45 protein-coding genes and 3 pseudogenes (1 of these 48 running past the window's edge) are annotated in these 57,671 nt (G+C 64.7%); 25 read left to right on the top strand and 23 right to left on the bottom strand.

Going from position 1 to position 57,671, the window contains the following annotated elements; all coding sequences use genetic code 11:
• The 6 genes and pseudogenes from AB0L58_RS37725 to AB0L58_RS37750 all read left to right on the top strand — a co-directional run.
• Window positions 1-222 (top strand): annotated as a pseudogene (locus AB0L58_RS37725) (ABC transporter ATP-binding protein); the annotation flags it as partial.
• A gap of 67 nt (window positions 223-289) precedes the next feature.
• Window positions 290-1,291, top strand: a complete 1,002-nt coding sequence (locus AB0L58_RS37730) for a lytic murein transglycosylase (RefSeq protein ID WP_364395068.1) — start codon at window positions 290-292, stop codon at window positions 1,289-1,291.
• Between the two features lie 92 nt (window positions 1,292-1,383).
• The gene (locus AB0L58_RS37735) at window positions 1,384-2,619 is read left to right on the top strand and encodes an enoyl-CoA hydratase-related protein (RefSeq protein ID WP_364395070.1); all 1,236 of its coding nucleotides are present in this window, start codon (window positions 1,384-1,386) and stop codon (window positions 2,617-2,619) included.
• A 5-nt stretch (window positions 2,620-2,624) separates the two neighbouring features.
• Window positions 2,625-3,671: a phosphotransferase family protein gene (locus tag AB0L58_RS37740; RefSeq protein WP_364395072.1), complete on the top strand. Its 1,047-nt coding sequence runs from the start codon at window positions 2,625-2,627 to the stop codon at window positions 3,669-3,671.
• Window positions 3,668-4,639 (top strand): hypothetical protein, encoded by a 972-nt coding sequence (locus AB0L58_RS37745; protein WP_364395074.1) that lies wholly within the window; start codon window positions 3,668-3,670, stop codon window positions 4,637-4,639. The genes AB0L58_RS37740 and AB0L58_RS37745 overlap by 4 nt, the downstream gene beginning before the upstream one ends.
• A gap of 153 nt (window positions 4,640-4,792) precedes the next feature.
• Window positions 4,793-4,936: a zinc-binding dehydrogenase gene (locus AB0L58_RS37750; protein ID WP_364395076.1), complete on the top strand. Its 144-nt coding sequence runs from the start codon at window positions 4,793-4,795 to the stop codon at window positions 4,934-4,936.
• 131 nt (window positions 4,937-5,067) lie between these two features.
• Here the strand turns inward: AB0L58_RS37750 and AB0L58_RS37755 are convergent, their stop codons facing one another.
• The 6 genes from AB0L58_RS37755 to AB0L58_RS37780 form a co-directional block, all read right to left on the bottom strand.
• Complete coding sequence (locus AB0L58_RS37755; protein ID WP_364395078.1) at window positions 5,068-5,343, bottom strand: cytochrome C oxidase subunit IV family protein; 276 nt, start codon at window positions 5,341-5,343, stop codon at window positions 5,068-5,070.
• Window positions 5,340-5,996 (bottom strand): cytochrome c oxidase subunit 3, encoded by a 657-nt coding sequence (locus AB0L58_RS37760; RefSeq protein WP_364395080.1) that lies wholly within the window; start codon window positions 5,994-5,996, stop codon window positions 5,340-5,342. The genes AB0L58_RS37755 and AB0L58_RS37760 overlap by 4 nt, the downstream gene beginning before the upstream one ends.
• On the bottom strand, window positions 5,993-6,703 hold the full coding sequence (locus AB0L58_RS37765; protein WP_364395082.1) for a hypothetical protein: 711 nt from the start codon (window positions 6,701-6,703) through the stop codon (window positions 5,993-5,995). The genes AB0L58_RS37760 and AB0L58_RS37765 overlap by 4 nt, the downstream gene beginning before the upstream one ends.
• A 583-nt stretch (window positions 6,704-7,286) precedes the next feature.
• Entirely contained in the window at window positions 7,287-7,592 is a 306-nt protein-coding gene (locus AB0L58_RS37770; RefSeq protein WP_364395084.1) for a DUF2892 domain-containing protein, read from the bottom strand.
• Window positions 7,593-7,628: 36 nt separating this feature from the next.
• Window positions 7,629-7,889, bottom strand: coding sequence for a metal-sensitive transcriptional regulator (locus AB0L58_RS37775; RefSeq protein WP_364395086.1), 261 nt, complete (start codon window positions 7,887-7,889; stop codon window positions 7,629-7,631).
• An 88-nt stretch (window positions 7,890-7,977) separates the two neighbouring features.
• The gene (locus tag AB0L58_RS37780; protein WP_364395088.1) at window positions 7,978-10,137 is read right to left on the bottom strand and encodes an MMPL family transporter; all 2,160 of its coding nucleotides are present in this window, start codon (window positions 10,135-10,137) and stop codon (window positions 7,978-7,980) included.
• Between the two features lie 125 nt (window positions 10,138-10,262).
• On the opposite strand from AB0L58_RS37780, the gene AB0L58_RS37785 reads away from it, so the two are divergent.
• Complete coding sequence (locus AB0L58_RS37785; protein ID WP_364395090.1) at window positions 10,263-10,523, top strand: FAD-dependent oxidoreductase; 261 nt, start codon at window positions 10,263-10,265, stop codon at window positions 10,521-10,523.
• Between the two features lie 126 nt (window positions 10,524-10,649).
• Here AB0L58_RS37785 and AB0L58_RS37790 read toward each other — a convergent pair whose 3' ends face one another.
• Window positions 10,650-12,020, bottom strand: a complete 1,371-nt coding sequence (locus AB0L58_RS37790; protein ID WP_364395092.1) for an SDR family NAD(P)-dependent oxidoreductase — start codon at window positions 12,018-12,020, stop codon at window positions 10,650-10,652.
• A 9-nt stretch (window positions 12,021-12,029) separates the two neighbouring features.
• On the bottom strand, window positions 12,030-12,377 hold the full coding sequence (locus AB0L58_RS37795) for a hypothetical protein (RefSeq protein WP_364395094.1): 348 nt from the start codon (window positions 12,375-12,377) through the stop codon (window positions 12,030-12,032).
• A gap of 232 nt (window positions 12,378-12,609) precedes the next feature.
• Here AB0L58_RS37795 and AB0L58_RS37800 point away from each other — a divergent pair, with 232 nt between their 5' ends.
• Window positions 12,610-13,455 (top strand): helix-turn-helix domain-containing protein, encoded by an 846-nt coding sequence (locus AB0L58_RS37800; protein ID WP_364395096.1) that lies wholly within the window; start codon window positions 12,610-12,612, stop codon window positions 13,453-13,455.
• Here AB0L58_RS37800 and AB0L58_RS37805 read toward each other — a convergent pair.
• Window positions 13,448-13,735 (bottom strand): hypothetical protein, encoded by a 288-nt coding sequence (locus AB0L58_RS37805; RefSeq protein ID WP_364395098.1) that lies wholly within the window; start codon window positions 13,733-13,735, stop codon window positions 13,448-13,450. The genes AB0L58_RS37800 and AB0L58_RS37805 overlap by 8 nt on opposite strands.
• A gap of 385 nt (window positions 13,736-14,120) precedes the next feature.
• On the opposite strand from AB0L58_RS37805, the gene AB0L58_RS37810 reads away from it, so the two are divergent.
• A complete protein-coding gene (locus AB0L58_RS37810) occupies window positions 14,121-14,990 on the top strand; it encodes a GntR family transcriptional regulator (RefSeq protein WP_364395100.1) in 870 nt (289 codons plus the stop codon).
• Between the two features lie 17 nt (window positions 14,991-15,007).
• On the opposite strand, the gene AB0L58_RS37815 is transcribed toward AB0L58_RS37810, so the two are convergent.
• Window positions 15,008-16,201: a lactonase family protein gene (locus tag AB0L58_RS37815; protein WP_364395102.1), complete on the bottom strand. Its 1,194-nt coding sequence runs from the start codon at window positions 16,199-16,201 to the stop codon at window positions 15,008-15,010.
• Window positions 16,202-16,211: 10 nt separating this feature from the next.
• Window positions 16,212-17,543, bottom strand: a complete 1,332-nt coding sequence (locus tag AB0L58_RS37820) for an MFS transporter (protein WP_364395104.1) — start codon at window positions 17,541-17,543, stop codon at window positions 16,212-16,214.
• 143 nt (window positions 17,544-17,686) lie between these two features.
• On the opposite strand from AB0L58_RS37820, the gene acnA reads away from it, so the two are divergent.
• From acnA to AB0L58_RS37855, 7 genes and pseudogenes are all read left to right on the top strand, one after another.
• Complete coding sequence (acnA, locus tag AB0L58_RS37825; protein WP_364395106.1) at window positions 17,687-20,338, top strand: aconitate hydratase AcnA; 2,652 nt, start codon at window positions 17,687-17,689, stop codon at window positions 20,336-20,338.
• 358 nt (window positions 20,339-20,696) lie between these two features.
• Window positions 20,697-21,116 (top strand): annotated as a pseudogene (locus AB0L58_RS37830) (N-acetyltransferase family protein); the annotation flags it as partial.
• Between the two features lie 271 nt (window positions 21,117-21,387).
• Window positions 21,388-22,482, top strand: a complete 1,095-nt coding sequence (locus AB0L58_RS37835) for a hypothetical protein (protein ID WP_364395108.1) — start codon at window positions 21,388-21,390, stop codon at window positions 22,480-22,482.
• A gap of 207 nt (window positions 22,483-22,689) precedes the next feature.
• On the top strand, window positions 22,690-23,502 hold the full coding sequence (locus AB0L58_RS37840; protein ID WP_364395110.1) for an SAM-dependent methyltransferase: 813 nt from the start codon (window positions 22,690-22,692) through the stop codon (window positions 23,500-23,502).
• Between the two features lie 107 nt (window positions 23,503-23,609).
• Window positions 23,610-24,092 (top strand): hypothetical protein, encoded by a 483-nt coding sequence (locus tag AB0L58_RS37845; RefSeq protein ID WP_364395112.1) that lies wholly within the window; start codon window positions 23,610-23,612, stop codon window positions 24,090-24,092.
• Between the two features lie 15 nt (window positions 24,093-24,107).
• Window positions 24,108-24,845, top strand: coding sequence for an ATP-binding cassette domain-containing protein (locus AB0L58_RS37850; RefSeq protein WP_364395114.1), 738 nt, complete (start codon window positions 24,108-24,110; stop codon window positions 24,843-24,845).
• Window positions 24,842-25,681 (top strand): ABC transporter permease, encoded by an 840-nt coding sequence (locus AB0L58_RS37855; protein ID WP_364395116.1) that lies wholly within the window; start codon window positions 24,842-24,844, stop codon window positions 25,679-25,681. The genes AB0L58_RS37850 and AB0L58_RS37855 overlap by 4 nt, the downstream gene beginning before the upstream one ends.
• Before the next feature lie 133 nt (window positions 25,682-25,814).
• Here AB0L58_RS37855 and AB0L58_RS37860 read toward each other — a convergent pair whose 3' ends face one another.
• Entirely contained in the window at window positions 25,815-27,128 is a 1,314-nt protein-coding gene (locus tag AB0L58_RS37860) for a cytochrome P450 (RefSeq protein WP_364395119.1), read from the bottom strand.
• A gap of 775 nt (window positions 27,129-27,903) precedes the next feature.
• Window positions 27,904-28,767, bottom strand: a complete 864-nt coding sequence (locus tag AB0L58_RS37865) for a LysR substrate-binding domain-containing protein (protein ID WP_364395121.1) — start codon at window positions 28,765-28,767, stop codon at window positions 27,904-27,906.
• A gap of 79 nt (window positions 28,768-28,846) precedes the next feature.
• Between AB0L58_RS37865 and AB0L58_RS37870 the strand changes: the two genes are divergently transcribed.
• A complete protein-coding gene (locus AB0L58_RS37870; protein WP_364395123.1) occupies window positions 28,847-29,146 on the top strand; it encodes a hypothetical protein in 300 nt (99 codons plus the stop codon).
• Window positions 29,147-29,207: 61 nt separating this feature from the next.
• Entirely contained in the window at window positions 29,208-29,570 is a 363-nt protein-coding gene (locus AB0L58_RS37875) for a DoxX family protein (RefSeq protein ID WP_364395125.1), read from the top strand.
• Window positions 29,571-29,662: 92 nt separating this feature from the next.
• Here AB0L58_RS37875 and AB0L58_RS37880 read toward each other — a convergent pair whose 3' ends face one another.
• From AB0L58_RS37880 to AB0L58_RS37890, 3 genes are read right to left on the bottom strand one after another with little or no spacing between them, the layout of a single operon-like run.
• A complete protein-coding gene (locus AB0L58_RS37880) occupies window positions 29,663-34,897 on the bottom strand; it encodes a hypothetical protein (RefSeq protein ID WP_364395127.1) in 5,235 nt (1,744 codons plus the stop codon).
• A gap of 16 nt (window positions 34,898-34,913) precedes the next feature.
• Window positions 34,914-37,787: a hypothetical protein gene (locus tag AB0L58_RS37885; RefSeq protein WP_364395129.1), complete on the bottom strand. Its 2,874-nt coding sequence runs from the start codon at window positions 37,785-37,787 to the stop codon at window positions 34,914-34,916.
• 28 nt (window positions 37,788-37,815) lie between these two features.
• Window positions 37,816-38,637: a hypothetical protein gene (locus AB0L58_RS37890; protein WP_364395131.1), complete on the bottom strand. Its 822-nt coding sequence runs from the start codon at window positions 38,635-38,637 to the stop codon at window positions 37,816-37,818.
• Window positions 38,638-39,033: 396 nt separating this feature from the next.
• Between AB0L58_RS37890 and AB0L58_RS37895 the strand changes: the two genes are divergently transcribed.
• Together AB0L58_RS37895 and AB0L58_RS37900 are read left to right on the top strand one after the other, a co-directional pair.
• Window positions 39,034-39,681, top strand: a complete 648-nt coding sequence (locus AB0L58_RS37895; RefSeq protein WP_364395133.1) for a helix-turn-helix domain-containing protein — start codon at window positions 39,034-39,036, stop codon at window positions 39,679-39,681.
• 73 nt (window positions 39,682-39,754) lie between these two features.
• Window positions 39,755-39,967: a hypothetical protein gene (locus tag AB0L58_RS37900; protein WP_364395161.1), complete on the top strand. Its 213-nt coding sequence runs from the start codon at window positions 39,755-39,757 to the stop codon at window positions 39,965-39,967.
• A gap of 187 nt (window positions 39,968-40,154) precedes the next feature.
• Here the strand turns inward: AB0L58_RS37900 and AB0L58_RS37905 are convergent, their stop codons facing one another.
• From AB0L58_RS37905 to AB0L58_RS37915, 3 genes are all read right to left on the bottom strand, one after another.
• Window positions 40,155-41,051, bottom strand: a complete 897-nt coding sequence (locus tag AB0L58_RS37905) for a phytanoyl-CoA dioxygenase family protein (RefSeq protein WP_364395135.1) — start codon at window positions 41,049-41,051, stop codon at window positions 40,155-40,157.
• Between the two features lie 29 nt (window positions 41,052-41,080).
• Window positions 41,081-41,971 carry a class I SAM-dependent methyltransferase gene (locus AB0L58_RS37910; RefSeq protein WP_364395137.1) on the bottom strand — a complete coding sequence of 297 codons (891 nt, stop codon included), beginning with the start codon at window positions 41,969-41,971 and terminating at the stop codon, window positions 41,081-41,083.
• A gap of 718 nt (window positions 41,972-42,689) precedes the next feature.
• Entirely contained in the window at window positions 42,690-44,213 is a 1,524-nt protein-coding gene (locus tag AB0L58_RS37915; protein WP_364395139.1) for an FAD-binding protein, read from the bottom strand.
• A 245-nt stretch (window positions 44,214-44,458) separates the two neighbouring features.
• Here AB0L58_RS37915 and AB0L58_RS37920 point away from each other — a divergent pair, with 245 nt between their 5' ends.
• A complete protein-coding gene (locus tag AB0L58_RS37920) occupies window positions 44,459-46,273 on the top strand; it encodes an ATP-binding cassette domain-containing protein (protein ID WP_364395141.1) in 1,815 nt (604 codons plus the stop codon).
• 227 nt (window positions 46,274-46,500) lie between these two features.
• Here AB0L58_RS37920 and AB0L58_RS37925 read toward each other — a convergent pair whose 3' ends face one another.
• Window positions 46,501-48,093, bottom strand: coding sequence for an HD domain-containing phosphohydrolase (locus AB0L58_RS37925; protein ID WP_364395143.1), 1,593 nt, complete (start codon window positions 48,091-48,093; stop codon window positions 46,501-46,503).
• A 432-nt stretch (window positions 48,094-48,525) separates the two neighbouring features.
• Between AB0L58_RS37925 and AB0L58_RS37930 the strand changes: the two genes are divergently transcribed.
• Window positions 48,526-48,969, top strand: coding sequence for a TIGR03618 family F420-dependent PPOX class oxidoreductase (locus tag AB0L58_RS37930; protein WP_364395145.1), 444 nt, complete (start codon window positions 48,526-48,528; stop codon window positions 48,967-48,969).
• A gap of 180 nt (window positions 48,970-49,149) precedes the next feature.
• On the opposite strand, the pseudogene AB0L58_RS37935 reads toward AB0L58_RS37930, so the two are convergent.
• Window positions 49,150-49,943: pseudogene (locus AB0L58_RS37935) on the bottom strand (aminotransferase class V-fold PLP-dependent enzyme); the annotation flags it as partial.
• An 849-nt stretch (window positions 49,944-50,792) separates the two neighbouring features.
• On the opposite strand from AB0L58_RS37935, the gene AB0L58_RS37940 reads away from it, so the two are divergent.
• The gene (locus AB0L58_RS37940) at window positions 50,793-51,293 is read left to right on the top strand and encodes a hypothetical protein (protein ID WP_364395147.1); all 501 of its coding nucleotides are present in this window, start codon (window positions 50,793-50,795) and stop codon (window positions 51,291-51,293) included.
• Window positions 51,294-51,311: 18 nt separating this feature from the next.
• Here the strand turns inward: AB0L58_RS37940 and AB0L58_RS37945 are convergent, their stop codons facing one another.
• Entirely contained in the window at window positions 51,312-51,926 is a 615-nt protein-coding gene (locus AB0L58_RS37945) for a cutinase family protein (protein ID WP_364395149.1), read from the bottom strand.
• Window positions 51,927-52,456: 530 nt separating this feature from the next.
• Here AB0L58_RS37945 and AB0L58_RS37950 point away from each other — a divergent pair.
• On the top strand, window positions 52,457-52,924 hold the full coding sequence (locus AB0L58_RS37950; RefSeq protein ID WP_364395151.1) for a hypothetical protein: 468 nt from the start codon (window positions 52,457-52,459) through the stop codon (window positions 52,922-52,924).
• A gap of 648 nt (window positions 52,925-53,572) precedes the next feature.
• The gene (locus tag AB0L58_RS37955) at window positions 53,573-56,836 is read left to right on the top strand and encodes a protein kinase (RefSeq protein WP_364395153.1); all 3,264 of its coding nucleotides are present in this window, start codon (window positions 53,573-53,575) and stop codon (window positions 56,834-56,836) included.
• 53 nt (window positions 56,837-56,889) lie between these two features.
• Here the strand turns inward: AB0L58_RS37955 and AB0L58_RS37960 are convergent, their stop codons facing one another.
• On the bottom strand, window positions 56,890-57,671 hold the 3' portion of the coding sequence (locus tag AB0L58_RS37960; protein WP_364395155.1) for a helix-turn-helix domain-containing protein. 30,862 nt of this gene lie beyond the right edge of the window; 782 of the gene's 31,644 nt are visible here — the last part of the coding sequence; its start codon lies beyond the right edge, outside the window; it ends in the stop codon at window positions 56,890-56,892.

Genomic DNA, 57,671 nt, shown 5'->3' on the forward strand with positions numbered 1-57,671 from the left:
GGGCACCATCATGGTGGCGCCGAGGAGGTCGAGGGCATCATCCCGCAGATGCGGGCCACTCCGGGTATGCCGGTGCGTCAGGCCGTGCTGCGCCGTCAGGCGCGCGTCCGCTCGATCCTGCACACGCTGCCGCCGGCCGCGCAGGAAGCGATTCTGGCGGATATCGATCAGGTGTCCGATTCGCCGACCGCCGTGCTCGAAGGAGTCGGCTATGAGCAGTGAACCGAACCCGCGCTGTCGTGCCGGCTCGCCGCGCTGTGAATACAAGGCCGAGACGCGGTGAGCTGCGATGGCTTTGCACCGCGTCACTCTCGCCGCGCTGAGCGTTGTCGGCGTATTCATGTCCACCTCGTCGATAGTGAGTTCTCCGCATAGAACCGAACTGCTCGCACTGGGGGAGTCGGCCGCGGGGCGGCAGACCGAGCCGAGCCAGCGCGTGGGAATTGTGCCCGCGGTGTCCCCGCCGATCCGCCCGCATGCGGCATCCGTCTCGGCCCCCGGCGAACTAGTGTCTCGGCCGGCCATGGTCTCCGCCGCGGAGATCGTGGCGGAACCGAATCTGCCGACTGTGCGGGGAATCCCGGAGACAGTGCTTGCGGCCTATCGCAATGCCGAGCTGAATCTCGCTCGCTCCGAACCGAATTGCGGCCTACCGTGGAATCTGCTGGCCGGAATCGGACGAATAGAATCGGGCCATGCCGGCGGCGGCAATGTCGACGTGCACGGGACCACCGTCACGCCCATTCTCGGACCCGCGCTCGATGGCACGCTGCCCGGCAACGAAACCATCGCCGATGGGCGGGGCGGGTTTGTCAGGGCTGTCGGCCCGATGCAATTTCTGCCGAGCACGTGGGCCGCCTGGGGCAGCGACGGCGACGGCGACGGATACGTCGACCCGAACAATGTGTTCGACGCGGCCTTGGCCGCAGGGCGGTATCTGTGCGCGGGCGGCGCGGACCTGCGCGATCCGGACCTGGAGCTACACGCCGTCCTGCGTTACAACAACTCGAGGTCCTATGCCTCGGATGTATTGCGCTGGTCTGCCTTCTACGGGGGAGGTGGCGGTATACCGCTGCCGTCGGCCGTACCGGCTCCACTGCCGTCTCCGCAACCCGACACCGACCAATCGCAACCGGACGTTACCCAACTCGTGCCGGAATCCCAGCCGACCGAGCCGGAAGCTCCGTCGGAGCCCGAACCCCCGGTGCAACAGCAGCCGATGATCATCATCCCCGGTCTGCCGCCGATCCCCTGCGGCATCCTGTGCCCGCCGCCGGCCGATCAAGCCTGACGGACACCGGTGGCCGCTTGACCAGGTAGCCTGACATGAACTACGGTTTCGAATCTATATTAGAAGAAATTTGCTGAGAGCTGGGTTCGACGATGAGCGCTGAAAGCGATGGTTCGACGTCTCCGTTGCCGGAGCACGAACGGGACGCGGCCAAGGAGTTGGCGGCCGACTTGTACAACGCCCTGGCGGCGGGGGATCGGGAGCGATTGGACGCCCTTCTGCACCCTCGATTCGAAGGTCGGACCACCGACGGGCTCCCATTCGAACTCGGCGGTGTCTACCGCGGGCCCGATGCGATGCGACGGGATTTCTGGGGTTGTATCGCCAAGCACTACACGGCTCGGGCGGTGCCGGCGCAATTCAACTGGCTCGACGATGGGCGCCTCGCGGTCATCGGCCGGTACACCGGCAACGCACGGGTCGGACACGGCAAACTGGACGCGGAATTCGTCCACATTCTGACATTTACGCAGGGCCGGATCAGCGGGCTCATCCAACTCACCGACAGTGAGCGATGGTGTGCGGCCCTGACCCCGGACAGCGGTCTGCGCGCGGTCGAGCTCTCGGTGGCGGACGGGATAGCCGTTCTTCGGCTCAACCGGCCCTACCAGCGCAATGCGATCGACCAAACCATGGCCGACGATCTGTACGAGGCCGCGCAACGCTGCGCCGCGCGACCGGACGTGCGGGCCCTGGTGATACTGGGCAATGGCTCGGCTTTCACTGTCGGGGGAGATATCACGGTCTTCGCCGACACCGAGCCGGAGGAACTGTCGACAACTCTGCGGCGGATGGTGACGCCGTACCACGAAGCCCTTCGGATCTTCGCCGAGTTGCCTGCGCCGGTCGTGACCGCCGTGCACGGCTCCGTTGGCGGCGGCGGGCTGGGCATGGTCTACTGCGCCGATATCGCGCTCGCCGCGGAGGGAACGAAGTTCGCGACCGGATTCTCGGCGCTGGGCCTGTCCGGTGACGGCGGCGCCTCGTGGTACCTGCCCCGCCTGGTCGGGATGCGCCGGGCGCAGGCGCTGTATCAGGGCCGCGTCCTCGATGCGCGGGAAGCCCGCGAATGGGGCTTGATCTCGGAGGTCGTCGACCCCGAACAGCTCGAGGAGGTCGCGCTGAACCGGGCCGAAACCCTGGCCGCCGGACCGACGCGTGCCTACGCGGAAGTCCGTGCCCTGCTCCGGAATTCCGAATCCTCGACGCTGTCCGAACAGCTGACCGCCGAGATCGACGCATTGGCACGCACCGCGGCGACGGTCGACGCGGCCGGGGCGGTGCGCAGCTTCATCACGAAATCCAAGCCCACCTTCGAGGGTAGGTAACGTTGTTGGACACGGAAGCCGGACGGGCAGAACAGATTCGGAACTGGCTGTCGGAGCGCGTCGACGTGAGCGGTGCGCTGCGGGTCGAGCGCATCGGCTTCGGCCAGTCGAACATAACGAGCTTGATCAGCGACGAGTCGGGTGCCGGCTGGGTGCTGCGCGAGCCGCCGCCGGGTGGACACGACCCGAGCGCGCACAATGTGCTGCGTGAGGCGCGAATCCTGAACGCACTGGCCGACACGGGTATTCCGCTCCCAACAGTGATCGGTACGGACGACGCGGGCCCGTTCTACGTCATGACCCGGATGGCCGGTGCGCCGCTGGAATCGGAATCCGATGCCGAGGAACTGAGCCCGCCGCAGCGTTCGGCGCTGGGACGGCAAGTGATCGAGGTGTTCGCGCACCTGCACTCGCTCGAACCGGCGGCCGTCGGTCTCGACGATCTCGGACCCGACACCGAATATCTGCCGCGGCAAATGCGACGGGCGGTCCGGAACTGGACGCAGTGGGCCGAACAGACCGCCCACGACCGGATCTGGCAGTACGTCCGGTCACAGCTCGCGGACAGGGTGCCCCGGCAGCAGCGGACAGTGATCACGCACGGCGATTATCGATTATCGAACCTGCTCGTCGACTCCGGCCGGATCACCGCGGTACTCGACTGGGAACTGGCGACTCTGGGTGATCCGCTGGCGGATCTGGCCTGGCTACTCGACGACTGGCGCGGTCCCGACGAGCCGCGGATCATCATGCCGAGCCCGACGCGGGCCGGTGGCTTCCCGAACCGGGCGGAACTGATCGACATGTACTGCGCGGCAACCGGTCTGAACGTGGATTCGATCGACTACTACCGCGCTTTCACGCATTGGCGGGCGGCGACGTTGCTGCAAGGCGTTCTGCTGCGACGCCGATCGGGAGCCATGGGCGAACACGGTTCGCTCGACCTCGTCGAGCTGGATTCGACCATCGGCCATCTGCTCGAGGAGGCGGCCGCGCTGATCCACGGCGGGCTCCCCGGCAGGCACCGGAAGAGCCAAGGAGACTACAAGTGAAGCCCGAAGACGATTACACACACCCGGTTGGGACCGAGCCCAACTTCAATGAATCCATGTACTTCCATTTCCACTCCCCGGGAAATCGGATCAGCGGATTCGTGAGATTGGCCAACCGCCCGAACGAGGGCCGCGGCGAGCGGACGGTATGCCTCTACCTGCCCGATGGGACAGTGGCCTTCGGATTCGCGCGGCCCGAGGCGACGACGAACGAGAAGATGTCGGGCGCCGGCCTCGAGTTCCACGTCGAGGAGCCGTTCACGACACTCCAGGCCACCTTCAGCGGGACGGTGAACCTTCTCGATTCCCCCGAAATCCTTTCCGACCCACGCAAACTCGCCAGTACACCGCTGGCCGAGTGTGCTGTGGGTCTGACCTTCACGCGACTCTGTGAACCCTATGCGGAGAACTTCGATGGCGAAGGTCCCGCGTTCGCGCCGAACCACTACGAGCAGATCATGTCCGTCGCGGGATCGATCACCGTGGACGGCACCATGTTCGAGATCGCCGGCACCGGATTGCGTGATCACTCGTGGGGCCCGCGGTCATGGCAAGCGCCCTGGTTCTATCGCTGGCTGCACGGGTCGAGTCCGCAGTTCGGGTTCATGGGTGCGTTCTTCGGAGTCGAAGACGGCGAGCCGATGACGGGTGGATTCGTCTGGGATGGCCGAGATGTGCACCGTTGCACCGAAGTGCGCGTCAGCACGGAACGGGATGCGGACCACACGCCGCGCCGCATTCGGGCGGAGCTCGTCGCCGTGGACGGCAGGAGCTGGCGCGTGATCGGCGATGTCGGTGCCACCGTGCCGCTGCGGCACCGCAAACATGACGCCTCGGGCACCGAGCAGTTGACCCGAATTCTGGAAAACCGGACTCGCTGGATCACCGACGACGGCACCGAACTGTTCGGTATGAGTGAATATCTGGATCAGATCGTGAACGACTCTCCCGTGGGTCTCGGTGTCTGAGGTTCGTGAGGGAAACCTTCTCGTCATCGGATTCGCGTCGGGCGAAGAAATTCCTGCGATCAAGGTCAATCGGCTACTGCTGCGCAACATATCGGTCACCGGGGTGGCATGGGGGAGTACATGCGCTCTCGCCCTACGGCTTTCGCGGAGTCGATGGCTGCTCTGAGCGACTTGGTCGCGTCTGGATTACGGCCGTATGTGAGCGCGCGCTACTCGTTGGCCGATGCGGGCGCCGCGCTGACCGCGCTCGAACAGGGATCGATCATCGGCAAAGCAGTTATCGAATTACCCGCATGAAATGGTGATACTGCTCGCCCTCTACGTGGCCTACTTCCTCATCCTGGCCGGTACGGTGACAGTGTTGGGCGCGAAATCGCAGCGACGGCAGCGGCGGAACGAGAACCGTTAGCCGTCCCTGCGATTCCTGTTCAGCAAACCAAAAGGATTATGGCGGTCGCGCCGACGACGGCGACCCAGCACGCGAAAGCCCGCCGCAGCGCGCGGGGCGCCGATCGCAATTCCATGAATTCCGATCCGATGAAGAACGCCTTGGCGAACGCGATCGCCACCGCGCCCGCGGACGCGAACTCGATGCTGATCGATGCCAGCGGATGGTCCACGCCGAACCACCACGTCACGCAGGTGGCGGCGACCAAGCCGATCCAGACCCACGTCGCCCTGCGTGGGATATCGAGTGATTTCATGCGAAACATCCCACGTAGAGGAGTGTGAAGATGACGACCCATAGCAGGTCGACCATGTGCCAGTACACCGCGGCGATTTCGGAGAACCGAAGACTGCCGGTCGCGCTCCGGTCGTAGCGGCACTTCTCGCGCCACAGCATCACCAGCACAGCGCCGATCAGCACATGCAGTAGATGGATTCCGGTCGATACGAAGTAGAACGTCCAGAACATATTGCTGGTGACGACGTGGCCCGATGTGATCGCCGTGCTGTACTCGACGCCCTTCAACGCGGCGAACACCATGGCACACCCGAGAACACCGACCAGCACGGTGCGTGCTTTCGACGCCGCTCCCTGCCGGTGCGCGTGTAATGCGATGACCACGAGGTAAGAACTCAGTAGGAGTACAAGGGTATTGACGGCGCCGATCGATCGGTGCAGGTGCGCGGCCGACTCGGCGAACGCCAGCCGGTCGTGTCGATTCTCCCACAGGAAGACGGCGAAGAAGAGACCGAATAACGTCATATCGCCGAGGATGAAGACCCACAGTCCCAGCTCGCCCGGTGTATCGCCATTGTCCGGCTCTTTCCGGGTCTCGGGCGCCGGGCCCGGTACGTCCTCGTCCCAGACGAACCCGGGAAGTTCGATAGCGCCGAAAGATCCCGCTGTCATATGGCGGCCTCCGCAGGTGACCCAAGGGCCTCGTCGAGCGTGGAATTCGCCTGGCGCACAGCGAAATACATACCGACCAGGAATGCGCCGTACGCGCTGAGGGCCAGCCAGAACACGAAGATGCCGTTCCAGGCGAAGGGACCGGACAGGAAGAAGTACGCGAGCACGTCGGGAATGAACGCGAAGGCGACCCAGAGATTGAGATATCCGCTCCAGCGCGGGAATACACCGCGCTTGTCGCTGAGTACGGCGGTGCCGATCGCCACGTTCTGAATGATGAACGGCATGATCGGCGTGAACAGGATCATCCAGGTGATGTCGTTCATCAATTGCAAGGTATGCGGATCGCGGTCGGTGCGAAATGCCATGAGCGCGAACAGCATCTGCGGAATCGTGTTGATGACGACCGTCACCGCGGCGGCGATCACCTGAACGAAGGTCAGCAACGGCGTCCGTCCTTCCATGCGCAGCATATGCATGGAAATGAGCGCGAACATCGGAAGCATCAACACCACACCCACCGATGCCGTGACGAAGCCGATCATTACCCGGGTCGGGTCCTCGGTATAGAAGCGCACGACCTCGTCGGTCGAAGCCGACGGGCTCAATGGCAGTGGAAGCATGCCCGCGATCGTCCAACCGATGAGTGTGACTATGAGCGCCGCGGGCCCACCCAGCGCGCAGGTATTCCTGACTCGAGCATTCATCGGGGCATCCTTCGGTCGGAGTCGGCATGCGACAGTCGAGGCGAGTACTGGAAAATAATCTATATTAAAATAATCACGGATTCTAGTGTGAAGTCCTACTCCCGCGCGGTCCTCGCGTGGATGTTGCTGCGGTTGCGGCTCGATGTACTCGAGGAGTCCGTGTTCGCCGTGCCCGCCTCTGACGTGAGGACTTCATGCCGTCCCATCGGGGTGACATCGGAGGCGTACGCCGATCCGCATACCTGGTTGATATCGACTGTGCCGCAACAGATTTGGTTGGCAACCCGGCCGGGGTGCAACCCCTACGACGATCGCGCGGGCCGAAGCTGGCGCCAGAGGTGTGGAATCGGCACCGCCCCGATGTCTTCGGACTATCCGGCCCGGTTGGGCTCGGTGCGGTTCTGAGACATCGACCGCGCGCTCCGCGCAGGCGTCTGGGTGGAGCGCCTGCGCGGTTTTCGGTATTGCTGCGGACAGCCCGATGGATGTCAATGGTCGCGCAAGGAATCCATTGCGGCACGGAGTTCGGTGGCGGCTTCTGCGGTGATGGGTTCGAGTGCGGGTTCGCCGGTAATCTTGGCCGTCAGGTCGGGATGCCTGGCTTCGACGATGATGGTGTCGTCGGTGGTGGTGTCGCGGCGGAGGACGACGTTGCGGGGGAGCAGCTGGCCGGTTCGCCGGGAACGCCTGCTCGCTGTAGCAGTAGCGTCGCCGGGCACCATCCGACCGCGCTGTAGAACAGTAGGTTCGCGCCCACGAATCCGGTGAGGATCAGCCACCATTGCGAGAACACTGCGGCGAGTAGCGCGCTGATCAATACGATGGCGCCTGCGAGCAATGGCACGACGCGGGGAATCGACCAGCCGTGGTGTCGGGGGAGTTGTGGCATGGGTTGTTATCCGATCATGTTGTGTGCCTTCGGTTGTCAGGCGAGGGTGAGAAAGAGCTTTTCGAGTTCGGCTTCGGTCATGGGGTCGGCGGCGTCGCCGGTGAGGCATTCACGCAGCCCGGTGGCGACGATTTTGAATCCGGCGCGGTCCAGCGCTTTCGACACCGCCGCGAGCTGGGTGACGACGTCCTTGCAGTCGCGACCCTGTTCGATCATGGAGATCACCCCGGTGAGCTGGCCGTGGGCACGGCGCAGGCGATTGAGTACTTGGGCGATGGTCTCTTCGTTGCCGACCATGGTGTGTTCCTTTCCTTTATCAGGTCGACGTGTAATACCCCCTGGGGTATTTCCGGGCTCGGCGTGAGCCGAGCCTGGGACGGCGATGTCAGTGGTGGGCGAAGCTGATCGAGGGCAGGACCTTGCGCAGCCAGGCGGGCGACCACCAGGCGGCGTGTCCGGTCAGGCGCAGCAGCACCGGCAGCAGCACCAGACGTACCGCGAACGCGTCCAGCAGCACGGCGACACCCAGGATGATGCCCATTTCCTTCGGCGGCAGCGGGTCGGCCAGGGCGAAGGTGAAGAACACCGCCACCATCACCGCGGCCGCAGCGAAGATCACCCGCCCGGAGTGGGCCATGCCGTCGATTTGCGCGGTCTTCGGGTCACTGGAGTGTTCGTAGTGTTCCTTGGCGGTGGCCAGCAGGAACACCGTGTAGTCCATGGCTATCGCGAAGATCATGGCGAAGAAGAACACCGGTCCCCAGCCGTCGAGGAAGCCCTGCGGTGTGAAACCGAGCAGGCCCGCGCCGTGGCCGTCCTGGAAGATCAGCTTCGCGACGCCGAAGGCCGCGGCGGTGGACAGCAGGCTGACGACGGTGCCCAACGCGGCGATCAACGGTGCTTGCAAGGCGATCAGCAGCAGCGCGAATCCCAGCACCAGGATGATCCCGACGATTATCGGCAGGTAATCGTCGAGGGCCTGCTGCAGGTCCAGGTTCTCCGCGGGAGCGCCGCCGACCAGTGCGGCGGACGGCAACCGATCGCGCAGCGTGTACAGGATTTCGCCCATGCGCGCATCCGATGGATCGACGTTCGGCATAGCCTGCATCATCACCAGGCCGCTATCGTCGCTTGCCGGTTGGGCTGGGGTGACCATGCTGATTCCGTCCACGGTCATCGCGGCCGACGCGACTTGCGCGGCCTCATCGGCGGGGGCGATGATCTGCAGCATGCCCGGCGCGCCCTCGCCCATTTGGGCCTGCACGAGCTCATAGCCTTGGCGCACCGGCGCATCCGAGGGCACGACCTGGATCGAGGGCATTGCCACCTTCAGCCCGAACACTGGAATCGACAAAGCGATCAACACCATCAGCGCGCCGATCGCGAACGGCCACGGCTTGTCGTGCAGCAGTCGGCCCCAGGCCGCGAAGCGGGGGGAGCGGTGCTGCTGACGCTTGGCGTGTGGCAGCGCGCCGGCATTGACCTTTGCGCCCAACGCTCCCAGCGCGGCCGGCAGCAGTGTCATGGTAGCGGCCAGCACGAACGCCACCGCGAACATGATCCCGACGGCCATGGTCCGCACCGCCGGTGCCGGCACGATGAGCACCGCGGACAGGCTGACCAGCACCGTAAGCCCGGACAGCACAACTGCTTTGCCCGCGGTGTCCATGGTTTCGGCTACTGCCGTCTTGGCGTCGGGGGCGGTGGTGAGCGCGTCACGGAAGCGAGCGACGATGAACAGCGCGTAGTCGATGCCCAGCGCCAGGGCGAACATCATCGCGAAATTCATGGCCCACACCGAGATCGGTGTGATCTGGTTGAGCAGCACCAGCCCGCCCGCCGAGGCCACCAATCCGGCCAGGGTGAGCAGCAGCGGCAGCCCGGCGGCGACCAGTGACCCGAACGCCAGCACCATGATCGCCAAAGTCACCGGCCAGGAGAACATTTCGGCCTTGATCATGGCATCGTGATTGGCCTTGTTGAAATCACTCCACAACGCCGACGCCCCGGTGGGGTAGACATCGATTCCATCGCCGGACAAGGCTGTCAGCGCATCTTTGTGCTCGTCGACGGCCTTGACCATGTCATCGGTGGAGGCGTTCGCGCCCGCGATGAGAATCCCGGTGTGCCCGTCGGGGCTGATCGACATTCCCGGTTGCGGCGCGACGACTTCGCCGAAGCGCGTATCGCCGGCGAAGACGCCGGTGATTTCGGTGAGCACCTTCTGCACCTGCGGGCTGTCGATCGATGCGGTGTCGGAATGCACCACCACCTGCACCGCCGCCGAGGAGTTACCGCCGAAGTGCTGCTGCGCGAGCTCGCGCACGCGCACCGACTCCGAGCCGTTGGCCTGCCACCCCGCCCCCGCGAGGGAGGTGAACACACTCGGCGCGGCGGCACCGAGAACGATCAACACCAGCAACCACACACCGAACACGATCCGGGCGCGCCCGGCCATCGCTGCCCCGAGCCTGCCCAATACCCCGCCGGTTCGGACTGGTGGCGAGGTGTCGTGTGCCGCGGAAACCACCAAAGAGTCGGTCATCACAATTCTCCCTTCATACCCCCGGGGGTATATTAGATTCCGGATCGAAGATACCCCTAGGGGTATATAGCTGTGAAGAGTGGCATCCGACACAAGCGATGTCGTGGCCCGCTGGGAGGCATGTGATGAAAGTTGTGATCGTCGGCGGAGTGGCCGGTGGCATGTCGGCCGCCACCCGGTTGCGGCGGCTGACGGAGTCGGCGCAGATCGTCGTCATCGAGCGCGGCGACCATGTGTCCTTCGCGAACTGCGGACTGCCCTACTACGTACGTCGGCGGGGTGATCCCGAAACGGGAATCGCTGCTACTGCAAACGCCCGAGTCGCTGGCGTCACGGTTCCGACTGGATGTGCGAGTGCGGCACGAGGTAGTGGCACTCGACCCTGACGGCCGGACCGTCATCGTGCGCGAACTGGACTCGGGGCGTGAATATGTCGAGTCGTTCGATGCCTTGGTGCTGAGTACGGGCGCCACCGCATTGTGTGGGCAGCGGCCTATGTCGTGGTGGAACGATTATGAATGGGTTTGTGGCGCTGTTGAATCCATTCGTAGCCGTGTCAGTTTCTGGTTTGCGATGAGCCAGCGGTCGCCGACCTTGCGGTAGGACTCGTGGTAGTGCCCGTAGCCGCGGAGTTCGGTGCCGTCGGGCCAGCGCAGGTTGTCCTCCATTGCCCAGATGCCGCGGGCGGTGGTCGGGGAGGTCAGCTCGATCTCGGGGGTATGACCGTGGTGCACGGTGACGACGCCGTCGAGCGCGGCGGTGAGGAAGGTCAGGAATTCGTCGGCGCCGGTCACGGTCGAACCGCCGGATTCGGTGGTATCGATGACGACGTCGTCGGTGAACAACGCGCGCATGCCGCTCCAGTCCTTGGTGTCCATCGTGCGGAAATACCGTGCCTTCAGTTGGCGGATCGCCTCGTAGTCATCCATGTTCGTTGCTTTCGGGTTGTTCGGTGCGGGGGTGTCTGCCCGAAGCGAGCGGTCCCGGTGGTTCGGCGACTGGTGCGGTGTCGACTCGGTGGTGGATGTCCTGGACCGGGCGCGTTGGGCGGCGTCGTGCAGTAGCGTCGATCGTTCCCGCACGGCGGCGTCGAGATCGCCGTGGGTGATGATGTAGCGGGTCCCGGTCAGTACCTCGTCCACGACGTTGGATGCGGCTTGCTCTGGGGGTATGGGTGCTTGCACCATCTCGGGGTTGGACGCCGCCATGGCCTCGAAGTCGGCGGGGGCACCGATCGGGCGTCGCAGTTCGGCCGGTTGCACGGCCGAGCTCGATTCCAAGTGCCGCGACAGCATTCCCGACGGGAAGATCACCGAGACCGCGACCTGATCGGTCAGTTCCAGGCGCAAGGTCTCGGCCAGGCCCCATACAGCGAACTTGCCGGCCTGATAGACGCCGAGCCGGCTGGCGGGATCCAGGACCGAGGACGATGTCGTGAAGGCCAGCCGACCGTTCGGTGCGCTGCGCAGTAGCGGCAGGAAGGCTCGCGCGGTTCGTGCGGCACCGACGACGTTGACGTCGAGCACCCATTGCCATTCTCGGTCGGTGAGCCGCTCGACCGCGCCGAACAATTGGACCCCGACGTTGGACACGACGAGGTCGGCGCGTCCGTACCGGTCGGCGACGGTCGCGGCTGCGGCGTCGACGGAGGCCGAACTCGACGCATCCATCCCGACCGCGCGCACCGCGACGCCGTGTCGGGCGGCCAGTGCCTCGGCCTCGGCGGCGGCGCGGTCGTGATCGATGTCCAGCAGCGCGACCCGCATCCCTCGTCGCGCGCACTGGTCGGCCAGGGCGAGACCGAAACCCGAAGCGCCGCCGGTGATTACGGCGACTTCGGTGGCCGGGTCACCCACGCGCGCAGGAATCTGTGCCGCCATCATGATCTACTCCTAGCGTTGGCGAGTTTGCCGATCCGGATGCCCCGAGGCGCTGCCCACCGTCGTGCCGATGATTTCGCTCCGGCAGGTCGATGGCGAGTTAGTGGGTGCCGCGCTCGTGTCAGGACCGTGAAGCATGGCGCGGGGTGGTTGGGGGAGCGGCTGCTCATTCGCGACCGGCGCCGGATGACCCTGGTCTGCGTCGGTCAGCCGGATTTCGGTGTGACGGTGATCGACACCCGCGTTGGCATGCAGGTACCGGCAGTACCGCGCCTCGAACTGCTGGATCGCTGCTATATCGGCGAGACCATCTGCCTCGATCGGCTTCGGCACCCGATCACCGTCGATCGCAGCGTTCATGACAGCCTCCCGGGTCGGCTGCGTGGGCGCTCTCACCCACACCGCCGAGAGTTTGTATATTCGAACTATAGGTTCGAATATGTAGAAATGTAGTGAGTAAGGCCACCAGGCGTCAAGACCAACGCCACCCCGTCACGGCCGCGCGCACCCACCGTCGGGTCCGCCCTCCGTGCCGGTGCATGCGAGGTCGACGTAGCCTCGTCTGGCCCAGTCCTTCGTTCCAGGAGCCGCCGTGACTGCTTCCTCGCCGCCGACCCGGCGAGTGGTCGATGTCGTCGAATTGCTGGTCAGGCGCCGCGACCGGCCCACTCGCCTCAGCGACATCGTCTCGGCGCTCGGCATCAACAAAGCGACCGCGTCCGCGGTGCTGGCCGAACTGTGCGACTCCGGATGGGCCGCCCGCGACCCGGCCGACAAGACATTCACCGTCGGCGACGGCCTGGCCCGCCTCGCCCGCCGGCTCGATCCATCCGCGACCCTCACCCGCGCCGCCCACGCGGCAGCCGCCGCGGCCCGCGACACCGGCTACGCCGCCTCGGTCTCCGAACGTGACGGCGACACCCTCGTCGTCACCGCTTTCGTCCCCGGCCGCCACCACCCCTGGAGCGCCTCGCCCGGCGACCGGGTACCGTTCGCCGCCCCGTACGGCCCCGCCTACGCTGCCTGGGAACCCGCCGCCGAACGCCGAGCCTGGATCGCCCGCAGCGGCATCGACAGCGACGCCTTCGCCACCGCCGTCCAGCAGCAACTCCACGACACCCGCGCCCACGGATTCAGCGTCGAGCAAACCAGCCCCGAAGTGCTTGCCGCCATACCCTTCATGACCAAACTCCACCCGGCGCTCTCGCCCACCATGCGCGAACATCTCAACGAAGTACTCACCGAACTCGTTCGCGCCGCCCCCAGCGATCCCGCCGACCAGCACGACCACTACATCAGCGTCATCGCCGCCCCCATATTCGATGGCCAGGGCCGCGTCGCCTACAACCTGTGCCTACACCCCTTCACCACCGTGGCCTCCCACCGCATACACCAACTCGGTCGGCAACTACGCACCACCGCCGACACCCTCACCTGACCGACAGGGCGAGGTTGGGGATGACAAGCGTGTAGGTGTGAGTGACGGCTTTGAGGCTGAGCCCGAAGTGGTGCAGGTTGGGAGCGATCACCGCGACGGCTTGATACCGCTGGGCGGTGTGGCCTATCAACGTGGTGGGCATGTAGGTGTCGACATTGATGGTCAATATCTGAGCAAGGGCGTACCCGCGGTTGTGGACGAGGTCGCGGATGAGTTGTTCGGCGGCGGGTACTGATTCGGTAAGGCTCGTATTTGTCACGCCGATTGCGTTGGTAGACAAGCTAATTCACTCCGATCTTCGCCGATGTGTCTCGTCTTCATCTGTGCGTTGCCCAGCGTTGCCGTCCGGGCTCAGGGGGTCGCATGCGGCCAGCTGCGACGAGGGTGCTGATGGCCGACGCTTTCGCTCCGCAATTTCCTGGGGTGCAGGAGGCGTGGCCCTGGGTGATCTTGTGTGCTTCCTGCACTGTGTAGGGGCGGAAAGGTGCGGCTTGCGGGTTGGGCAACGGCTTGGGCCTGTCGGGCTCGGTGCCCCAGGGATCGTATGGAGGTTTCGGCGGCCTGGCGTGTTTGATCGTCGTTCGGGTTCCGCGGTGTGTATCCCGCTGGTCGGGAATCGGATGGATACGATGGCAGGACAGAGCTCCGGGTACGTTGAGGTGAGGATGGCTGCGGCGTTGGTGATGCAGATCGTGGATCTGTTGCGTCAATCGGAGGTAGCGGAGGGCGGGCATGTGCCCGAACAGTGGTTGGCGGATTCGCTGGGGGTGTCGCGCTCGCCCGTGCGGAAGGCATTGGCGTCGCTCGCCGAGTATGGGTTGCTGCGGCAGGAGCCCAACCGGGGCTATTTCCTCAATCGGCCGGCTGCGGATCTTCGGTACGCGGAGTTGCCTGCGGGGGAGGATGTGCTGGAGCGAGCTTATTTTCGGATGGGTGAGGACTATTTGACGGGGGGATTCACCGGGGAGCTGACCACGGCGGAGGTGTCGCGGCGGTACGGGCTGACGGTTCCGCAGGCCAACCGGCTGTTGGGCAGGATGGAGTCGGAGGATCTCATTCGCCGACGGCAGGGCAGGGGGTGGGAGTTCCAACGGTTGTTGTCGACCGCGCAGGCGCACGACCAGAGTTACCGGTTCCGCATGATTGTGGAGCCAGCGGCGCTGCTCGAGCCAGGATTCACGGTGGATGCGGAGGCATTCGCGCGGCATCGCGCGCAGCAGGAGCGACTGCTGCACGGGGATGTGGTGTTGCTGCCGAAAGATGAACTGTTCCGGATCAATTCGGGTTTCCACGAGATGCTGGCCGGTTGTTCTGGCAACAGTTATCTGCTGGACTCGGTGCGCCGGGTGAATCGGGTACGCCGGCTGCTGGAGTACCGGTACCAAACCGATCGCGCGCGGTTGGTCCACCAGGCCAAGGAGCATCTGATGCTGCTGGACCTGGTGGAGTCGGGGGAGTTGGAGAAGGCGGCGGATTTCCTACGGCGTCATTTGGATGTCGTCCGGGGGATCAAGACCGGATTACCCAGCGCATGAAATGGGCTGGGAACCGGTCAGGAATTCGTGGTTCGGAACGCGATGCAGGTGGGTGATCCTGTCGCGACGGTCTGGCCGGTGGGGGTGAGTTTGTCGCCGTCGGCGTGGAATTCGATGATGCTGTCGCTGCGTTCGTTGGCGGCGTAGATCATCGTCTTGTCGGGGCCGAGGCAGGCGAAGCGGGGGCGGATGCCTTGGGTGGGTTGCCAGCTGATCGCAGTCAGCAGTCCGGTTTCGGGGTCGACGCGGAAGATACCGATGGTGTCGGGGTCGGGTCCGCCGGGGGTGCTGTCGCCTGCGCCGCTGCGGTTGGTGGCGTAGACGTAGTTGCCGTCGGCTCCGACGACGATCTCGCCGCCGCGAGTATCGGTGGTGAAGGTCGGTGCGCTGCTGGAAAGGATCTGTATCGGCTGGAGCTGTCCCTGGTTCTGGTCCCAGTGGTAGGTGGTGACCGTGGAGCGGAGCTCGTCGATGCAGTAGAGGTAGGGCAGCTTGCGGTGGAACGCGACGTGCCGGGGACCTGTGGCCTCCCTGGTCGCGACCGAACTGACCTGCACCAGTTGCCCATTCGCGGTGTCGAGGCGCAAAACGAAGATGCGGTCGAGGCCCTTGTCCGGCACGATCATGAACTGGTTCTGCGGATCGAATACCACCTGGTGTGGCTTCGATCCGGTCTGATCGATGCGATGCGGCCCAGGGGTGCCCGGAAGTTCGTATTTCCCTGTGACCGGGCCGAGGCTGCCGTCGGGCTGGATCGGGAGCGTGACCACCGAGCCGCTGGAGTGGTTGCTGACGATGACGAAGCGGTTGGCGGGGTCCGCGACGATGTGGGCAGGGTTCTTGCCGCCGGTGTCCTGTTCGTTCAGTGGCGTCAATGACCCGTTCGCGGGATCGATGGTGTAGGCGCTCACGGTGGTGCCATCGCCGTGTACCGCGTAGAGGAACCGCTGGCTGCGGTCCAGGGTCAGGTAGGCGGGGTTCACCGTTTCGATCTGCTGGACCTGGGTCCACTGCCCGGTCTGCGCGTCGATCGAATAGGTGCTTATCCCCTTCCCGCGCGCCTGGCGTTCGACCGTCGTGCGGGACCCGACATAGGCGATCACGGTCTTATTCTCCTGATTGTTCTTGGTGGTGGTGCACGCGGCGACGAGCATGGTGCCGGTCACACCGGCGGCCGCCGTTAGGAAGCCACGGCGGGTGATCGATGGCATCGGTTGCTCCTCAGCGTGTTTCGGCGGTTTCGCTGACGGCCACCGGTGACGGCGGACTGTTGTCGCCGCGCAGTCGCATCGCCACGGCCATGATGAAGGCGACGAATACCAGTGCGCTGAGGAAGACTAGGCCGCCGGTCTTGCTATGGGTGACGTCTTTGATCACGCCGACTGCGTATGGGCCGACGAATCCACCGAGATTGCCGACCGAGTTGACCGCGGCTACTGCCACCGCTGCGGTCGCCCGTGTCAGGAACAGTGTCGGTACCGCCCAGAACGGTGCCTTGAAGGCGTAGAGACCGGCCAGTGCGAGGCTGATGCAGATCACGGCCGGTACCGGCGATCCGACCAGTCCGGCGGCGAGCATCGCGACCGCGCCGACTCCGAGTGGAATGTAGGTGTGGCGCTTGCGTTCTCCGGTGCGGTCGGAGCGACGTGACCACCAGATCATCGCGACGGTGGCGACGGAATAGGGGATCATCCCGATAAGGCCGACCTGAGTGTTGGTCAGCGTCTTGGAGAAGCCCTTCACGATCTGGGGCATCCAGTAGCCCACGCCGAGCGATCCGGCCTGGTAGGCGAAGTAGATGACGGCCAGATACAGGACCTTGCGATTGGTCAGCGCCTTCCAGGTACTCAGGTGCGCGCGGTCCGGGCGGGCGGTGTGCTCGGCTTCGAGTTCGGCGATGAGCCACTGCTTCTGTTGCGAAGTAAGCCATTTTGCGTCCTGCGGTCGCTCGACCAGCACCAGGTAGCACACGAGTCCCAGCCCCACCGCTGGCAGCGCCTCGAGCAGCAACATCCAGCGCCAGCCGCTGATGCCGGACCAGTGCACGTGGTCGAGGATGAAGGTGCTCAGCGGTGAGGCGATGATGTAGGAGACCGGGATGGCAGCTGTGAAAAGGGCGGTAGCGGTGGCCAGTTCGCGCGAGCGGAACCAGTAGGTCAGGTAGACGATGATGCCGGGAAAGAATCCGGCTTCGGCAACGCCGAGCAGAAAGCGCAGCACATAGAGCTGAATGTCGTTTTGAGCGAAGGCCATCAGTGCTGCGACCAGGCCCCAGCTGATCAGGATCCGGGCGATCCATCTGCGCGCGCCGAACCGCGCCAGCGCCATATTGCTGGGAACTTCGAACAGGAAGTACCCGATGAAGAACAGGCCCGCCGCAAGTCCGAACGCGCTGCTGGACAGCTGCAGTTCCTTGTTCATCTGCAGCCCGGCATAGCCGATGTTGGCCCGGTCGATGTAATTGACGACGTAGAGCAAGAAGACGAACGGGATGATCCGCCACATGACTGTGCGGACCGTCGACGTCTCCAGCGGATCAGCGCTGATCGCCACGGTGGAACTCCAGATCTAGAACAGACTTACCGAGCGATTGTCTCGGCAACTTGATTGGAACAATATGACCCACCTCACCAGATGAGTCAAGGACCTCCAAGAAAGATGTTGTACTTTTCAGTCGGTTAGTACAATCTGTAGTCATGGTTTCCATGCTCCAGCCCACTGACACCGCTGAGTTGACAGTCGGTGACCGCAGCTATCAGTACCTGCCATTGCCAGCGCTGATCGGTGCGGAACGACTGGCCGACCTGCCCTACGTCACGCGGATCCTGCTGGAGAACGTGGCGCGCCGGGCGCCAGAGGCGTCCGCGGCCGCAGTGGCGCGTGTCCTGGGGACCGGGGGCGACTGCGAGATTCCGGTGTATCCCAACCGAATCATGTTGCACGACACCACATGTCTGCCCGCGCTGGCCGACTTCGCGGGCATGCGCGACACCGTGGCAGAGCTCGGCGGGGATCCGTCCCGGGTCGGTCCGACGATCCCGGTCGATCTGACCGTCGACCATTCGGTGATCGTGGAGGAGTACGGCACCCCGTCGGCGCTGGAGGCCAATCTGGCGATCGACTTCCGGCGAAACCGGGAGCGCTACGAGTTCATCAAGTGGGCCGAGCAGAGCCTGCCGAACTTCCGGGTCATACCGCCCGCGACGGGCATCATCCACCAGGTCAACATGGAAGCCCTCGCACAGGTCGTCTGGATAGACGAGCGCCGGGACCCGCCCCTGCTGCATCCGGACGTGCTGGTGGCCACCGACAGTCACACCCCGATGATCAACTCGATCGGTGTGCTCGGCTGGGGAGTGGGCGGCCTACAAGCGCAGGCCGCCATGGTCGGTGAACCAGTCGCCATCCGGTTCCCGACCGTGGTGGGCGTGCACTTGACCGGACGACTGTGCAACGGGGTCAGTGCCACCGATCTCGCGCTCACGCTCACCGCGGTGCTGCGCGCACATGGAGTCGTGGACAAGTTCGTCGAATTCGTCGGTCCCGGCGCGGCCGAATTGGGGTGGGCGGCGCGCGCCGCGGTGTCGAACATGGCACCCGAATACGGGGCGACCTGCGCGTACTTCCCCTTCGACGACGAGGCCATGCGTTACCTCGAACTCAGCGCACGCACCACCGAACATCGTGCCGTGGTCGACGCGTACCTGCGTGTCCAGGGTCTGTACCGGGCCGCCACCGACCCCGAGCCGCGCTACGACGAAACGGTGGTTCTAGACCTCGGCACCGTCGAGCCGAGCTTGGCCGGTCCGCGCCTGCCACACGAACGAGTACCGCTCTCACGGGTGCCGGAGTCGTTCCGCGCCGCCGCGCGGCCGCAGGAGCCGGTCGAGGGCGTGTTCGACGAGCCGATCCCGCCCGGCGCTGTCGCGATCGCGTCGATCACCAGCTGCACCAACACCGCCAACCCGAACCTCATGGTCCAAGCCGGCCTGCTCGCCCGGCGCGCCGCCGAGCGCGGGCTCACGGCCAAGCCGTGGGTGAAGACCTCTCTGTCACCCGGTTCCCGTGTGGTGCAAGAGTATTTGGATCGCGCCGGGTTGTCGCAGGCCCTGTCCGCCACGGGATTCGACGTCGTCGGATTCGGCTGCATGACCTGTATCGGCAACTCTGGCCGACTGCACCCGACCCTCGCCCAACTCGCCGATCGCGGATTCGAGCCCACCGCGGTGGTCTCAGGCAACCGCAATTTCGGCGGCCGGATCAACCCGCAGATCTCGCTGGCGTATTTGGCCTCCCCGCCACTGGTCCTGGCCTACGCGCTGGCCGGTACCGTCCTGCACGACTTCGACACCACACCGCTGGGTCGTGACCGCGACGGCCGACCCGTCTACCTGCGCGAGCTCTGGCCAGCCGATAGCGAGGTGGACAACGTCGTCGGAAAAGTGCTCCGGCCCGAGATGTTCCGCGCCAACGCCGAAACGCTTCGGCACGGCACTCGGCATTGGCGTGAGCTCACTGGTCCAGGCGGGGTGCGCTTCGACTGGCGTCCCGAATCAACCTATATCCGGCGGCCGCCCTACCTGACCGGAATGCTCGCCGAACCCGAAACCAGCTCCGAGATCACGGGCGCAAGGGTTCTGCTGCACTTGGGGGACAACGTCACCACCGACCACATCTCGCCCGCAGGAGCGATCCCGCGCACCAGCGCGGCCGGAAAATACCTGCTGCACCGAGGTGTTCAGCCGCAAGACCTGAACCAGTACTCCACCCGCCGCAGCAACCACGAGATCATGCTGCGCGGGGCGTTCACCAACCCGAACATCGCCAACCTGCTGCTCCCGCCCGACGAAACACGGCGCGGGGCATGGGCTTACACCGCCGACCACGACCGGATCGAGCCAGTTTTCGACGCGGCCGCGACTTACACGGCGGCCGGAATCCCGCTGATCGTCGTCGCAGGCAAGAACTACGGCGCCGGGTCCAGCCGGGACTGGGCCGCGAAAGCCCAAGCGCTGCTCGGTGTTCGTGCCGTCATCGCCGAGAGCTTCGAACGCATCCACCGCAGCAACCTGATCGGCATGGGCGTGCTGCCCCTACAGTTCCCCGCTGACCACACCGCCGCAGACCTGGCACCGACCGGGTCCGAGGAACTGTCTCTGACCGGCCTCGACCGAATCACTGTCGGAGACAACGCGATCGAACTGCATGTCGAGCGGGCCGGACAAGCGCCCCTGCGAATCCCGCTGCGGTTGCGGCTCGACACCAGCAACGAGGTCGACTATCTCCGCCACGGCGGCACCCTCCCGTATGTTGTACGGCGCACCCTGGCCGATCCGGCGAGCCGGTAAGCGACCCCCGCTGGCACTGGAATGCCTCATGGTTTCCACCCCCAGCGGGCGCAGGCTCTTACCCCCGCCGACTTCATCCGTTGCGGCAGACCTTGATCGTCAGCTCCGATTTCTACATGACCGCGTGACGTCCGATCTCGGGGTTGGCGAACCGGAACCCGGCGAACGCCACAGGCTCCCCCGCGTGCGTAGCCGCGGCCTTCTCGGGCGGCGATCAGGCGCCATCGCCCCAACTGCCCTGCGGCGCGGCGGCGTTCGGCCTCGAGTTGATCAGTGCGTTCGCGACGAACAGCCGAGCTGAGGGTCATGTGGTCATTCGTCGCACATCTTGTTGGTCCCGTGGTTGATCCAGCCCGTCACCGGAGACGCCACCTTCGCCACCGAGATGCTGGACCTGGAAACCCTTGACGGGCAATGGCTTCCGAATCGCCGCTGGGGCGCCGAGATCGCCGGCATCGTCGTCGGCTGGGCGATACCGAGTCCGGTATCGGGTCGGGTCGCGACTGCTATCAGAGTGTGGCCGAGGACTCCATCTACGTCGCCTACCGGATGCGCGGTCGCGGCGTCGGCAAACTCCTGCTGCACAAGACAAGTCATCGCCGCCGATGAAGCGGGACCGTGGATCTTGCAGACTTCGATCTTCCCGGAAAACCGCGCCAGCGTCGCCCTGCGTCATACTGCGGGCTACCGGACCGTCGGCATGCGCGAACGCATCGCCCAACGCGACGGCGTCTGGTGTGACACGGTATTCCTCGAACGCCGAAGCCCTATCGACTGAGGGGCACACCCCACCTAACTGGATCTGGTCACTGTCGGTGCTTTCGGCGTGCGGTCAACAGGATTTCAACCGTTGTCCAGATGGCGGCCAGCCCGAGGGCGAGACCGAGGGGGCAGTTGCGGTCGAGCATCGGGAGGGAGAATTCATGGCGATAGCCCGGCGTGATGCTGCGTCGTTCCGGTGGCCGCCGAAATAGCGGGGAACACCCACGTCTCGGGGACGGCCGATATGCGACACTGACGCGGTGCAGCCCAAGCGTAGGATTCACTTCGTGGGCAGCTTGCCCACACAGTTGGACAGTCCAGAGAAGGCAATGGCGTTCGCCGTCGACACAGCCGGTGAATTCCTGGACGGCATGGTTCCGGGCGGCGAAGCGGATCCATATCGCGCCCAGTGGTACGTCAGACCCATCATCGACCGGCTCGGCAAGTCCCCGGCGCTGGCGCCTGTGCGCCGCGGTGATTGGTCGACGCTGCGTTCCCGCGACACCTTTCGGCTTCGGGCAGGCCGATCGCTGGGCGAAGCCGAAATCGACGCCGCGCTCGGCTATGCGGAGGAGGCCGGGCGTGCCATGGACGCGTTGGTCGACATGCGTCGAACCGATCCCGGACTTCGCTTGCAGGTAGGCATACCGACGCCCTTTGTCATCGGTTTCATCGCCTTCGAGGCGCGGATGCTCATGTGGCGTCGAGGCTCGGCCGGCCGTGGTAACCGAGGCTTCCCCTATTACCGCCCGATTGTCGACGCCACCGTCAGGGAGATCGTCCGCATCCATGAGGCGTTGCGGGACAACGTCGTATTCCAACTCGAACTGCCGGCGGAGACGCTCCTCTGCGCGGGGATACCCGCGGGCCTGCGGCAGGGCCCGGCCACCGTGGCGGGCCGAGCGATCGCACGCCTCGTCGCACGGGCGCCCCATGATTCCCGTTTCGGTGTGCACTTGTGCTATGGGAGCCTCGACGACAAGCCGGTCGTGGCGCCGAGATCGACGGCCCCGGTCGTCGCGCTGGCCAACGCGATAGCGCGATACTGGCCTGCGGGGAGGCGTCTCGATTTCGTCCACCTGCCCATCGGCGACGGCAGACAGGCGCCGGTTCGGCCGCGGTACTACGCGCCCCTGGCACGCCTCGAATTGCCTGCCACTACACGTGTTATCGCCGGGCTTGCGCATCCGACGCAGCCGCTCGCGCAAGCACGACAGGGGTTGGCGGCGGCGGAGTCGGCCTACGGCGGCCTGTTGGACGTCGCGGCCCCATGCGGTCTGGGCCGCTATACGACCGTCGAACGGGCGCGGTCCGCGGTAGCACACGCAGTCGCCTTGGCCGAAACAGATCCAAGCCCGACCAGCGACGGCGGTTGGGAGTGAGTACCGGTAGACCTGTCATGGAGTGTTGGATCGTGTTGTGTCGGAGCATGGTTCGTCGATGGCTCGGATCGGGGTCCGGTTCGGTCGGGCGGAGCAGCGCCTCGTTCGGGCAACGCATACTTCCACCACATCCGGGCGACAGATCTCTGGAGGAGCACCTGTCTGAGGGGTACCGATCGGCTGCGGTTACAGGCTACGGTTACACCTGTGGTCGAAGGAACTGAAGGGCCTGCGTCGGAGAACAACCGAACGCCGCAACCGTTCAACCCCGGTCTGGTGAACTCGGCCCGGGTGTATGACTATCTGTTGGGCGGTAAGGACAATCGCGAGACCGATCGAGACATGGCCGATCAAATGCTGTCTCGCGCACCCGAAATCAAGACCTTGGCCTGGTTCACCCGGAGTTTCATGCTCAAAGCGGTCGAGATGGCCGCGGAAGCCGGTATCCGTCAGTTCCTCGATCTCGGCTCGGGTATCCCGAGCTCGCCCAACGTGCATGAGGTGGCTCGGGAGACCGAGCCGTCGGCGCGGGTGGTGTATGTCGACTACGACCCGGTCGTGCACGCGCATTGCGACGCGCTGCTGGCCAAACCACGCGGCGTCACAGCACTGCTGGGCGACGTTCGTCGTCCCCACGACATCCTCGATCAGCTGAAGAACCACACCTTGATCGATTTCAACGAGCCGGTGGCTATCACGCTCATCAGTGTGCTGCATTACGTGATGGACGACGAACACCCCGCCGAGATCATCGCCGCCTTCCGCGATCAGTTGGCATCAGGCAGTTACCTGGCGATCAGTCATGGCTCCGTTGATTCCGCCCCAGAGATACTCCAGGTGCTCGCTGGCACCAACGACAGTTCAGCCCAAGTCGCCTTTCGGTCCACAGCGCAGACGGAGGCATTCTTCGCCGGCTTCGAGTTGCTCGAACCTGGTGTGGTGCCGGTACAGCAGTGGCTGCGCCCCGACTTGCCGGACACTCGAATGGTCATGCTCGGTGCCATCGGCCGCAAACCCTGAGGATCCGACATGAACAGGAGTAATCTCGAACCCGCCAATTTGTTGTTGGCCGCCTGCACATTTGAGCGTGCATCAGGTGCTGCCCCAGTCGATCAGAGGATGAAATAATGAAGACCCTCAAAATTGTCGCTGGTGTCGTGTCGACGATCATAACGGTCGCCGTGGTCACGACCGGCGCCTCGGTAGCCAATGCCCCTGCCGCCTCCGCCGCTCCTGGCGAGTTCCTCATCACCCGAGAGGTCCCCACCCTGGACGATCTCGACGCCCAGGTCGCGTTCCTGATCGAAACACCCGCCTCCGACGAGGCCAAGGCGGCCAATATGGAAGGCGGCATGAGGGCGGTCGTGGTTGCGCGCACCCTCTACAACATCGGCTGGTACCGAGCTCCGCGCGGGTCGAATGAGGTCACCGGTCCCGAAACCCACGACGGCAACGTGCACACCGCTATGCTGCGCAGCAAGTCAGCGGGACAACCGGATCTGGTTGCGCGCGTGGTATGGAAGCGTATCGATGGTGTCTGGAAGCTGTCCAACAGCTCCGTGTGCGAGGGCGTCAAGGCCGTGGGGCTGGCGATGGCCTGCGAGTTCTGACCGGCTCCGAGCGCCGTGATCGACATCCGTGACCTCACCCTGAGCTACCCGGGCGTGACCGTCCTCGAAGTCCCCACACTGACCGTGGCAGACGGGGCACTCACCTACCTGATCGGTCTCAACGGCACCGGCAAAACCACGCTGCTGCGATGTATCTGCGGCGTCATCGCGCCTGCCATCGGCACCGTCCGGGTCGACGGCACCCTCATCCGGGCCCATCACACCACACCGGCAACTCTCGGAATGCACCTCAACTACCGGGCTTTCGACCCCCGCCACACCGCACGTCGGCACCTACGCTGGATTGCCCGCGCCCGTGGACTACCCACCGGCCGGGTCGGTGACGTCCTCGAGATCGTCGACCTCGTCCGGGTCGCCGATCGCCGGCTGGGGCACTATTCGCTCGGCATGCTCCAACGTGTCGGCATCGCGGCCGCGTTGCTCTCCGAGCCACGAACCCTGCTGCTCGACGAACCGCTCAACGGCCTCGACATCGCGGGCATCCGCTGGATACGCGAGCTGCTGCGCCAGCTCGCCGATGCCGGGACCTGTGTCCTGGTTGCCACGCACCTGCTCGATGAGGTCGAACGTAACGCCGACCACATCGTCATCCTCGGAGACCGGCGCATTTTGGCCGATCAGCCGTTCGCGCACCTCATGAACACCCTGGGTCCTGGCGAGACCAGCCTCGAAGACGCCTACCTGCGAATCGCCGGCCTGCCTACCGACGTCGCGTTCGGCGTGGCCCCATGAACCGCCCCGGTCCAGCCACCCTGATCCGCCGCGGCGTCGCCGCCGAATGGACCCGCACGACCGGACGCAGCTTCCTGTGGAGCGTCGCTGTACCCCTCACCTTCGTGCTGCCACTGGTCGTCACCTTCGGAATCGCCGCCGTCGCAGAACGACTCGCCACCCTCCCCGGACAGAGTTACGTAGCCACGGTCTCCACCACCAACTCCGTGTACTGGGTGATCACCTTGTCCGTGTCGGTCATGATGGTCACCACCGCCTACGCCCACGCCACCCAATGGCGCGGTCAGACAAGCGATCTCAATGCCTTCCTGTTTCCCCGGTCCTGGACGGTCGCATTGGCCCGGTGGATCTTCTACGGCGCCATCACGGCGATATCGACAACTGTTCTACTCGTCGTCGTCATGGTCACGCTGCCACACCTGTTCCCGCAAATCTATGGGGCTGTGGACATCACCGACTCCGCCGGTATCCGGTTCCTCTGGACCGTTCCGAGCTACGCGTTCGCCGCATGCGGGGTGGGTGTCGCGGTCGGGTCACTGATTCGCACTCCGTCCGCCGCCGTCGCCGTCCTCCTGTTCTGGGTCTACGTGGCCGAGAACGCCATCAATCTGCTACCCCATGGATACACCCTGCAGGCTTACGCCCCGTTCCTCAACGCCGTCGCCGCAACCGGCCAGGAAGTCGCCTTCCTTCCGCGCTTCGGCCGCACCGGATCTCTGCTCTACTTCATCCTCGTCGCCGTCGCCCTCTTCGTCACCACAGCCGTCCTACCGATCGTCATTCGCCGGATGTCCGGACATCGCAGCACGACGCTCACCAAATCAGGCACGACCTGAGCCGAGCCGCACGAGCCCGGTGGCTACGGCGCCGATTGTTCGACCGAGGGCGCGCAGCGCGGCGATGAACGAGCCTGGAGATGGCACCGAAGTCCGGAAATCCGCTGCGGGGTCGTAGTTTTCGGCCGCGCGATTACACAGAGACCGGATGAACCTCGAGCGGAAGCCTTCTCATCCCAGGGATCGGACCGAGGGCTCGCGGGAGCTTCTTGGTTGTGACCGGCCGGAACTCCCACTTCGACAGCAGACTGTGGAGAGTCGTTTGCAGTGCCACCCAGGCGAAATTGTTACCGATACACATCTGATTGCCCATGCTGAACGGAACGAAGCTTCTGCATTTCGATCCCGAGTTCGAGGACGACCACCGATCGGGGTCGAAAGTGTTCGGCTCGGCGAAAATGTGCGGGTTGCGGTGAATAGCTGCAATGCTGTAGCCGATATCGGTCCCAGCGGGAAATGTGAAACCGTCGAGTTCGACCGTGGTGACGCTGCGTCTGGTCTGCAGTAGTGGCGAATGGGTCCGTGTGACCTCGTTCAGGAATCGGTTCAGGTAGTCGAGCTGGTCGAGGCTTCGGGGATCGACTTCTTCTGCGGCGGAGATCTCGTGCTTCAGTTTCGAAGCCACCTCCGGACGCTGGGACAACTCGTACAGAGCCCAGGTCAGCGTGGCGGTCAAGGCATCGATCCCGCCGAAGAGAATGGTCACGGCCTGCTCTGCCAGGAACTCGTCACTACGGTGTTCCTCACCCGACGAATCCAGCAGGATGTCGATCAGGTCGTTCCGGCGGTCACCGCTGACCCGGCGCGCGACGAGCAGCTCCCGGCAGTAGTCTCGCAGTTGCGTTCCAGCCGACAGGAATTTGCGGTTCACCGGCAATGGCAGGCTCGCCAGCCGCTTCGGCAGCACACTGCCCACTATGGCACCCGCGCCGATGTCCGCGACCAGACCCGAGATGAGTTGTAGCTCCTCGGTATCGGGTTCGTGCGAGAACATGGACCCGAGCAGGTCGGTAATCACCAACACCAACAGCGCGGAACCGACCTCGACAATCTGGCCTTGCCGCCACGAACTCGCCAACGCATCCGCATTACGCTTCATGATGTGCGCGTAGCTTTCCAACTCTGTCCGATGGAACGCTGGTTGCAGCAGACGGCGAAGATCCCTGTGTTGCTGGCCATCCGAGACGATCAGCGATTCCCCGAATATGAGACGGATGCGTTCGAAGAGGAGCCCTCGCTCGTAGGCATCGGAGTTCTCTACCAACACCCTGTGGAGTAGTTCGAAATCAGTAATGACATAGACAACGAGATTGCCGATATCGACACGTGCTATTTTGCCGACGCTGGCCAGATCCACCATGAACTGGACTGGATCACGCCACAATTTCCAACCGTGTCCGAGAACCGGCAAACGTCCAGGCCCGCACGGGACGTCACGAAGATCCACTGCATGTTGCCTTTCTTACGGTAGGTTCGAGGCCAGAGACTTCGGGTGATCGGATCACAACCCAGACACCAGCGATCCAACTCCGTCCCCGATGCCCGTCGGCGAGGTCGCTGAACAACCGGTCCACGCCGTCGACTGTGGCGGGGTCGGCTCGTGCCGAAAAAGCATGTCCTGCACCGCCACGTCACAGCTGTTGCCATGCACCACCGCCCCGTCGGCCGCACGACGCTGGCGATGGCACGGCCGATGCCGCTGGAAGCCTCGGCTACGAGAAGCGGTCCTTCCGACTGGGGCAGTCATAGCAACTCCTGGATCAGCGTGTCGGGCAACGATCTCCTCGCAACTCTCGACAAACCTGCCGCGGTCCCAGACTTCTCCGATCGTCCACACAGGGACTCCTGCACGAATAGGTGACAACCGAGCTGGATCGCTGAGGCCTGTTGCCCATCAACACGTTACATTAGCCGGGATCTTGAACCGGCCCCGACTTTCTGCCGAAACGCCAACGACCCGAGCGCCATTCACGGTAGAGATCACCTTTTCCTGTTGGTGTCGGCTTTCCACTCCGCCCAGGACTCGTCGTAGGCACTGGCCTCCCCGCGCGGTTGCGGCTGCTGAGTTCGATCGCTTCTCATGCGAGCCACGGCCGGACATCCTTGGGTAGCCGATCAGCGGACACGGTAGAGGTCGGGTTGGCAGTCGTGACACGGCGATCAGATAGGCAGGGCATCTCTGAGCCGCATCGGAAGCGAATATTCGAGACAGGTCGGATTCGCTACCGATGGTTCGGAATTGCGTATGCGGCCGTTGCTATTTGCACGAACGATCGGATCAGGGGGTTGGTGTCGCCCTCGTTCCACACCACTACCACACTGCTCGGTGCCATATCGACCAGCGGGACTGTGGCCAGTCCGTCGGGCACCTTGTGCCCGAGGGGGGTGATGCCGACGGTGCCGTTCCAGAGCACGGCCTGCACACATTCCTGGACGACCCGCACTACTGGGCCTTCACGCGGTTCGCCGCCGTTCCAGTAGGCCTGCCAGACCGGGTCGGTGCCGTCGGGGAACTGGAACCAGCGGCGGCCGGCCAGGTCGGCCAGCGTCAGGTGGTCACGGTGGGCCAGCGGGTCGTCGGCACGCAGTACCGCCCCGACCGGGTCGGCACGCAGCTCATGTGCGGTCAGGGCGGTGTCGTTGAACGGTGCACGGGTCACCGCGACGTCGACCAGTCCCGCCCTCAGCCCGCAGGTGGGGTCGGTGAGGTCGGTGTCGCGGATGCGGATGTCGACCTCGGGGTGCTTGTGGCGGTAGGCGGCGGCCAGCCTGGTGATGCCGGGGTCGGTGGCGTCACCCAGGATGCCGATGGTGAGGTTCGCATTTCCGGCCGCGGCGGCTACCCGTGTGCTGACCCGGTCGGCGTGGTCGAGCAGGGCGCGCGCGTCGTCGAGCAGTACCGCCCCGACTCGGGTGAGATCGACGCCGGTGGGCGACCGGTCGAACAACGCGGCGCCGACTTCCGACTCCAGTTGCTGGATGGCGCGGCTCAGCGGCGGCTGGCTCATGTGCAGCCTGGCAGCGGCGCGACCGAAATGGCGTTCCTCGGCGACAGCGACGAAGTAACGCAGCGTACGCAGCTCCACGCTGGCACGATACCCGTCCGGTATCGGCATGGCAGAACAGGTCTTGGACGCCTCGACGTTGCGGCGGTGCAATCGAAACATGACCGACGAAACAACGAACGACAAAACGAACTTCGACGCAACCGTTTCGGTGGTCGGACCCGGCGAGGGTGAGACGATCATGTTGGGTGCGGTGATGGTCCCACCCGGCGCCCCGCACACCTTCGCCAACATCACCGGTCGACCGGCCGTCATGCTCAGCACCTTCACCCCCGACCTGTATGTGCAGTACTTCCGCGACCTACAGGACATGATCGCCGATGGCCGGGAACTGACACCCCAGGTGAACATGGCAGTGATGAGCCACTACGCCACCGAGCCCGCCACCGGCTTCGCCTGAACCCGAGCGGGCCGAGATGCGTTGTGCCCTCGGCCCGCACCTGCCACCGCTGGATGGAATTGTGAACATCGCTTTCTGGATCACCGCGGGCCTGCTCGCCCTCTTCTACTGCTATGCGGGCGCACTGAAGATCACCCGAAACCGGGATCAACTCCGGCCCATGATGACCTGGGTAGACCGCGTGCCACTACCCGCTGTCCGGATCGTCGGTGCGCTCGAAGTACTCGGCGCACTTGGGCTGATCCTTCCGCCCCTGATCGGCCTTATGCCTTGGCTCGTCGTGGCCGCGGCCATCGGTTTCGTGCTCCTGCAACTCGGTGCGATCCCGGTCCACCTGACCGGCGGAGACCGAAGAGTCACCCTCAACATCACCCTTCTTCTCACAGCCGCCGTGACCGTCTGGTTCGCGACCACCTGGGTGTGACCTTGTGGCACAAAGCATCTATGCCGCACATCGGTGGCTGTTGTTCGACGAGCCTATCCAGAAGTGATTCTGCGAGGCGGGCGCAGCACCTGTCAGGACCACCAGGTTCGCGTCAGGTCGTCGGCGTCGGTTCGTATCAGCAATTCCACTTGACGTTTTACCCGGTGCAGCAGCAGAGGGGTACGCGGCGCGGCGCGAAACCCCTGCTCTCCTTCGACAATCGGGGTCCACGCTTGCCATTGGGTCGGCTCGGTCCAGCTACTGGTGAAGGCGGTGCCATCAGCGGCGACGGTGAAGATGTCGAGCCGTCCTGGCTCCGGTACGGCGCAGGCCACGCCCACCTGCGCGGGTAGTTGGGCGCCTCCCGGGCGGCTGAGCTGGGCCCATTGCGGCGGTTGTCCGGGGTCGAGGGTGCAGTCCCATACGTCGCCGCCGGCGGTGGTGGCCAGGACCCGGGTCCGAGTGCCGTCGGTGGCGACGGTGAAGGTACGAAACGACTGCCGGTCGCTGACTTTGGTCCAGGACGGCGTCGGTGGGATGAGTTCGGCACGGATGATCGGTGTCGCCCACAACGCGCCGTCGGTGGCCAGCACGAAGACTCGGTCGACGGTTGTGGCGATGTCGCCGTCCGCGCGCAGTGCGAACTTGTCGACGACGAGTTGGTGCCAGTACCGGGCCGTCTGTCCCTGCGGCAGGTCGAAGGAAAGCCGAGAGCGCCGATCGAAATGGATGTACAGGTGCCCGTCCGCGCCGGGGACGAGCAGTTCGACGCCCTCGAGCGATCCTTGTGCGGGACCGGCGAACAGCGTGCCGGGTGTTGCCAGCGGTACTGCGGCGCCGAATCCGACCTCTTCCGGTGTCCACGGGTCCCATGTCCCGTCCTTGTCGATGATAGAGCTGAGGAACAGTTTGCCCTCGTCGAGCACTGCGGCTATCAGATGTCCGGGGAGGCGGGAGACCGCACCCACCGAGCAGGCTGGGGTGAACTGGGGTCCGCCATGCTCGCTGGGGATTTCGGTCCAGCGCGGTGCGGCGGTCAGACAGGGATCCAGGCGCCGATGGCGCAGCGGCTCGTTCGGGGTCGTGTAGAAGAGATCGCTGTGGTCATAGTAGAACTGCTCGCGTTCGCCTTGGGCGCCGAGCACCACCTTGCCCCGGACGTGGCTGTCGGGTACCGGTTCCCACGCCCGCCACCGGTCGGTGCGGATGGCGAACGGCAACGGTCCGGTGTTGCGTACATCTTCGTCGAAATCGGATGAATCCCAGTTCAGCGTGACGTCGCGCAGCGTGTGATCGCCCATCAGCGCCTGCAGTGAGAAGCCCATATTCCAATCGGCCTCGTTGTCACCATCACTGAATGCCCGGTGCCCCACGTCGATGGTCAGGTCGGGCGCCGCCGCGACCGGTCCGGAGTCGAAGAAGATCCATTCGGTGTCGTGGGCGTTGTCGTCGTCGACCGGGCCGACCGCGATGATCTGGTGCTCGGTGACCGTAGTGCACCCGATTCCGACCGTGGCGGTGCCGAGAGTCTTCTCGTCCATGTCTTCGTCCTTGGTGCGGACGAAAACGACCAGGCCCAACACCTTGTCGGCGTCGCTGGGCAGCACTGGAGCCTGTTCACTGCGAACAGGGTGGTCGAAGTCGTGCAGGTTGTGCAGCAGCGACTGTCCGCGGTACTCGATGACGTAGGACCGCTGCCCCCACTCCACCCGGCCACCGCGTACGAAGTCGTTCTCGAAGCGGGGATACAGGTCGGTCTGCAGCGGTGCGTTGCCGTAGTGGAATTCCTGTTCCTCGTATTTGAGCGCGAGCACTTTGCTACTGCCGTCCGGCATCGGCATGTGGTAATGGCATTCCATGTCGTTGAAGTCGTCGAGGTGGACCCGCGCGCTGCTGACTCGCTGTTTGAACGTTTCGTAGTCGCCGAATTCGGTCTTGTTGCCCACCTGGACGATCCAGATGTTCTTGCCGTCGTGGTGCCAGTCGCGGTCGGCGAAGTAGTCGCGCGGCAAGGGGTCGGGCCAGATCCGCTGGAGTTCGCGCAGCTTCGTCAGCAGAGCCTCGCGTTTCTCGGCGTCCTGCTCCTGCGCGATCGCGCGTACGAGATCTCCGATCGGCTTCCTGGCGACCTCGTCCACGGCTTGGTTGTAGACGTCGACCTCGTCCTCCTGCAGGCTCAGCCAGGTGGGATGCTGATTGGAGAACACGCCGATGTAGGCCTCGGATCGGTCCGCGGCCGGGACGCCCGGGTCCTGGTGGGTGTATTTGCCGAACAACCAGAAACCCTTGGGGCCGTAGTGGAATACGTCGAAGTTCTCGAACAGCGGCGAGTTGGCGTCGTCGTAGGCCGAGCAGCGCACTTCATCGACGCGGTCGAAACCGACCTTGGGAAAGTACACATGTGAGCCGCAGTCGGCGATATCGTTCTGGACGTCGTGGAAGTCGTAGGCGATGATCGCGGCCGGTCCGTGCTGGACCACCATCGGCAGCGCGAAATATCCTGTCCACCAGTCTAATCCGTCCACGCCGTCGCTGCTGGTGCGGAATATTCTACTGCCGGTGAGCTGCGACTCGTTCAATGCCACCGCGGCGACGCCGCCGACGATCGCACCGGGGGGTCCGGCCACCAGCGCACCGCCCAGTGCGCCAACCGCGGCGGCGAGTACCGGGGATACATCCAGGTTCACCAACCCGGAGGTGCTGAAGACGTTGAGCGTGCCGTTCACGGTGGCCTGATTGACATTGGACTGGATGTTCATCTGGCCGGCCCGGAAATTCTGGATGCTCGACAGCATGATGTCGGGATTGCGGTAGGTGAGGATATTTGCGCGTGTACGCGTCGATCCCTCCAGGAAAATGGATAGGTCGTCGGCGATATCTTCGGCGTCGTCCATCTGGAGGATCGCGCCGAGTACCGCACCGGCTAGGAAACCGTATACGCCACCGACCAGGCCGCCGATCACTCCGAAGATCGATCCGCCCTTGACCTTGGGCAGCAGCGTGCCGACCACGGTCGCCAGCTGCTTGAACACCCCGCTCTGCCCCAAATCGAATTTGTCGACGCAGGCCAGCGTGCCGCGCGTCACCTGCTTGTTCAGGAAAGCCGATGTGCCCCACCAGAAGACGATATTGTCGTCTCTGCGGCTGTACCCGGGATGGGTGCGCTCGATATCCGTGTCGACCTTGTCGACGAACGGCAGATATTTCTTCAGCTTCGGCGCGTATCCCTCACGGTGGGAATCGAATGTGTCCTTGTCGTTCTCCTGTGAGAACCAGATGCCGTACTTGTAGGCCTCGTCGAAGGTGATCGATACCCGGGACCGGTCCATGACCGCCGATTTCGGTGGGTTGCATGCGATTTCGAGTAGCACCTCCGGGATCCGATATGTCGAGGTGGCCATCGCGGCGCCGATCTCGGAGTCGTCGTCGAACCACAGTCCGCGGGTGCCGAACAGTAACTCGATGGCATCGGAGAGCGCGTTGTCGCGGCCGGTCATCTTCGAGGAGAACTGGCTGCGTCCGCCGACCGCGCCCATCGCGCCCTTGTGCATGAACCGCGCCACATCGAACAGTAGGAGATCTGTTGCCAGCGTCGCCTTTTCACGTACCTCGGGATCGAGGGCGAAGTCGATCAGGTTCAGCAGCGACCACAGGTGCTCGCGGTAGTACCCGGAGGAATTGAACTCCGTCCAGCCCATCAAGAGCCGATGGTTGAGCCACCTCAACACCCTGGCCCTACCGCGTTCCTTGCGCTCCTTTCCGGATCGCGCACCGGAGTCGGGACGGCCGTCGGCGAAGTCGCGCACGTCGAAGGTGTCGGATTCCCATAGCTGTCCGGCCAGATATTCCGAGGACGCGAACATGATGTAGTGGTTCTCCGACCAGTACTCCATCTCGCTCTCGGCCTCGTACCCCAGGTCGGTGCGCACTTTCTGGAAGAAGGAGTTCTTCATCGCGCGGGCCGGCTCATCGAGCCAGAATTTGTAGTGCCGGATACCTTGCCGCAGCACTTCCTGAGCGATCGGGGAGAACGTGATCGCCGCGCTGCCCGGCACAGCGGCGCTCTCGTGCAGGATGACGCTGAGCTTGTCGCGCGCGGTGTTCAGCCTGCTCAGCAGCCCCGGATCGTCGATGAATGCCTGCTCTGCAGCGCGCTTGCGGAAGAACTCGCCGAAGTCCGGGGGCAGTTCGGGCCGCTTCCGCCAGCGCAAAGCTTCGTCGGAAGCCACCTTCGCCGGGATGGTGCCGAACAGGTACAGGATCCGAATGAGATGGCACAGGCCCATATCGGAGTTCTCCTTGTTGGCGTATACCTCGCGCAGCCCGTGCTTGACGACCCGCAGCCAGTACTTCGCCATCTCCGAATGCGGAAACTTCTCGATATCGTCGAGCTTGTACCCGGCGGTCTCGACGCGGACGCCGAAACGATAGTGCGGCACCGGCACACGGCGATCGTCGAGTATGTCCACCGACGACAGAAACTGCGCCTTGACCCGGTCCGCGGCATCGCCGGTGGTCATGCTCCGCAGTGCGCGGTTGATCTCCTGACGATAGATCTCCTTACCGAAGTCGTCGTCGGCGAAGGTGAATTTCTGGGCCGCACTGTCGCCGAGCACAATACGGAGCTCTGCCTCGAAGTCGGTGATGAACTTCTCCAGATCGGCCAGCCACTCCGATGCCCCGGTCTTCGCGAATGCCTGCGGATCTCGGTGGGCGGGGTGATACAGCTCGGGCAGTAGCCATGGCTTTTCCTGCGCGACGAATGCGCGGCTGATCGCCTGCCCCCTACCGTCGGTCACCTGGTCTTCCCCGTCTTTGGGCTCCTCGCCCTTCAACGGGTCGAACATCTGGCCGGGTACCCAGTTCGGCAGTTCCGGAACGAATGTCGCTGGCTTGCGGCGATAATCACCGAGCGCAGACGGCTCATGGGCCGAGGTGAACCGGTCCTCTTCGAAAGTCGTTGCCAGCGTCTCGAGTCGCTCGATGAGCCGACGCGGCTCCCGAAAATCGAGCCAGTCGCCGTTTTTGCCGATCAGCGTTCCGGCGAAGGCCTTCCGCCGTACTTGCTCGTCGGCAGTCCACACCGGCTCATGGCTGTCGAGATACACCCTGGCGCGACGGAATTCCGGATGGCCCGGCACACTCTCGGGTTGTGCGGGCGATACCGGCTCGCTGATCAAGCTCAGCAACCGCTGCCGGTCCGGATCCTTCGTCTCGTGCTCGATGTCGCGGAAGGTCTGGAGATTCAGTCTGCGCAACTGGGTTTCGAAGAACCAGCGGCGTCGCTTCTCCAATTCGGCACGCAGCTGGGTGTTCTCGTCAGCCATGATCGGTCCCCCTACTTCACTCGTCGTCGCCGGGCCGGCGCGGCGACGCGGCCCAGTCGGGCAGCTCGGCGTCGTCCTTCAACATGACCAACGTCGTGGGCAGGCGTACCTCCCATTCGTCGATGACCACTTCGTCCTCCGGTGCAGCGTTGCGCGCCTTGATCTCCGCGATGATCGTCGTGTACCGCTCACTGAACATGTCGGGGATCTCTTCGCCCATCCACACGTCACCGGTTTCGTGGAAGTGCGCGAGTGCAGCCTCGAAGCCGGGCCGAACCGGAATGACGACCCGAGCGGCGCCCGCCTTCAAGAAGGTCTCGAACTGCGGGTCGATGTCCTGAATGAGAACCAGTTCGCCCCAGCGCGACTGCCTGCCCCAGAAGTACGGGTAGTAGAGATACATCAGGTGCTCCCATTCGAAGGCACGCTCGAAGAACGCGACAACCGCACCCCACTGTTTGATGTACTGCGGATCCGCCGGGAACTGGTAGGGCTGATTCGGCGCCGGATAGGCCACCTCGCCGAAGTGCTCGCTGATCAGAAGGTGGATGAACGCCTTCTTCAGCTCCTGCTGTTCGATCGTCGGATCGTGGCCGAGCGCACTCGCCAGGCTCATCTGGGTACGTACCGCATTCTGGTAGCGCCCGAGTTGATCCAGGAATTCGGTGCGCTGACGCTGATATCCCGCAACGATTTTCGCGTGCGTATCCAGCTGCCATTTCTCCAACGCCTTGTCGGTGCGCCTGCAGTTGATGCCGATCGCGAAGTTGAATTGCAGGATGCGCGGGAACGAGTTCATCGTGACCGGGACCTCGCCGGTCACCTGGGGCAGGGTGAACGACTCGTTGAGGTTGGGGTTGGCGCTCTTGCCGAACCGGATGAACGCGCTCTCCCCGATGTAGAACTCGAAATAGGGGTAGTCGGTGTCCGGTAGGGCGATGTGCTGATTCGTGCGCTGCACATAGCCACCGATCGCGGTGTAGTTTTCCGGCACCCGGATCGTGAACGCGTTGTACTCCTGAGCGAAGTCCGGACTCCCGGTGCCGTAGTGCCCGTCCATGGGTTTGCCCGGCTCACCGGTGCCGGTGCGCGCGACGGTCGTGATGAATTCCTCTGGTGGCGGAGTCACCGCCCCGGTCACGCCGTATCTGGTGGCCCAGTCCTGGTAGTTCGCCGCATTCAGCTCGGCGGGCGTAATGGTCGGCTCGATCGGCCGGGCCAGCTGGAAGTTCTCCGGCTGTGCCGCGGTCTCGAGCGTATCGATCAGGAATGCCGCAGGTTCCGGAATGACCACGTCGTACAGCAGTCGCTTGCCGTAGTTGACCACCCGGGTCTTATATTTCTTGTCGACCCATTGGTAGATGCCGCGGATCGGCCGCAGCCCGTTGCTGTTGTCCAGCTGGTGCATCGCCTCCTCGGTGTACACCTTCTTTTCCCGTTGCACTCGTTGCTGTTTCACCGATTGAGTCAGTTTGTTCACGGCCCGGTCGGTGACACTGCGGGCGTAGTTGGTTTTACTGTTCTCGACCAGCCTGCCGTAATTGCTGGTGGAGGTCTGATCCTGCGTGCTCGAGCTTTGCTGGCCCGCCTCCTTCTCGGCCTCGGTGGCGAGTTCGTTGCGGTCGGTGGTCTGGGTATCGCGCTCGGTGCTCTGCGAGGTCTCGGTCTCCTCGGAGATGATCAGCTCGGAGGTTTCCTCGCGTTTGGTTGTCCTGCGCAGCAACTCGCCGGGGAGCACGTTCTCGATGTGGGAGACGTCGGAGGCCACATAGCCGATGAGTTCCTGCCGGACGACCTGCAAGTCGCCGACGCCGACCGGGCGGGTGACCGCATGGCTGAAGTCTGGAACCGGCGGGTCGGCGATGGCCGCATCGGCCGGTGGCTCCTGGACCGCGAACAGGTTCGCGCCCAGACGGTAGACGCGCGCGGGCTCGGGGATCCTGGTCGGCTCCACCTCACGCGAAACGGTCAACCAGCGACGCTTGACGACATCGAGGACATCCTGCACGGACGCGGTGGCGGTGTCGCCGAGTTCGGCCTGAAGATGCTCGTGGACAAGCGGATTCAGCGCGGCCACGGTCGCGGGTGCCAGCCCGAGCACACTGGCTGCGGCGTCCGCTCGCGATTGGCTCGGCTCTTGTCCGTCGGTCGTCGTGGCCTGCGCGATGCTCGGCGTGGCGTGGACAGCGAGCTGACCGGGGCGTGCAGACATCAGCGTCTCGTATGCCTGCCGGAACGCCGTCTGCTCCGTGGTCAACCCGGCTAGCCGGACCGCTGCGGCATCCAATTCCGGTGCTGGCGCTACGACCTGCGGATCGCCCCCTTTACGGGGAAAGAACCCCTCGGGGATCCGCACGGCACGATCCAGCAGGGCACGGATCCGCTCGGCGGACAGCGGATCGACCCGACCGGCCGCGAAATCGACCACGAACGCGGCCACCTGGCGCAGGACGGTGATCGCGGGTGCCTCCAACCGGTCGAACCTGGTGGTGATCTTCACCGCGACCAGCGCGTCGCTCGACACGACCAGTTCGTCCTTGAATGCCTGCGCGGCAACGAGTTCGGCCGCTGTCTGACCGAATACATCCTTGACCGCCTTGTTGACCTTGTCCGGTGTCGTCGGCGCGGACGCGGGCAGGGCGAGTAGTTTGGCTCGCAGCTCCTGATATTTCCCGAGCCGGGCCAAGCGGTTGTCGGCCAGCTCGTTGGAACCGCCGCCGGTCAACCCGTCGATGAATTGCTCGGCCTCGAGACGCGCCTCGCTATACGGGCCGTGTTCGACGAGGTCGAGCAATCGGTTCTGGAACGCCGATTGCGTTGTCAGATCGATCGAATTCCGGTTCTCGGAAGAAACGAACGCCTGTTGTATGAAACGAAATAACTCCACCATGATTCCTCCTCGACGTGGCGACGGGCGACTATGCGCGCGGGTGATCCAGCGCTTGCTCGACGGCGGCGAGCGCGTCGACCGGAGTGCGGTTCTCGCCGTGGGCGTTCTTGCCGAGTTGGGCCCAGCCCTTGCCTTCGGGCCCGCGCAACTGGATCCAGATATCGCGGGTCTTCTCCAGCAGTTCGCGCTGTTCGGCCTCGTTCAATGCGGACATGAATTCCTCCTGTATTCCCACGCCGCATGCCGCGGCGAAATCCTGCGGCGACATGCCGTTGGCGGCGTTCATGTCGCACGCTCCGAACGGTGGGCAGCCCTCGGGCAGGCCGCCGCCGAAGCCCCGGCCGTCGGTGTATTGATGCGCGATCTGACCGGGCAGATTCGGGTTCCTGCCGTAACCGGCACCGATCACCCGCAATCCATCGGGACGGTCGGACCACATGCCGTGGAAATCGCCGTGGTTGGCATAACCGATGACCCGCCGCCGATCCCCCAGCCAGTCAGCGGCATGCCAATAGGCGCAGTTGATTCCGTCGGACTGATCGCCGACGGGATTGCCGCCGGATTCGACGTCGATCATCGTGATCATCCGCGGATGCGGACCATCCGCCTGCTCGACCATCTCCTGATGGGTGCCCACCGTGTCGAACCAGTTCGGCCGCCAGTAGAAGTAGACGACGAAACACGCCAGACGACCCGAATCCGCTGCCCGGCAAGCCCATTCGTAGTTCGCGGCGAAGTTCGGGTCACGGAATGTGCCGTCGTTGGACCGGAAGCTCAGGATTGCATGTGGATAGGAATCGTCCACCGGCGACTGAAAATATGACACGTCAGCAAAAAGACTGTCGACCATCTGACTCCCTCGATTTCGAATGTCGAAACTTCCCCCGAGCCGTCGTGCGACCGGCGTCCCGCCTCGGCGCCATGAAACGTCGATGAGACGCCGGCGAAAGGTGGGGGCCGGAGACTTCTCGCTGTAAGACCAAGCCCCGGCGCCCATTCGGCGCGATGAACCAATGCTGCCGCCGATCGATCACCTGCGGTAGTGAGCGGTCGGATGAGCGAACCGGGTGTTCCATTTGCCGGACCACGACCGATATGACGCGTGGTGCTCGGTTCGTTGCGTTATCTGCACGGGAGGACAGACAGTGAACGAAGCGACGATCGACAAGGCAGCCGTGGGGGGACGCGGCGTTCTCGAGGGGGCTTCGCCCTGTTGGAGGCGCTCGCACACGGCGAGGAGAAGGGCTTGACCCAATTGGCGACTGCCGCAGGACTACCCAAAGCAACCGCCTACCGGCTACTCAGCCAGCTCGTCGAAGAGGGTGCCGTGCAACGGCGCAATGGCCGCTACCAGATCGGACCCCGAGTATTCCGGCTCGGCCAAACCTGGCAACCCGCACGACTACTGCGCGCAGCCGCAGCCCAACCGCTCGCACAGCTGACCTCGGCGACCGAGCGTGGCGGCTTCAGTCTCGCTGTGACCGACCGGGGACACGCCATGCTCATCGGCGGCATCGGGCGCGAGATAGATGAGATCTTCCCGCTGCGGGCCGGGACACTGCTGCCTCCCGGTACCGCCGCCGAGCAGATCTTGACCATGCGCGGTGCGAACCCCACACCGTCAGAAGGCTTTTCCCCACACGAGTGGAATCGCCGCGTCACCATGACCAGAGAAAAGGACCTCGCCTACGACACCGACATGAGCCGTTTCGGACTCGCCTGCGTCGCCGCACCCGTGCGCGGACCCGCGGGGGAGATCGTCGCCGCACTAGCGGCGACGGTGACCGAAGTCCAGCGAATCCCGGCCATGGCCGAAGCGATCCTACGGACGGCGGGCTTGGTGAGCGCCAACCTCACCAGACTGCTCAGATCGCACGGAGTCATATCGCTGTGAGTGTGCGTGGGGTCTCTTGTAGCGGTGACGCCGATGAGGTATCAGGTGCGCTCGCATCGCCACCGTCAATGCGATGCTCGACGATGCGTTGCTCGAACGCACTTGCCTCAAACGGGTCGCGCCCGGTGACGATGTCGCACCGCGGCTGGCGCAGCATTCGGTCGAGTTGTCCGACATGGAGCAGATCATCACCCCGCTGCAATGGGTGTCCACCGCCAAGCCGATCGCGGCCAAGGTCCGATCAGAAGCGAGCGGCACGTACTGGCTGTCCCCTTCGAAGAGTTGAACTTTCGATGCGCTACCGTGCGCGGGCGCAGTGGCTCCACCGCCACGCTGCGCACCCTGCCATGACCATCTGCGGTGTCCACGGACTTCCGGTCGCCTGGTAGCCACGAAGACAAAAGCACGTCCCGGCTATAAGTGCGGTTGCGGGATCGGTTCATCGGGAAGGTGGGCAGGGCAGTGTGATTCGGTTAAGCATCGGTCTGTGGGAGGGCCGGGTCGGGGGTTTCGAGTAGCCGTTTCGGGTGCATGCCGTCGACGGCCCCCATGAACGGCGGGTGGATGCTGTAGCCGAGCATGCGGCGGATGTCCTCGGACACCGTTCGTGCGGTTTCTCGGCTGGTCGATAGCGTGTACGCCTCTTGAGGGCGCAGCCACGGCTCGCAATACTGTGCGGTCACGGCGAGTCGAGGAGCGGTGGTCTGGTTCGCGCCGCCGCCGTGCCAGAGGGTTCCGAGATAGAACACGCACGAGCCCGCGGGCATCCGCGTGCCGACCCGGGCGTCGGATTCGGTCGGCTGGCGTGCATCCCATCGGTGGCTGCCGGGCAGAATCACCGTGCTGCCGTTGCGCTCTGTGAACGGGTCTATGGCCCACATCGTCGCGGCGCTCAGCGGCGGGCGGGGCCTTGGTATCGGATAGAAGCCGTCGTCGTGGTGCAGGAGCTGGGCTTGCTCACCGGGGAGGATGTTGATCACCTGCAGTTGGGAGAGCAGGTAATTCGGCAGGAACAGCCGGTCGAGCAGGGCCAGCACGCGCGGATGGTCGAGCAGCCGGTCGTAGGCGCGGGTCTTCTCGAGCAGGCTGTACACCCGCTGGGTTTGTTTGCCCTCGAACGTATTTCGGCCGGGTGGGCCGAGCAGGGCCGTGCTCGCGGCGCGTATGCGTTCGCATTCCTCGGGTGTGATCAGGTCCGGTAAGACGACGTACCCGTCGCGGTCGAGGGCGCGCATGTCGGCATCGACCACCGCGGGGTCGATCGTCGCTCCCGCGCTGGCGGTGGCCCGGTGGCGTCCGGCCAGGTCGACACGCAGGTCGTCGAGTTCGGTGATGACATCGTTCACGTGGGGCGTGCGTCCCGGGTTCATGACTGACTCCTCGCTGGGTAGACGGCCGGTCACGCCTCGGGCAGCGGATCAGCCACCTTGCGAAGCGAGATTCGGTAGAGCACAAGGTGTTCCCGGTCGAACTGCCGGATGGACGCCTCCAGATAACGTTCGTATGCCTCGGTGATGCGGGCGCCGACGAGCCGTTGCGCGTCCGCGCGGTGTGAGCGGAGCCTGCGCAGCCACTCCGCGCAGGTGGTCGAGTAGTCGTGACGATCGTTGACCACCGAACCGATTTCGAAAAGTTTCTCCGCGGCGTGGGCGAGTTCGGACAGTCGCGGTGGATCCGATTCCGGAAATATCTCGTTCGCCAGGAACTGCACGTCGTTGAGCGCGTTGTGGTCGAGTGGCCGGTTGCCCTTGCCGATCGTCTGGATGACCAGCCCGCCGCCCGGGCGGAGCATGCGAGAGCAGTGCGTGAAGAACTCTCGATAGGCGGCGGTGCGGTCGCGCCGAGACAGTCCGAATTTCACGAAGTGTTCGAGTGCGCCGACGCAGAATATGGCGTCATAGGCCCGGTCCGGACGATGGGTGTTCCAGTGTTCGAGCCGGACATCGATCCGATCTGTGGAATGCGTTCGGACGTAGTCGTATTGGTCTCGGCTGAGAGTGAGGCCGGTGACGCGGGCCTGCCGGTTCCGGTCGGCTACCCGCTGCATCAGGCTGCCCCAGCCGCACCCGATGTCGAGCACGCGCTGCGCGCCGGCGATGGCGGCCCGCTCGATCAGATAGTCGAGCTTGCGCTGCTGCGCGTGGTCGAGATCGTCGCCCTCGGACCATAGTGCGCACGAGTAGGTCAGGCTGCTGTCGAGCCACAGCCGATAGAACTCGGTTCCGATGTCGTAGTGATGGCGGACCGCATCCGGTGACGCGCCTTGGTATTCATTGATTTCCGATACCATCGTCGAGGCCCTGCCGTTCCGAATCCTCCGGTGAAGTCGAGTCGGATGGACCGCTCGGCCTCTGGTGTGGCCCGCCAGGCCACGATGACGTCAAAAACCTCCCCGGGAGTGGCCGATCCAATTTGCCAGTGATCTTCTCGGCAAACGCACTCCACCTTAGCCAATTGACCTTGTACCGGCAAGGATCCGGAATCGATTGACATAGCATGCACCAGCGCGGATTTCACCACTGGCCGCGGAAGGCAGGACCGCAGGAGACCGGCTCGACCAGACCCACCCGGTTGAGGTTGTCGTACCAGCCGAGCGCTGAAGCCAACCACTGGCCGTGCGGCCCGGCAACCACAAGACCGGAGGAAGCGCACGACCGTGGGTTCAGTCATTCGCTCTGGTCATTGACCTCTGGTATACAACCCAGCCGGCGTGGGCTGTGACCGGGTAAACGGCCAGACCAGGTCACGAGAGAATCGGCCGAATGAGCGGCGTCGACCAACAGCACCGGCCGAGGCGACCGCCGGGCGGAAACACGTTGCAGCGGAGTGTGTCTCGTGGTCGGGTTCGGCTGAGCGTGGACCTCGACGAGCGGTCCGATCCGGCATGGCTGCTGTGATAGTGGCATCGAAATCCGGAAACGCCGGGACAAGCAGTAATTCACGCGTGCCGGAACCCTCCGGGCCGCCGACGGCCACCCGGGGGTTGGGGAGCAGCGGTGAACTGTCGATCAGTGTGATGCGGGCGGGATGCTCTGCTCGTACTGGAAGACGTTGTGGGGGTCGTACTTCGCCTTGATCTTGCGCAGCCGCTCGAAGCGCTGGCTTCCCCAGTAGGCGGTCTGCCACTCTTGCATTCCGACGTTCGGCACGTTGACGTAGGCGCCGTCCGCGTAGGGCCGCAGCGCCTGGCTGAACTCAGCGGTCCAGGCCTGGGCCTGCGAGGTCAGCGGGTCGCCGACGCCTGGTTGTGTTGAACGAGTCCCCCAGGCCGCGCCGATCTCGCCGTAGAAAAGCGCGTCCCGATGCGCGAACGCCGTGCCGCCGGGGGGCTCCCGCTCGATCGCCCCGCCGAAGGCATCGACGAAGTAGTTGCTCTCCTCTGTGGGAGCGTTCCGCATGAAGTCGCCGATGATGTCGATCGCCTTCTTCGGGAACCGCTCTTTGACGAACTCCGAGAAGAACTTCCAGTTCGCGGGCTCTTGCGCGAGCGGGACCTGGGCTCCCGCAAAGAAGTCGCCCCAGTTACCGACCTGCACCGTGACATCGGGCCTGCCGACCGACAGGATCGGAGCCAGCATCTCTGTGGCCTGTGCCGCTGCCCCGTCCGCAAGCCACGCGGACAGCAGGATCTGGGACTTGTGGATCTCGAGTTCGGATCCCAGACGGCTGTCGGCGGCCGGTAGCGTACGCTGCCACGCTTCGAAGACCCCGTACAGGTCCTCGAGTCCATCCCATGTCGCCTGCACATAGGCGAGATGCTCGAGCGGATGCACCTTATAGGTGAGTTGTGTGACGATCCCGAAGTTGCCGTTTCCCGCCCCGCGAAGCGCCCAGAGCAGGTCCGAGTGGTGCTGCGAGTCCGCGTTGATCACCTTGGCACAGTCGTGACCCGACGCGACGACGACCTCGGCCGCCATCAGGCTGTCGCAGGCCATGCCGAGCCAGCGGTTGAGGGGCCCGAGACCACCGCCGAGCGTCGCACCACACAAGCTCACGCTGCCCTCGCTCCCGGTTGTGACCGCAAAGTTTTGCTTCGCGAGCGTCGTCACCGCTTCCAGTTGGTTCAGCCCGGCACCGACCGTCGCGATACGAGCGCCGGGGTCGATCTGGACCGACTTCAACTGGCTGACGTCGATTACGACGCCGTTGTCGACATTCGACCAGCCTTCGAGGGCGTGGCGGCCGCTGCGCACCCGCAGCGCGATGTCGTGCTGCCGCGCCCACGTCAGGGCGTTCACCACGTCCTGGGTTTCCTGTGCGAAGGCGATGACCAGCGGATAGTGCGAAAAGAGCTGGTCCCAGCCGAGTCGCGCATCCGGGTACGACGGGTCACCCTGGCGGACGATGTGGCCGGTCAGCGTCGCGGGCGGGCATCCAGGGCTTTTGCCCGGGTGGTCCGCGGCCGCAATTCCCGGGGCGCTTGCGTCCGCAATATCCGGCGTGTCTGCGGCCGTAAGGCTCGAGACAACGACTGCTCCGATGCCAGCGGCCGCCGACGTCCTGAGCAGGTCACGGCGAGAAAGATCGCTCAAGGTTCAGATCCTCTCAATCGGTCTACGCCAGTACCGGGCTGCCAAGGGAACTATTATCCGCTGGCCGCCAGGCAGTCCCGCACGGTAACGGGATGACGCGGTGGTGTGTCCCGACACGCCAATCGAGAACGATGCCGGCGATGACCTCATCGCGCACCGCTCGTTCCAGTGCCCGCCCCAACGCGGCGAGTGTGTTCTTGATGGTGGCCGAAATCGAGCGGGGCGCGATTTGAGGCAAACGCCTCATGCGACCACGGCGGCGGCGGACCGATGATCAGGGCATGACGAAGCGAGTTCAGGAATCACGGAGGTTACCGGTCATGACCGAATTGGCATTCGAACCACCGATCGTCGAGCGGTTCGGTACGCGCAGTTCAGATCCCGCACCTGGAGTGCCGGACGGCGGGCGAGTCGATGCAGTCGACGTGAGCCGGCATGTCGGGGCGCGGCAAATTCTTCAGGAGCTGTCGTTGTCGATCGAACCAGGCGAGTTGGTCGCCATTGCCGGCGGCAGTGGAGCAGGAAAGAGCACATTGCTGGAGATCCTCGCGGGCCTGCGACCACCGTCTGCCGGGGAGGTTCGGCACGACGGCGTCGTTCGCGGGGCCCGAGTCAACGCCGATTCCCGTATCGGCTATGTGCCCCAGGAGGACATCATCCACCTCGAGATGCCGCTGCGCCGCACGCTGCGCTACGCGGCGCGGCTGCGGCTGCCCGCAGGCACATCGGCGGCCGAGGCGAACCGGGTAGTCGAAGAGACCATGCAGGACCTCGACCTGGCTGATCGGGCCGAGGTGCCGGTCCGTGCGCTCTCCGGCGGCCAGCGCAAGCGGGCCAGTATCGCCGTGGAGCTGCTGACCCGGCCACACCTCTTCTTCCTCGACGAACCCACCTCCGGGCTCGATCCGTCGACCGCAGCCGACGTGATGCGCCTGCTGCGCCGACTCAGCCAGCGCGGAGTCACAGTCGTCCTCACCACGCACGAGCCGACCGGCATCGACCGGTGTGACCGGGTGGTATTCCTGGCACGCGACGGCCACCTGGCCTTCACCGGCAGCCCGACCGAGGCTCGGCGCTACTTCGACGTCGAGGATCTCGCCGAGGTGTACGACCGGCTGGCTCATGAGCACACCCCTCAGATCTGGGCGCAGCGATTCGCGGACAGCGGTGGGAAGTCGAAAGCCCGGCCTGGCTCGGCTCTACTGCCCATCCCTGCCACCCGTTCAGACCTCGAGCGCACAGACATGGTCCGGCAATGGTGGCTACTTACCCGACGCAATGTCGATGTGCTCCTTCGCAACCGGCTGACCCTGGCGGTCCTGCTCGGCTCACCGGTGCTGGTCACCGCGATGATGGCGACGCTGTTCAAGCCAGACGCGTTCGATCCGCGTAACGAAGCCGCCCTCGGCCCGGTCCAGATCGTGTTCTGGATAGCATTCGCAGGCTTCTTCTTCGGCCTTACCTACGGCCTGCTCCAGATCGTCGGGGAGATGGCCGTCTTCCGGCGGGAGCGCCTGGCCGGGCTCAGCGTGGGCGCCTACGTGGCATCCAAGGTGACAGCGCTGCTTCCGGTGCTGGCTGGAGTGAGCGCGGTGCTCCTCGGTGTGCTGCGGGCGCTCGGTCGGCTCCCCGCCGTTGGATGGGACGTGTCCGCCTTCCTGTTCGTGACGATTGTGATCGAGGCGACCTCGGCACTGGCCCTCGGATTGCTCGCCTCGGCCGCGGTCTCCAACGCCGCGCAGGCCGCCCTCGCCCTGCCGATGCTCTGCTTCCCTCAGGTTCTGTTCGGTGGCGCCATAGTCCCCGTTGACGAGATGGCCCTCCCGGGACGCCTGATGAGTCTCGGCCTATCCAACCGCCACGCATTCGAAGCGCTGGGTCGTGACCTGGATCTCGAGCGGTACACCGCCACCCTGCCGGCCATGTCCGCCTACGGCGACACCTTCCACGGAGGCACCGGCGCCAGTCTCATTGCGCTCGCGGTGTTTGCCGTTGGCCTCATGCTGGCCACGATATGGGTCTTGGACCGGCGGTCCCGGCCCAGCGCATCCCGGCGATGAAGGCCCCACGCAGTCGGTCCCGGTGTCGGCTCGGCCAACCCGTTACCGGGGCCCGACTGTGCGTAATCAGCCGGGTCTCCGGCGCGCTCCGCATGCCGACTTGCCCGTCCACCTGCCCGTCGACCGGACGCGCATCGACTACGCCGCTGTGCCATGTGACGTCGATGTCGCACCCGGGCAGCATCATTGGTGGTTGCCGAGCTGAAGTACCTGGCGCAGCGGATGCTTCAATTTCCGACCGCCGCGGTGACCGGGAACCCCGCCAGACCCCGATCGATCGCGGCGAGACTGGCCTGCGTGCGGTTGTTGACGCCGAGCTTGGCGTAGACACGTTCGACGTGGTTGCGTGCCGTCTTCTCGGCGATGAACAGTTCGGCGGCGATTTCTCTGTTCGATCGGCCCTGCGCGACGAGCCGCAGGATCTCGACCTCGCGGTCGGTCAGCCCGGCCGGCCAGGGCGTCCGCCGCGAGATCCGCGGACCGGCCACCGCAAGCACGGCCGCAGCCGACTCGGCGTCGAAGCGTCCGGCGCGCGCCTCCTTCCGTAACTGATCGGCAGCGCCGCGAGGATCGAGCGGCGGCCGGTCGGGACGCGGCTCGAGCAGTCCCTGATAAGCCTCCGCCGTGGCAAGCAGCCGGTCCTGCGCGGTCAACTCCGCGCCGGCGATCCCGCGGGGAAAGCCGGACCCGTCGATCCGTTCCCGGTGCTTCATCGCGATGGGCACCACCGACTCCAAGCCGTTGACTCGACTCAGTATCCGGCCGGTCAGATCCGGATACATCCGTACCCGTTCCCATTCGGCCGTAGTGAGCGGCCCCTTCTTCTCCAAGATCCGGTTGGACACTCCCATTTTGCCGAGGCCGTGCACCAGGCCGGCACGGTAGAGATGCGTGATGTCCGACGGCGGCATGCCCAGGTGTCGGGCTGCCCCGGCCACCAGATTCGCGACGCCACGCGAATGCCCCAGAGTGAACGGAGATTTGAGATCGACGAAATCGGCCATGGCCTCGAGTAACTCGTCGCTCTCCTCGGCCGTCAGGGTTCGGTCACGATCCGGTGCTTGGGCCAACGCTGTGGTCCAGACATCGATTTCGAGCAACCCGTCCACGATCGCGGCCGCGTCGCGGTCGAACACCGCCGCCACGGCCGGGCTGAACTGACTGCCGCGCCGAGCACGGAGCACATCCTTCGCGTGCTCGAGCCCACCCGTCCGCAGGTGTACCTCGACGACGTCTGCGACGTGAGCGATGTGGATCTCGACCGGGATATCGTCTCCGTGAGAACCGTTGGGCAACCCCCGGCCGTCCCAGCGTTCGAAGGCGTAGGCCAGCGCCTTTCCGACCTGCTCGTCCAAGCCCATCCGATCGGAGAGAACCCCGGCGGAACTGCAGTGCGACTGGATCAGTGTGGCGACCTGGCTGCGAGCCGTGACCAGAAAGGCAGCGGCACGGATGCCGCGCTCCCAGCCCGGCAATCCGCGTCCGACATGACTCATCATCAGCCGCAGGTACGGCAGACCGGCCGTGTCCACCGTGTAGGTGTCGGCCCGGAAGGCGATGTCGTCGCCGAAGAGCGCCGAGAGTTCGTGGGAGTCGGCGTGACAACCGATCCACCCGACCAGATTGGCGTAGTACACGGTCGCCCGCTGTTGCATGTCGAGCCCCATCCGCTCGGCGATTCGTGTCGCGATCAGGGACGACCGAAGCATGTGTTCCATCGGCTGGCCCAGACCGAGGTCGATCGCAAGCGATATCGCGGCGAGCAGTTCGGCTCTGCTCAGACCCTTTCCCGAGCCGGGCACCGTCCCGTGCAGGTGCATCTTCCCATTGTCCACCCGACCAACGGCCATCCTTGCGTGGCAGACGAGACCACCGCGTATCCGCGCCGCAGCACCCGCGCCGTGACCAGCGCGTCGATCAGTGTGCTCTGGTAATTGATGAAGAACACCGCGGGCCGTTTCGACGATGCGTGTTCCGCGTCGTTACGTCGATATCGCGGAGCCGCCCGGCGATCTCGCCGAACAGCGAAGTGGCGAGAACGACCCCGACGCGGCTGTTGTGTGTCAGCTGCCCGGCGACTACACCGACGCCCGCCGAACGGGTCTTCGGCGTCCAGATCGATGTCATCGAGCGGCAAAGGGCGTGTGGCCGAAGGTTATTCAGGGGAGCGGCCGGCCGGTGCGGTGCGCACCGATCAGACGGGCGTCGCCGTCTTCCTCGCCCGCGGGTTCACTGATCAGTAGACTCCTGGCGTGACCGATCTCGCGGACTTCGCGCGGCTGATCGCCGGTGACCACGGCCTATGCGTCGTGTCGACGTTGCGGGCGGACGGCACGATCCAGTCTTCTCTGGTCAATGCAGGTGTGTTGAACCACCCCGAGACCGGTGAGCAGGTGGTGGGGGCGGTGGTACGTGGCGGTACCCGCAAGCTGGATCACCTTCGTGCCCGGCCGCGCATGACGGTAGTCGTCCGTGTCGGTTGGGAGTGGGCTGCTGTGGAGGGGCCGGTATGGATCGCCGGTCCGGCGGATCCGGCCCCAGGTATCGACGCCGAACGATTGCGAATGCTTTTACGTGAGGTGTTCACCGCGGCCGGTGGCACCCACGAGGACTGGGATGAGTACGACAGGGTCATGGCCGCGGAGCGTCGCGCGGTCGTCCTGGTCATGCCTGACCGCGTGTACGGCAATGGCTGAGCGGCTCACCGACTCACACCGGATCGCTCCGCTCCGAGGAGCGGAATTTCAAAGGTCGCTGAAAACCCAAAGGGGATATAGCCACAATGCGCGGTAATGACGCCGAGCGCATAGATCGGATCCACTCGTCCGACAACCGCGGCTTCGCCTCGCTACCCATCCGGGTCACGCCGCGGTGACTCACCCTCGCCCGCGAGCCAACCGGGTGAGCTCGATGATCATCCGGTCGATTTCATCGCAGGTGTTGTAGAACGCGAAGGACGGTCGCACGGTCGCTGCCAGACCGAAGCGCCGCAGGATCGGCTGCGCGCAGTGATGTCCGGCGCGCACCGCGATGCCCTTCTCGTTCAATGCCTTTCCGACCTCGAGCGGTTCGTATCCGTCCAGCACGAACGAGATTACGCTCGCCTTGTCGGGTGCGGTCCCGATCAAATGCAGGCCGGGTATCGCGGCCACGCGCGGCGTGGCGTATTCGAGCAGCCCGTGTTCGCAGCGCGAGATATTGTCCACACCGATGCGCTCGACGTACTCGATCGCGCTGCCCAATCCGACCGCGTCCGCGATATTCCCGGTGCCCGCCTCGAATCGACCGGGCGGTGGCTGGAACAGTGAACGTTCCAGGGTGACATCGCAGATCATATTCCCGCCACCCTGCCACGGCGCCCCCAGGTCTGCGCGATCAGGTTGATGCCCTCGGTGGTGCCGCGCACGAAGATGATCTCCTCCGCGGCCGACGCACCGAGGAAGCGTGCCACCGTCTCGCGGGCACGCTCATAGGCATCGGTCGAGAGGGCAGCCAGGTGGTGTGCGGCCCGATGGATATTCGAATTTTCGTGTTCGTAGTAGTAGGAAACGCGTTCGATGACAGATCGCGGTTTCGGCGTCGTGGCGGCATTGTCGAACCACACCAGAGGCTGGCCGTTCACCCGTTCCCGCAGGATCGGGAAGTCATTGCGCACCGCGTGCACGTCGAAGGGCGGATGCCGATCGGGCTGGCGCCGATTCGCGCATCGAGGAAATAGAATTGCGAATCAGGTTGTGTATCAGGGAATTCCGGGCGGTCGAGGGAGTAGAAGGTCGGAGTTCCCGCGGCCGCCGCGTCCGGGACCAGTGGCGGGGACAGCTGTCCGTGCGGCCTCGTCGCCCAGCGCTACTGGTTGCGGAACGGCCTTCGTTATCGGCATCACCTTCGTGTCGGCAAATCGACCGTTACCACCGCGGGTAATGCTAGTCCGCGAGCCTGCGGTTGCCTGGATGTGCGCGTCATCGATCGGGCCGTGTCCCTGGCCCTGATATTCAGAGGAGGGTCGGTGTGCCTGCGATGGTCGGCTTGGTGCTCGCTCGCACTTCGAGATCGGTCGACAAGGCGTGCAGTCGGGTGCACGGGAATCGATCGGCGCGGGTCGAGTCGGTAGCCGGTTACCGTGGGCGGCATGGAGATCGGCTGAAATGATGCCCGCCGCGGCATATCCATCGGCTGCGGAGAAAAGGACCAAGCGCCGACAATCTCCATCGTCGAGTTACTGCGGTCAGCGCGCAGTGCGAGCTATCCGGCCGGATAACTGAGCACTGCGGCGACCACTCGGCGAAGATCGCCCGGGGACAGGAAAGTTCCGCCCGAATTCCCGATCCGATCGGGAATCTTTCGCCGTGCAAAGTAAATCTGCTGCCCTGTCGCTGATTCCGGGGTCGAAGTGTATGAGCGGCGGGTCGATTTTCGGTGAAAGCCCCCTCGACAGATCTTTTGCCGTTGCGCCGTATCGTGATATTTTTTCTCGATGGTCGACTAGACTAAAATCTCGCTACCTATCAAGGGAGATTCCGTGTCCAGGGCTGTGAAGGTTGCCGCCGAACGGGTTTGCGGGGGAATTCTCGGGATGGTTGCATGCCTGTTCGGCGTGAGCGACGCGCACGCAGACGATGCGCCCGGTCCGGTACGGATCGGTGACACAGAGTATTTCGCTTTGGGTGATTGGAGCTGCTCGATCAGTGCGAATGGCGCGGTGGGATGCGACCTCGCGGTCCCGGCCTCATCGATGGACGTGCTGTATGCCGGAATGCAGCTGTCGTTGCCGAATGTGTCTGCCATCATTATTGATTCGGCAACGTGGCCCGCGCATCCCCAGTGGAACGCCAACGGCAGTCACACGCTGCCGGGCGGAAATCCATCATTGCCGCGGCTGACGGGTGTGAACTACCACGATCCACAGTATTCGGTCACATATGCCGGAGCGAACTGCCAAATCACCTTTCAAGGTGCGGCAGTGTGTACCTCGATGGGGCACGGGTTCAGTCAATGGGGACCAGTGCCGCATGGCTACTGATCCCCAAAGAATCACTGGCTACCGGTACCAGACACCGGAATCCCAGGCACCGTAGTCCCAGACGTTGAAATCGTAGCGAGAATGTGCACCCGCGAAGAGGTAACCCCACCAACCAGCCGAGGTATCGCAGATCTGGTCGTCGTGGTTGCACACGGTCAACACCGGGAAGTCGCCGAACCAATCATCGACGCCGGCCAGCGGATAACCGATGATCCCGCTCCCGGGTGTCGACGACAATCCGGCCCAACCGGGCCCGGCGGCTCGCTTGGGATCCGACAGGAGAATGGCATTGGCATTGCCGACATCCTGATGTGCGGTGACCCAGGCGTGGACGATACCCGCGCCCTCGCTGTGTCCGATCAACCTGATGTGGTCGCCGGGGCATTGGCTGCGATGCACCCAGAACAGCCGGTCGAGTTCGTTCAACCCCGACATCGGGTCGGCGGAGTTGTAACCGACAGGCTGATCCACAAATGGGACGAACACCGACGAGGTGTTGTCCCCGAGACCGCCGATACCGATGGCCCAGTCGCCAGTACAGTAATCGGCGTTCGCGTGCGGGAGTGTCGCGTAGTTGATGGAAAGGAGGATGGCCAACAGTAATGCGGCGAAGAGCGCCGTTGCTCTGCGCATGGTAGTACTTCTTCATTTTCGTGCCTCCGGGTCCGGCCCGGCTTGCACGATTTGTACCCAGAAATTGCTGGCGTTCTTGTTTTCTGGCGAAACAGTTACATAAGCCATGGATTCCTTGGCCGTAACGCAATGTCGGAGGCCGTCATCCGGAAAAGGACACCGCTTGCCCCGTCTTGCCCCGAGCGAGGTCCGCCTCAGATTTCGCGAAACCCGCTGGCCCGGGAGAGGACTCGCATAACCGGAGATTCGCACACTCCCCGGCCGCGCCTCGCCTCCGCCGCCGCAGTGTCGGCCTTCGCCCGCCGCCGCGCCCTGCAGAGCACCTACGAGGCCGTCGCCGAATCCGGAGGCTGGGACCGCGGGCTGCTGGAGACGACCCGGATCAGTGGGCCCGACAACAAGCGAAGATCGGATGACCCGGCGGCGCCGACCAGTGCCGGGTGTCACAACTCTTCGGCAGCCTGAACCGTCCGTGCAACCTTTCGGGCCGCAGGTCAGCCACTCGACGTCGGCAAGGTTCGGCCGGATCGATGGTGACCGGAAGCAGGCTTCTCGGGAAGCCCCGCGATCGCAAGCTTTTTCTGGTCCTGGTGGCGCTGTGCGAGCCCCGATCGGTGCACGGCTCGGCGGCAATACCGACGATCCCCGGTTTACTCGAACGAGTGCGGGGCACTGCGGTGGGCGCAAGCATCAAGACAACCGCAGCCGTCAACTCCCACATCGACTATCTGGTCGACCGTCTCGGACTCCGCGGCTACAACGGATTTGAGGACCGCCGCGCGGCTTTGATCGACCGCGCGCTGTGGTTCGGCATCGTCGGAGAGGAGCACCTCCCGCTTCGCACCGACCGGCGAGAGGCGGGACGACATCTTCGCGATCGGGCCAGGATTGATCACGCAGGCCGCCGATCCTGTTGCCGCAGTGCAGAATCCAGCGCCATCCAGCGATGTGTTTCCAACGCCGGATGGATTCGGGTGGCACCAGGCCACGCAGAGTAGTCTCCAGCGAACGGCGGGGAGGTAGGTTATGGGGTTGACGGGCCGCATTCGCTGTACGGCGTTTGCCGGGCAGCCGGACGAGGTCTGGCGGCCACTGTGAACGGTCGACATCCGGACAGTGGATGGTGGATCGGCCCGCTCATCTTCTTCGTCATCGTCCCGGCGGCAGTCGTCCTGGAGCAGCGCGGGGCACCGTGGTGGCCTATACCATCACCGTCGTCGCAGCCGCGATCGTCTTCGCGCCGATCGCGGTCTGGTTCCGGCTCGGCGGCACGGCATACAGGCTGTTGCAAGAATCGTTCGGCCACCGCGTCGGCGGGAGGTATGAGGACCGTGAGTAAATCATGCCTGCGACAGTGACATTGTCCGTGACCGTCGGGCTCACGGTGGGGGAGCAGTTCGTGTTCTCGGCGAGCTGCGTGAGCGGGCCGTGCGGATGTTCGCCCAGATCCGTGATCGGGACGAGTCGGAGTGGCCGCGATGAAGGCGGTCACCCATCTGCGGCGAGTTGAGGTAGCCCGACAATGCGGTGACCACTCCGGATACATCCCGGGACTCGACCCTGTCGGCGATACGCTGAGCATTGGCGAAAGGTAAGCGCATGTTGCCTGGTAACCGAAGATACGCCGGTGGGATCGCATTCGGCCGATGACCGACGACGATCCGCTGCGCACACACCGTGAGGTGGCGACGCCCGCCCCGGTGGAGTTGGCTGCGGCCGGTTTCGAGGATGCGGTAGAGATCGGCCGCGGTGGCTTCGGGGTGGTGTATCGCTGCCGGCAGGTCGCGCTGGACCGGACGGTGGCGGTGAAGGTGCTGACCGCGGAGTTGGACGAAGACAATCGGGCACGGTTCGTCCGGGAGCAGCGGGCGATGGGGCGCTTGACCGGGCATCCGAACATCGTCACCGTGCTGGAGGCCGGTGCCACCGCCACCGGGCGTCCCTACCTCGTGATGCCCTATCACCGGCTGGACTCCCTGGATGCGTGGATCCGCCGACACGGTCCGCTTCCGCTGGAGAAGGTGTTGTGGATGGGGGTGAAGATCGCCGCCGCACTGGAGCTCGCGCATGGCCTCGGCATCGTGCATCGGGACGTGAAACCAGGAAATATCCTGCTGACCGACTTCGGCGAGCCGGCCTTGACCGATTTCGGGATTGCCCATGTCACCGACGGATTTCGAACGGCCGAAGGCATCGTCACCGGATCACCGGCATTCACCGCCCCCGAGGTGCTGGACCGGGACACACCGACGGCGGCCGCGGATGTGTACGGGCTCGGCGCGACCCTGTTCTGTGCGTTGACCGGCCATGCCGCGTTCCAGCGTCGCAGTGGTGAGAACGTGGTGACCCAGTTTCTGCGGATCACCACCCAACCGATGCCGGACCTCCGAGACAGTGGTATCCCCGACGACGTGTCGGCGTTGGTGGAAACCGCGATGAGCCGCGATCCGCACGAACGCCCTTCTGCGGCGGGGATCGGTGAGAGCATTCGGCAGGCACAGCAGCGCCACGGTTTCTCGGTCGATGAGACGGGCCGACAGTCCGATTCGATTCTCGAGCGTCGACACCGGGATCCACCGACGAGGGGACGGCGCCCCCGGTCGGACGGCGGTGGCAATCTGCCGTTCGAGCTGAACAGTTTTGTCGACCGACGCACCGAGTTGTCGGCTGTGAAGAATCTGCTGTCCACGTCCCGGCTTGTCACGTTTGCCGGAGTCGGGGGTGTCGGCAAGACGCGGCTGGCGCTGCGGGCCGCGTCGCAAGCGCAGCGGGATTTCGCCGACGGGGTGTGGTTGGTCGAACTGGCCGAGGTCTCCGATGCCGCGCTCCTGGACGATGTCGTGGCCGCCACCCTGGGTTTGCGGGACGAGGCGCCTGGTCGTTTGCGCGATGTGCTGGTCAAGTTTCTGGGCTCGCGGAAAATATTGCTCGTTCTGGACAACTGCGAGCACATGGTGGAAGCCGTGGCGAAGTTGAGCGAGGCGCTGCTGCGGACCTGCCCGGAGCTGCGGATTCTCGCTACCAGCCGGGAAGCGTTGAATATCGCGGGGGAGGCGGTGCTGCGGGTGGCGCCGCTGGCGGTCCCGGATCAGGACCAGGATCCGATGTCGACGGGGCTGCCCCGTTTCGATGCGGCGACGCTGTTCGCCGACCGCGCCGCGGCAGTCGTGCCGGGCTTCGAACTCGACGAGAGCAATAAGGCCGCGGTGACCCGGATTTGCGCCCGGCTGGATGGGTTGCCGTTGGCGATCGAACTGGCGGCGGCTCGGATGCGCGCGATGTCACCCGAGCAGATTCTGCAACGGCTCGATGATCGGTACGCGCTGCTCACCCGCGGCATTCGCACCGCGCCGACCCGGCAGCAGACGCTGCGATGGTGTGTCGACTGGAGTTACGAGTTGTGCACCGCGGCCGAACAGCGCCTGTGGGCCCGGTTGTCGGTGTTCGCCATGAGTTGCGAACTCGACGCCGTCGAACAGGTATGCGGTGTCGGCCTGGCACCGCACAGCCCGCTCGATGTGCTGTCCTCCCTGGTGGACAAGTCGATTCTGATCCGGGAGGAATCGCACACCGTCGTGCGTTTCCGAATGCTCGAGACAATGCGTGACTATGGTCGGCAACGGCTGCGGGAGTCCGGTGAAGAGACCGAGCTGCGCCGGCGGCATCGCGACTGGTACCAACAATTGGTGCTGGACGCCCAGGCCGGGTGGATCAGCGACCGGCAGCCCTACTGGATCGCCCGCCTCGAACGCGAGCTACCCAACGTGCGTGACGCGCTCGACTCCTGCGTTTCCGAGGACACCGACGAGGCGGCCGAAGCCGGGCTGCGCACCGCCGCCGCGCTACACGAATTCTGGGTCCTTCGCGGCCTGTACGGAGAAGGCCGAACCTGGCTCGACCGCGTTCTCGCCCACCCCCGCGCGCAATCCATACCCGACCGCATCAGCGCGCTACGCGCCGCCTGCGAGGTCGCCGCGCCACAAGGGGATTTCCAAGCTGCCGCAGCCCTGCTGGCGGAGGGGCGACTGCTCGCCGAACAGGCCGCTACGCCTGCCATCCAAGGACAGCTCGCCTACGCTGCCGGCATCATCGCACTCGCCAGCGGCGCAGCGGCCGACGCCTCTCCCTCCCTGGAACGAGCTGTCGAGCTGCTCGGCTCGAACCAGACCGAAGAGCTCTACGTCAGTGCGCTGACCATCCTCGCCTGGTCATATGAACTGCGCGGCCAGATGACCCGAGCGACGGAGCATTACCGCCGATTACTTTCCATCACCGAAGCCCACGGCGAATTGCTCTACCGTTCTGCTGCGTTGCGCGGCTTGGGTGTTTCCGCATGGCTGCAAGGCGAACGTGACCGCGCTCAACGGTTGCTCGAGGAGGCATTGCGAGTCAACCGACGGCCGAATAGTCCGGTGTTCACCGCGTTCAGTATCGAGGCGCTGGCCTGGACTGCCGCCGATGAGGGCGACGCGGAGCGCGCGGCCGTGCTGCTGGGGGCTGCTCAGGGAAGATGGCTGGTGGGTAGCAGCGTGCGGGCAGTCCTGCGGAATATGTCGCGCTTTCATGAGGAATGCGAGCGGACGACGCGTCGAACTCTCGGCGCTCGCAGATTCGATAGGGCCCTTCGGCAAGGCCGGGGGATGGGTATGGATTCGGCTATTGCATACGCGCTCGGGGAACAACCCACCGATGCGGTGCCCGCGTCGGGTACCTCCGCGACATTGACCAAACGTGAGCGGCAGGTCGCCGACCTCGTCGCCCAAGGACTCAGCAACAAACAGATCGCCGCCGAGTTGGTGATCGCGCACCGCACTGCCGAAGGTCACGTCGAACACATCCTCACCAAGCTCGGATTCAACTCCCGCGCTCAGATCGCGGCCTGGACAGCGGACCAAACCAAACGATACTGATCGGCTCGACGTGGGCGAACTGTCACGGTTTTGGGACCGACTCGGGGAAGTCATCATGCGGCGTATCGCCCGTGCTCGGAGTCGATGAAGCGCGTGATCACCCCGCGGCGGGATCGACGGCGATTCACCGAAGCGAGGGTGTGGCCGCGTCCGGCGGTGATCTGCGCGACGTTGGCCAGTGCTTCGGTGGGCAGTCCGGTCGCCGGGTCGTGGTGCAGATAGCCTTGGTGCACGGCCTTGGGGCCGGTGAAGTTCGGTGAGTCGGGGAACTCGGCGCCGATTCGTTTAGCGCCGAATGCCTCGGTGGCGGGATCAATGCCGAGGCCGAGCCGCTGGTGGAAGCGGCTCCACGCGCCGGGGTCGTCCGCTCCGAACATGGTCACCGGATCGCGCCACGATGCGGCGACGTAGACGTTGTCCGCGCCGATGCCGAACTCCTCGGCGTGATGGACCGGGCCCGCCCCCGGCGACCCCGAGAAGGTGATCGAGCCCACCAGACCGGCGAGCTTGCGGCCGCGGCCAGCATAGGACATGGTGGCCGAACCGAAGCTGTGCCCGCAGAGCCGGTTGACAAGCTGGTCGGGGTCGCCGGTGCCGGCGCGACGCCGAGTGGCGTTCGATGCCGCGATGTCACAGCGCAATCGGTCCCCGCCGATCCGTGCGCGGCGTCGGAAGGCGGCCTTCACATAGCCGGTGTTCACGGGCCCGGTCGGCGCGTCGTATCCGATCCAGATGATCGATGCCAGCTCGAGCGACGGATCGACGCGCTGTGTCTCCTCATACAGGTTGCGCAGCGGCTTGAACTGGTAGGCCAGCGAGGCGGAGGTCGTATTCG

Origin of the sequence: Nocardia sp. NPDC052112, from assembly GCF_040680135.1 — a bacterium.
In the GTDB taxonomy this organism is placed as follows: Bacteria; Actinomycetota; Actinomycetes; order Mycobacteriales; family Mycobacteriaceae; genus Nocardia.

Coding starts and splice junctions, on each gene's coding strand:
- AB0L58_RS37905 (WP_364395135.1), bottom strand. CDS start 41,051: ATGAACCCGGGACGCACGCCCCACGTGAACGATGTCATCACCGAACTC.
- AB0L58_RS37765 (WP_364395082.1), bottom strand. CDS start 6,703: ATGAATGCTCGAGTCAGGAATACCTGCGCGCTGGGTGGGCCCGCGGCG.
- AB0L58_RS37920 (WP_364395141.1), top strand. CDS start 44,459: ATGCGACCACGGCGGCGGCGGACCGATGATCAGGGCATGACGAAGCGA.
- AB0L58_RS37755 (WP_364395078.1), bottom strand. CDS start 5,343: ATGAAATCACTCGATATCCCACGCAGGGCGACGTGGGTCTGGATCGGC.
- AB0L58_RS37770 (WP_364395084.1), bottom strand. CDS start 7,592: ATGCCACAACTCCCCCGACACCACGGCTGGTCGATTCCCCGCGTCGTG.
- acnA (WP_364395106.1), top strand. CDS start 17,687: ATGGTTTCCATGCTCCAGCCCACTGACACCGCTGAGTTGACAGTCGGT.
- AB0L58_RS37795 (WP_364395094.1), bottom strand. CDS start 12,377: ATGAACGCTGCGATCGACGGTGATCGGGTGCCGAAGCCGATCGAGGCA.
- AB0L58_RS37780 (WP_364395088.1), bottom strand. CDS start 10,137: ATGACCGACTCTTTGGTGGTTTCCGCGGCACACGACACCTCGCCACCA.
- AB0L58_RS37775 (WP_364395086.1), bottom strand. CDS start 7,889: ATGGTCGGCAACGAAGAGACCATCGCCCAAGTACTCAATCGCCTGCGC.
- AB0L58_RS37870 (WP_364395123.1), top strand. CDS start 28,847: ATGACCGACGAAACAACGAACGACAAAACGAACTTCGACGCAACCGTT.
- AB0L58_RS37760 (WP_364395080.1), bottom strand. CDS start 5,996: ATGACAGCGGGATCTTTCGGCGCTATCGAACTTCCCGGGTTCGTCTGG.
- AB0L58_RS37735 (WP_364395070.1), top strand. CDS start 1,384: ATGAGCGCTGAAAGCGATGGTTCGACGTCTCCGTTGCCGGAGCACGAA.
- AB0L58_RS37925 (WP_364395143.1), bottom strand. CDS start 48,093: ATGCACCTGCACGGGACGGTGCCCGGCTCGGGAAAGGGTCTGAGCAGA.
- AB0L58_RS37815 (WP_364395102.1), bottom strand. CDS start 16,201: ATGCCATCGATCACCCGCCGTGGCTTCCTAACGGCGGCCGCCGGTGTG.
- AB0L58_RS37855 (WP_364395116.1), top strand. CDS start 24,842: ATGAACCGCCCCGGTCCAGCCACCCTGATCCGCCGCGGCGTCGCCGCC.
- AB0L58_RS37910 (WP_364395137.1), bottom strand. CDS start 41,971: ATGGTATCGGAAATCAATGAATACCAAGGCGCGTCACCGGATGCGGTC.
- AB0L58_RS37885 (WP_364395129.1), bottom strand. CDS start 37,787: ATGGTGGAGTTATTTCGTTTCATACAACAGGCGTTCGTTTCTTCCGAG.
- AB0L58_RS37950 (WP_364395151.1), top strand. CDS start 52,457: ATGGTGACCGGAAGCAGGCTTCTCGGGAAGCCCCGCGATCGCAAGCTT.
- AB0L58_RS37945 (WP_364395149.1), bottom strand. CDS start 51,926: ATGCGCAGAGCAACGGCGCTCTTCGCCGCATTACTGTTGGCCATCCTC.
- AB0L58_RS37750 (WP_364395076.1), top strand. CDS start 4,793: ATGGCTGCTCTGAGCGACTTGGTCGCGTCTGGATTACGGCCGTATGTG.
- AB0L58_RS37900 (WP_364395161.1), top strand. CDS start 39,755: ATGCTCGACGATGCGTTGCTCGAACGCACTTGCCTCAAACGGGTCGCG.
- AB0L58_RS37790 (WP_364395092.1), bottom strand. CDS start 12,020: ATGATGGCGGCACAGATTCCTGCGCGCGTGGGTGACCCGGCCACCGAA.
- AB0L58_RS37955 (WP_364395153.1), top strand. CDS start 53,573: ATGACCGACGACGATCCGCTGCGCACACACCGTGAGGTGGCGACGCCC.
- AB0L58_RS37890 (WP_364395131.1), bottom strand. CDS start 38,637: ATGGTCGACAGTCTTTTTGCTGACGTGTCATATTTTCAGTCGCCGGTG.
- AB0L58_RS37730 (WP_364395068.1), top strand. CDS start 290: ATGGCTTTGCACCGCGTCACTCTCGCCGCGCTGAGCGTTGTCGGCGTA.
- AB0L58_RS37880 (WP_364395127.1), bottom strand. CDS start 34,897: ATGGCTGACGAGAACACCCAGCTGCGTGCCGAATTGGAGAAGCGACGC.
- AB0L58_RS37785 (WP_364395090.1), top strand. CDS start 10,263: ATGAAAGTTGTGATCGTCGGCGGAGTGGCCGGTGGCATGTCGGCCGCC.
- AB0L58_RS37845 (WP_364395112.1), top strand. CDS start 23,610: ATGAAGACCCTCAAAATTGTCGCTGGTGTCGTGTCGACGATCATAACG.
- AB0L58_RS37810 (WP_364395100.1), top strand. CDS start 14,121: ATGGCTGCGGCGTTGGTGATGCAGATCGTGGATCTGTTGCGTCAATCG.